The following is a 57671-nucleotide window of genomic DNA, read 5'->3' on the forward strand; positions in this document are numbered from 1 at the left end:
ATACAGCCGCACGGCTCGTTCACGCAGCTCATCGGGGTACTTACGGGGTGGTGCCACGAAAACTTTCCTTCCAGGTCTGAACGATCAGACCAGGTCTGGAACTCTCCGGCAAAACGGGGGAAGCTCACCGAGTACGACTACCTGGACGAGGACTCGTTCGAAGACAGGGAGACGAACTTCTACGGGCTCACGTACCGCCCTGCGTACGCACGCTTGAACGTCGGGTGGCTGGAGGCTGGCAGACTCTACCCGACAGGTCCGGTCCCCGAAGCGTTCGTGGAGAAGCTCAAGGCCGTCCAGGCGGTCCAGTGGATGAACGTCTGCCGGGGACTGCACGCCTGTGACCTGTGCCCGCCGGAAGAGGCCCCGAAAGGCAACGGAGAGGTCCGGATCCCCGGAGCGCCCGAGATCGCGTACGCCGCCCCGTTCCTGGTCACCCACTACATCACCGCGCACGGCTACCGGCCGCCCCAGGTCTTCATCAACGCCGTCCTCGCCGTCGACCTCGCCGCGTGGACCGCCGCCCGCTGGCCTCAAGTCCCCTTCCCCTGGGTCCCCGAGGACGCAGAGCGTATGGAGGAGTAGCCACAGCCTGCCCGCTCCGCGCGGATCGCGACTGTCATAACGGTGCCTAGAGCGCCCTCCATGACGAGTTGCTCTCCACCCGGCCGGAAACCTGAGCCGGTCGACTCCGTGAGCCTTCGCATGTCTGCGCGCACGACCATCACGCCCAAGGCGGCCGCCAAGTCCGACCCACCGTAGACAGACGTTGATCGAGCAGCCCGCCTTGGGATGTCAATCGGCCGACGGGTCTTGGTCCACCACTTCGAACCCCAGGCCGGTGAGCAACTTTTGCACGGTCTGGCGGCCGCCGGAGAACTCACTGGCCTTCAGCGGGTTGCCCGCCACATAGCGGTAGGCCACTCCGGTGATGGCCTTGGAGTCGTAGTGGGAACCGTCGTGGATCAGCACGTACCGCCGCGCCCGCTCGAAACCATATCGCTCCAGGAATTCGTCCCGGCCGAGCCGATCGCACTCGGCGATCGCCTGGAGTATGGCTTCCCGGGTGATGGGCGACAGATCCATTATCAGGGGGCTCCTGGACGTCTGCTCGAGCCGGTCTTCCGCTGAGGACGGACCGGTTCCGGGACTCTGGACGACTTGTCGGCGGGGGTCGCAGACCACGGTACCGGGAAGCCGGCCAGCGCAAGATCTACTGGCGATAGAGCCTGATCAAGTGAGGACAGCCACGGTGTCGAGTTGCCCGGCCCGCCGCCGACACGGTGAAGGTGCGCGCAGGTCGTGCGGGCGGCGTCGGCTTGGGCGTGCCGGTGCCGGTCTTGGTGGAGCCGGCCGATCGTGTCCACGAGGGCGATGAGGTCGGCGACCAGGATCGTGACCATCTGGGTGCTCTGGTCGCCGAAGACGCCGGTCATGGCCAGCAGCCGGGCAGCCGTGCGCAGACCTGTACCCGCCGAAGTGGGTCTGGGAATGCGGCCGTAGGGGGCTCGGGCCGCGCGGTCGTAGGTATCGGCCGCAGCCCGCAAGTGGGGGTTGCCGGTGGCCTGGGCCACGATATGCAAGGTGTCGGAGGCCGCCCAGATCGCGTCCTGGGCGGTATGCGGGTCCACGGCCATGCAGCGACGGATCTGCGCAGTGGCGTACTCGGCGGCCCGGGCGGCGTCTTCGTAGAACGCTCGGCGTTCTTCTGCCGTCAGGTCCGAGCGGATCTCGGGTTCCAGGTGTCCAGGGGACTTGGAACTCCAGCGGTGTGCGAGACGCTGCCAGGACAGCTCGTCGGACAGGCGACCGCCGCCGTACCAGCAGGGCTGTCCGTCAGGGTCCGTGTGGTCGGGCAGGGTGACGGAGTAGCCGGTGATCTGGCCGGGGGGGAACTCGCTGAACCGCTGCTTGCTCAGGACGCCGTTCCGAGCGAGGTGGTCGAAGAACTCCTCAGGCGTTCAGGCCTGGTCGGCGGCCTGGCGGACGATCGTCCGCAGTACGGCTCGGGTGGAGCTGGCGGACAGGTGGCGGCCGGATACCGGATGGTAGCCCTCGGCCGGCGACCTGCCGACCGGTCCCTCGGCCGGACGTGCGGCCAGCTCGGACGTAGAGCGCGACCGGAGCACGGTTGGTGAGGCCCAACGGTGGCGGAGCTTGGGCAGGGTCAGATCCGCAGCGAGCTTGCCCCCGCCGTACCAGACGGGCCGGCCGTCCGCAGTTCGGTCTGCGGGGAGAGCCACCGCGTACCCGGTCATCTCGCCCGAGTCCTGGCGGCTGAACCTCATTCGGACCAACACGCCCTGCTCCTGCAGGCGAGCGAAGAACTCCGCCTCGTCCCGTGCTCCGGCCACGGCGGTGGCCACGTGGCGGCGCAGCGCGGTACGAGGCGGTTCGGACCAGCCACGGCGGCGGGCCTTCTCCGTCTCCCCACGTTTAGGCCGCTTGGCCGCGGTCCGGTCGGCCGGAGCGGTCCGCCGCAGTCCGAACCGCTCCTCGATCACCCGGCAGGCTTCCCGGACCTGGTAGCCGTCGTTCCACACCTCCGGACGGTCGCCGTCGGTACGGGCCAGCGTGGCGACGATGTGGATGTGGTCAGGTGCGTGGCGGACCGCGATCCACCGGACCGCGTCATCGTTCTCGGGGCGGGCCAGCCCGGTCCGAGTCATCACTTCCCACGCGGCCTGCGCCCACTGGGCATCGGTCAGCACCGGGTCCTCCGGCGCCGCGCGCAGGGACAGATGCCAGACCGGCTTGCGGTAGTTGCGCTCCCCCAACCGCGCCAGCGGCTGGGTCAGCAGCCCCTCCAACCGCCGGAAATCCCGGCCGCCGTCTGATAACAACGCCGGCTCCAGTTCCTCTGGACCCCGAAAGCCGGCGACGATATGCGGGTCACGGTGCTCACCACACCGGCCCGAACCGTACAAGTAGCGGATCAGTCCCTGCACCCGCGCACCGCGCAGGATTTTCCCGATCACGGGCCCCCTCTGCGCCGTTGTCCGAACGGCAGGTGGTGGAGATGCATTTCCTGTGACACCGCGGCATCGGGCGACGGGTGAATCCTCACCGCCCGGATCGCCCCCACCTCTGCAACAGTTCATGGTTTCGCCCTGCCGGAAAAGCGGTCACGGTAGACGCAGTCGCACCTCGTCCGCGATCTCGTCCAGCTTCCGCACGCTCCGGTACGTCGCATCGGCGTACCACCGCAGCGCCGACGACAGCTCACCGGCGTGCAGCGCCACGACCGCCTGATTCAGGTTCACTCCGGCCCGTCTCACCTGCCCGGACGCCTGCATCAACGCACCCAGCAGCTCCCGTAACGGGGCGCTTTCGGATCTGCAGTCCCCCTGCGCGGCGGCCAACGCCGCCTGTGCGGCGTACGCCCCGTTCGCCAGCCCCTCCCGTTCGGCCGCCACGGTCAGCACCGTGTACTCCTCCGCCGACAACACGAACCGCACTGATCGGCTCCGCGGCGGATCCTGATGCGCCCGCCGACCCCGTCTCCTCGTCGTGTTCTCTTCGGCTTCCATGACCGAACCTCCTTCCCCGGGACCGTGTCCGGCCCCGCTGTTCGTCTCCGCCGCTTCGAAGTGGCGGAGACGAACAGTTTCAAGCATGGACCGCGCCCGGTCCAGCTTTAATTGCACGTTTTACATTTCTTGCCCGGCGCCAGCCGTACTTACTCTCCCACCTCGACGAGAGGTTCATATCACTACGTCACCGACTGCTCTCATTAGTGCTTAGGGCTGTTTTTCAAAGGTGCACAGTGCCGTTAAATCCGGTAATGGATGTCGGCGAGCGTCCGACAGCGAATTCTCGCCGACAGATGGTGTCCAAAGTGCGTATCGAAGTGGCTGTTCGGGTCAACGCCCGTCACCGCGCCCGTACGGCAGGAACCAGCGAGTGGATGCCGAGCCGGAATACCTTGGAGTCGCACGTCCGGCTCATCCGGCGGCCCGGCCTCGACAGTGGGGCGAAGGGTGCATCTCCGGAATCGTGATCGATCATCGCCCATCACCTCCGGGTGGCTGGCCCTTACCAGACCGCCACGAATGGGACCCGCTGCTGCAGAGCACGTTGAGCGGTCGCCACGCCGACGGACACGAGGTTCTCCACACCGTCGACGGAATTCACCCTCCACTTCACCGGCAGGGGCGGTCTCACTGCCTACGGCGAGAGCCTGGTAAGGCTCTCAGCGGTCCTGTGATCTTCATGGTCGTCGGTCGAGATCGACGAACCGCTCGGCCTTAGACGAGTGGGCGATCCATGAGCCCGGCAGGTGTCGTCCGGTGACGTCAAGTCGGGGAGTTCGCCCGAGTCAAGATCTCCTCTGCCCATGAGGAAGGTCCGGCTTTGGCCTCTCGCCACGGTCCCACGGAACGGATGATGCCTTCCGCAGGCTCGACGTCTGCGATCTTCGCCGTGCGGATCCCGTACCGTGCCGAGAACAGTTGCACCGCCAGGATCCGTCGGTAGGCACCGCCCAGCCGCCCGGTGAGGGCGGATCCTCCCAGGAGTACGGCCTCCGGCTTCAACGTCACGGCTTTGGCGATCAGTTGTTCCGTCTGCTCGGCGAACGGCACACCGGAGTCGTTGACGAAGGCGAGGACCCCGCCGTCCTCGTAGACGTCGATGCCCTCGGGATGCACCACCGAAGCGGTGTCGCCGGCCACCACGACCAGTCGTTCGGGAACCTCGGTTGAGTCCACTGCCTTGTCCCGGACGTCCGCGCAGACGCGATCCATGACCTCCAGCAGTCGTTCGCGCGGCCTCATGGTGGTAAGGCTACGCGCTGATCATCGGCCTGCGCCAAGGCTCTCACGCGTTCCGACGAAGCATCGCGTGCGCACCGCAGAGCTCGTCGACCGAGAACACCTTGTCCCGCATGCGCGGCTTAGCCTGATATGTCGCACCTCGATGGAATAGTCGGCACTGTGACCGAGTGGGGCGTGCTGAAAGTCGGACAGGTGTACCGGTACGCGCGCGGCAAGAACTCCGAAAGCCCCGTGCTGGACGGCCACCCGAACTTCCATCACGTCACCCGGACTCCCGGCCTTCCCACCGTCCAGTTGGAGAGCGGCATCGACGGCCCTGCGGCAATCAAGGCTCCTGAGGGACGTCGCAGACCCGCCGTTCTGATCCGATCGAGTCCGTGGAAGGCCGGCAGCGAACAGACACCGTGGCATGACGTCTTCGACATGGACGACGGTCACCTTCGATACTTCGGCGATCACAAGTTCACCACGGACAAACCCCTCGGCCGGACTCCCGGGAACAAAGCCCTGCTCGAAGAGTTCGCTCATCACCTGGGCGGTTCTCCAGCAGACCGGGCCCGGGCCGCCCCGCTGCTCCTCTTCCGGTCCGTCACCCGAGGCGGGAAGCCGAAGGGACATGTCGAGTTCTGCGGCCTGGGCGTGCTCGAACGCGCAGAGCGGGTGCTCCAACGCGATCGAGAAGCCCGAACATTCGTCAACTACGTCTTCGACATCACCATCCTCGATCTGAACGACGAAGAGGATCGGCTCCCCTGGCAATGGATCGCGGCACGCCGTGACGGCTCGACGGCGCTGGACGCCACTCAAGAACTGGCGCCGGCTGTCTGGCACCGGTGGATCCAGGAAGGGCAACAGGCGCTTCCACGACTCCGGCGACGGGTGGCCGCCAGGTCGGTGCACAAGTTGCGCGATCAACGGCCGACTCCGCGCAGCGCCGAAGAACGCGATCTCCAGGAGATCTACGACGCCTTCCACGACCGCAAGCACGACTTCGAACATCTCGCCGCGGCGGTCGCGGCGAGAGTGATCCGAGGTCGCGGCGCCGAGTACCGGGAGGGCTGGCTGACCCGGCAGTCCGGAGACGGCGGAGCCGACTTCATCGGCCGCCTCGACATCGGCACGGGCATCGCCGTCACCAAACTCATCGTGCTCGGCCAGGCGAAATGCATCGCACCGGCCTCCACCGTGTCCGCCGACCAGGTCGCCCGCGTCGTCGCACGGCTTCAACGAGGCTGGATCGGCGTGTACGTCACGACGGGCTCCTTCTCCGAAGCCGCACAGCTGGAGATCGTCGAAGACCGATACCCGATCATCCTGGTCAACGGATCGACGCTCGCCCAGCAGGTACGCCACATGGCGAACGAATCGCACGGCGGCGACCTGAAAGCCTGCATCACGAAACTGGTGGACGACTCACCGGCCGAAGTGCTCCAGCGCCGCCCTGAAGAGATCCTGCTCCTCTGAACCCGGCGCATGGTCAGGCCCTGCGAGCCCGTACCTCCTTGGCGATCTGCTCTGCGGCGACGAGAGGGTCCTCGTGCTCCCAGACGCGGATGACGAGCCACCCTTCCTCGGCCAACAGGCGATCGATCTCCTCGTCCCGTTCACGATTGCGGCGGACCTTCTCGGCCCAGTACTCGGCGTTGGTCGCGGACTTGGTGTGGTGAGTCGGACAGCCGTGCCAGAAGCAGCCATCGAGGAAGACCGCGACCTTCGCTCGGGTGAAGAGCATGTCCGCAGTTCGCCGTAGTGACGGCAACGGCCGAGCCGACACTCGGTAGCGGAGGCCGAGCGCGTGAGTCGCCCGCCGAAGCTTCAGCTCGGGCTTGGTGTCACGGCCCTTGTTGGACCGCATGCTCTTCCGCACGCCCGGGCTGGATGCCCGGCTCGGTCGTTCGACAGTCACGATGAACACATTAATGATGTTCGCCGCATCTTGCACGGGCAACCATACTGATTGGTTCAAGAATTTCGGAGATGCTCTTCGATGTGATTGGCCAGAGCCGCTGCGAACTCGACGGGCACTGCATTTCCGATCTGACGAGCGATCTCCAGTTTGGATCCGCACCACTTGAAGTCGTCCGAGAACCCCTGCAAGCGAGCCGCTTCGAGATGCGATAGCGCCCGATCCTCATCGGGGTGCAGGTAACGGCCCTTCTCGGGTTTGAAGAATTCGGTCCGGATCGTCACCGACGGCTTGTCCCAGACGAGCCTGCCCATGACGTCTCCTGCGCCGCTCGTGTGCTTTCTCCAGCACGGAGCCTTGAGCTCGTCCGGGAGGTTGAATCGATTCCCGCCGGTGGGAATTGCACTGAAGCGTTGCTGGGACAGCGGAGTGTAGCTCCGGGTGATGTGCAGCTCGCGCGCCGTATAGACACCGGGCACGGTTTCACCGAAGACGGAGCACTCCCTGCCTTTCGGCAGATCGACGTGACCTTGAGGTATTCTCGGTTCGAGATCGCCCAGTGCGTGCTTGACGGTTCTCCAGGCCGCGGCCGAGACTCTCGTCGATGGAACCGGGATCTTCTCGATGTCCCTGTGAGTTCCGATGACGATTGCCCGCTTGCGCAACTGAGCGGATCCGAAGTCGGTGGCTCTCAGGACGTCCACGTCGATTTCGTAATCGGAGAGCCTGCCTCCCTTTCCGAACTGCGCTCGGAACTCGCCGAACTGACGGGTCTTGAGAAATCGATCGACGTTCTCCAGCAGGAACGCCTTCGGACGAACCTTCACGAGCGTGTCGACGTACCGCGCCCACAACTCGTTGCGCAGGTCGTCCTCCCGCTTCGCCCCTAGATTGGAGAATCCTTGGCAGGGCGGCCCGCCGACCACCACGTCGGCTTCCGGCAGATCTCCCTGAACCCAATCCGCGATGTCTCCGTGGTAGACATGATCTTCACCGAAGTTCGCGGCATAGGTGGCCGCAGCGAAGAGGTCCTGCTCGACGGCGACCGTCGGCTCGTACAAGCCAGTGGAACGGAAACCCTCTGAGAGTCCACCGCATCCGGCGAAAAGATCGATCACGCGAAGTGGAGACACGGGCGGCGGATCAAGGCGATCGGACACCGACTGCCAGCACCGCCCTCCACATGTCATCTTCGAACTTGCGTTCGCATGTTACAGACCCGCACGAGCAAAGATCCACATCGACGGCCGAACGAGCCCAGATCCTACTCGCGGTGATCGGGCGGCGCAGCCCGACCGCGGAGACCGGCAGCCGAACGTCTCCGCTCAGATGGAGCTTCGAGCCCGGACATCGCTTCATGACGAAGTAGACGCTTCGAAAGCCTTTAAACGGCTCTGACGCTACGGTCGGCCCCGTACAGGCCAGCCCGTTTTCCTTCCACCTGTTCGCAACACCTGTGAACCCCAGAATCGGCTATCGCCAAATCCTGAACGCAACTAGATCCTCACCGGTATGAACTGATTTGACGGACACTTGTCGTAACGTGGCAACTCTCCGGCCGATCAGAAGTCATAGCGAGACGAGCGTCCGGTGGTTCACGCCCGATCCGACAATCCAGCGGGTCCATGACACGTGATCCGGCCGGAGCCTCCTCCTGCCGGATCGACGATGGGGACGACGTGGGCGACGACATCGACCAGAAGTACGAGGTTTTCAAGGATCTGCTCGACTCGGGAACGCCCGAGGAAGCGGTCAAGAAGCTGGAGATCCTCGGTCTCGACGATGACGTCGTCCAGAAGATCATCGAGCGTCACGAACAGCGCATCATCCAGATCAGGGAGCTCGAGGAGCCCCATTCCGTAGTCCTCGGCAACCGGGACACCTGGTACACGGGCCCGCGTCCCAAGGACAAGTGCTGGCCCGCCGTCGCCGAGCTGCTCGAGAAGGCCGGCTGGCCGCGCGACCCCGCCATCGACAGCTTGGACACCGCGTCGACCAGGATCGTGTCCCTGCTGAACCACCCCAAGGAGAAGGCGTTCTCCACGCGTGGACTCGTCGTCGGTTACGTGCAATCCGGGAAGACGACGAACTTCACCGCGGTCATGGCCAAGGCCGCCGACCGCGACTACAAGTTGTTCATCGTTCTCGCGGGCATCCACAACGGTCTTCGACGCCAGACCCAGGCGAGGCTGGTCAAGCAGCTCGTCGAGCCCAATCCGACCAGATGGTCGCAGTTGACCGACCTGGACAAGGATTTCGTACCGACGGCCAACGCCGCCTCGTTTTTCGGCAAGAGCAATAAGACTCACGTCCTCTGTGTCGTCAAGAAGAACGCGACCGTGCTGCGCAAGTTCGCCAAGTGGCTCGCCTCGGCGTCGGCCTACCTCAAGGACAGCCCTGCGCTGATCATCGACGACGAGGCGGACCAGGCGACCGTCGCCACGAAGTCGATCAATCCTCTGATCAGGGAGATCATCGATCAGCTCCCGAGGTGCGCCTATGTGGGATATACGGCCTCGCCGTTCGCGAACCTGCTCATCGATCCCAGCGCCGACGATCTCTACCCCGAACACTTCATCGTCAATCTGCCCAAGCCGCATGGACACTTCGGCACGGAGGTGCTGTTCGGTCGCTATGCCCTCGACGGAGAGGAGCCCGAGGAGGTCGACGACGGCTACGACATGATCCGTGAGGTGCCGAAGGATGACATCGAGTGCGTTCGTCCGCTCAAGCGGTCCGACACCGAGGGGTTCGTCCCAGAGATCACCGAGACGCTGATAGACGCGATCCGTTACTTCTGGCTCAGCACCGCGGCCCGGAAGGTGCGGGGCACCGGCAACCCGCACAGCACCATGTTGATCCACACCAGTGTCAACACGGCCGTCCACAACAGCTTCCGCACTCCGCTGGAGCACATTCGCTCCTGGATGCAGGATCGTCTCGACGATCCGCACCTGTTGCAGGAGCTGCGATCCCTGTGGGACTCGGAGACCGACCGCGTACCCGCCGAGGACTTCGGCGAGACGAAGGTCGCATTCGACGAATTGCTACCCCGATTGCCGGGAGTGATCGACGACTGCCGGATCATCATGGACAACTCCAGCAGTGAGGATCGGCTCGATTACGAGAACGGCCCGGTGATCGCGATCGCGGTCGGGGGCAACACCCTTTCCAGGGGTCTGACTCTCGAAGGCCTGTCCGTCAGCTATTTCGTCCGCGCCGTGTCGGCCTACGACACCCTGCTGCAGATGGGTCGCTGGTTCGGTTACCGGAACGGGTACGCCGATCTGCCACGCATCTGGATGACGACCGAATTGAAGGAGTGGTTCCGCCACCTGGCCACGGTCGAGACCGAGATGCGACGGGACATCGACGTCTACATGACCGAGGACAAGACACCGATGACCTTCGCGGTCAGGCTGCGCACCCATCCGGCCCTGCGTGTGACGGCCGCCGCCAAGATGAAGGCCGCGGTGAGGGCCGCCTCCGCGTACGGTGGGCAGCGGGTTCAGACGCGGTACTTCCATACCAACGCCGAGTGGCTTCGCGCGAACCAGGACGCCGCACGCACCCTCATCACCAAGGCCGCGCAGAGCGCGACGAAGCGCGAGAGCCGGCCGGAGGCGGGTCGCCACCTTTTCCGAGGCGTACCCCACGACCATGTCATCGACTTCCTGGAAGGCTACGGCTTCCACGCCAAGTCCCAGGAATGCGACGCGGGCCTCCTGATCCGCTACATCGAGAAGCGAGTGCAGAGCGCCGGCGCACTGAAGAGATGGAACGTCGCGATCGTCGGCAACCCGGTGGGCTCGAAATCAGGAGACTTCGCCTTCGCTCCCGATGTGACAGTAGGAAGGATCATCCGAGCCCGACTCGTGCCGACCGAGCCCGACTTCGCGGACATCAAGACCCTCATGAGTCGCAAGGACGCCGCCGTCGACCTGGCGGGTGACACCGGCGGACTACAGGAACAACAGATCAAGGCCGAGCGGCGTAGGCAGCTTCCCGACACTGGGCTGTTGGTGCTCTACCCGATCGACAAGACCTCCGAGCCCGACCCCCCGAAGCCGAGCCGTCAGGCGATGAGTGCGGAGGACCACGTCATCGGCGTGGGCCTGGTGTTCCCTCAACCTGCAGGCGACGACAGCACGGTCGAGTGGGACTACGTCTCCGCCGACCTCTCCGGTGTGGAGATCGAGGAGGAGGATCTGACTCCGATCGAATCCGAGGATCTCGGTTGACCGAGCGACCGTGGCGAGACGTCCTCGACGTTCACTGGAACCGGTTGGAGACGGAACGTCCGTCGAACGCACGAAGACTGCGCGTGTCCGACCTGCCGGTCGATTCGGCGAAGGGCAACCTCGCCGCCGCGATCGATCTCGACGGCTTCCGCCATCTCCTCGTGCCCGTGGACTCCCGTCAAAAGGTCCGGCCGGGTCTGAACGGCCCTGTGCTGCTCCTGAGGCGGCGTTCTCTCGAGGGAATCGACACCTTCCAGACCTACGCGGACCTGGCATGCCTCCGCGCGGACCTCAACGACCTCTTCACCGGCCTGTGCGCGGACGTGCTCAAGCGCGCCGAGGCATCCACCGACAACCCCGTCAAGGCGTTGTACACGGAACTCGATCGGTGGAAGTCGCTCTTCCAGGCCAAGAGCGGCCCACTGGGAGCCGAGCAGCAGTCTGGTCTGTTCGCGGAATTGACCGTGCTGGTCCGCCTCCTCGAACGAGACTCCGGTGCGCACCGTCTCTGGACCGGCCCCGAAGGACATCGACACGACTTCGCCGCCGGGCGATGCGCGATCGAGGTGAAGTCGTCCCTGAGCTCCGAGGGACGCCGGATGCGGATCCACGGACTCGATCAACTCGCCCCGCCGGCGAACGGGACCCTCCAACTGGCGTGGTTCCGGCTGGAACGCACCTCGGGCGACGGTACGGGCCTCGTGGAACTCGCCGAACGAGTCGCTCGGCTCTGTGAGGACGAGAGCGCACTGCGCACGCGCCTTTCGCAGGCCGGCTACAGCTCTGCGGACACCGAGGCCTACCGCAACGTCCGCTTCGTCGTCTCGGAGGAGCGGTGGTACGAGGTGAACGCGGACTTTCCGAAGCTCGTCGGTAACGATCTGAGAGCGGCCGGCATCCCGATCGCCGTGTCCGACGTCCACTACACGATCGACATCACCAACGAACCGCCGATCCCCCTGGACGTCCAACACATGAACGACGCTCTGTCCCGCTTGATCGAGGAGCCTGCATGAGCGAGCCCTCCTGGTGGTCACAGCCTTATCCCCCGGACGGCGCCAGTGCCGCCGAGGGGATCCGCAACCAACTCGGCCGCCCCGAGCTGGACCTGCTGACCATCCTGGTCCGCGAATCCGCGCAGAACAGTTGGGACGCACGCCTTCGTGAGGGCGGTGGGCCGGTCGAGTACGGCATCGACCTGCGGACCGTCGGCCCCGCACACGTCCAGGCCTGGCGCAGCCTGCTGCAACGCAACGCCCCCCTCGACGAGCATCTTCCCCTTCGCAGGTCGTTGCGACGTCCCAACATCCGGATCATGACCGTTTCGGATCGAGGCACCAGAGGGCTCGGTGGACCAACACGAGCGGACAAGGCCGTCACGAGTGATCGCGATTTCGTGTCCTTCGTGCGCAACATCGGCGAGCCGCGCGACATGAAGCTCGGAGGCGGCACGTACGGCTTCGGTAAAGGGATCTTCTATCTGGTCTCCGACCCGGGCACGATCCTCGTCCACACGCGCTGCCGCACCGCCCACGGGCTGGAGACCCGGCTGATCGGTTGCGCCCTCTGGAAGAAGTACGTCGCGAAGAACCCGGAAGGCGAGAGAGGGTTCACAGGCCGACACTGGTGGGGTGTCACGACGGGTGAGGTCGTCGAACCCCTGATCGGAGCCGAGGCGGATGCGATGGCCCGTCGACTCGGCCTGGCACCTTTCAAGGCCGACGAGACCGGCACCTCCGTCGTCATGATCGATCCAGTGCTGGAAGACCGTGAGCCGATCGACGCGGCAACGTACCTCGCAGAGACGATCATGTGGCATCTCTGGCCCAAGATGCTGGGCGACCCCACCGAATCGCCCGCGATGACGTTCTCCGTGACGTGCGACGGCAGGAACGTCCCCGTCCCGGATCCTCGAGAGACCAGGCCGCTGAACCTGTTCGTCGACGCGTACCAGGCCTTGAAGGGACAAGAGGGCAAGGATCTTAGATGCGGCAATCCGAAGCAGTTCCTAGGCCGCCTGGGGCTGAAGAAAACGGTCGCCCCCGTGTTCGAGCCGACGGACGCGGGACGCATGGTGGGTATCGAAACGACGGCCCACCACGTATGCCTCATGCGCCCGGCCGAGCTCGTGGTGACTTACCACCAAGGCCCGAAGCCTCCGGCCGAACTTCTCTCGTATGCCGGCGTCTTCCGAGCCGATGAAGCGATGGACGGCGTCTATGCCAAGGCCGAGCCGCCTACCCACGACGCCTGGAATCCGCACTCGTTGCAGTATCCCGAGAGCACGTTCGTGCGCACGACCTTCACACGCATCAACGAGGCACTGACCGACCTCCTGGACTTGGGCGGTGGAGCCCGGGCCGGATCGGCCCGGGTCCCCCTCGGCGCCGCGAGCAACAGGTTCTCCCCTCTCATGGGGGGTGCATGGGGCATCGGTGGCGCCACCGACTACCGCACGGCCGGAACCAGCGGCTCCACCGGCACCTCCCCCTCTTCATCGGACGAAAGGAGTCGTTCCAAGCCGACCAACGTCGGTGCTCCTGCTCCTTCGGCCGGCGGCAAGAGCGCTGGAGCCGGGACCGGGTCCGGTGCGACGAAGCAGCGTCGCCTGCGTGTGGACTACGTCGGCGACGCCTATCTGGACGAGCGTGCCGGTCACGCCGTGATCGTGCAGCCTTTCCGGCTGCCCGTCCCCGGCCTCCAACGCGTGAGCGCCGAGCTCGCCGTCGCGCTCAAAGGCGCCAGCGAGACGGAACCGCCGGTCGGTGCGGAGATGCCCGGACTGGTCGGTTGGGAAGATGCTTCGGGCGGCCTTTCCGCCACCGCCTCGTACGTCATCGAGGGCGGTGACGGTGCAATCTGGCACGCGATCATTCGCCCGGCGCCCGACACGGTGACGGACGTCACCGTGGCGACTCAGGCGGTGCAGGCGCCATGAGCAGGCTGATTCTCCCGTACAAGCTTCCGAGCGACACGTCGGTACAGGCCTCCGATTGGACACTGCTCCTCAAGGAGGGCCCGATCCCACTGCCCGAAGCGTTGCCTGATTGGGACTATCAGACGGACTTGGCCCTCCGCCGACGTGTCCGGGTGGACGTGGATCGAGTCCGCACCGAAACGGGCCTGCCTACTTCGGCCGTCCTCAATCTCACGGTCGTCTGGACGGCCACCGGATCCAACCTGCGGGCCTCCGCCGAACGGATCACCATCCGTGAGCCCAGGGTCTCGGACGTCGAGGTCTCGGTGGACCTTCGAGGTACGGACCTCGGTGGGCTGCTCACTTTGGAGACCGTCCTCGTTCTGGGTGAACCCTGCAAGAACGGCAGGCCGACGGCGCCTCGACGCGCCGGCTCGGTCCTTTGGAGCGATCGGCATGGTCTGCGCCTTCAAGGCGACGCTCCACAATTCCCCATGGCCGTCATCGACTTCGCCAAGACCTCATTTCCCGACGGCGCCGGCTGGCACCTGCAGATCGGCGACAACCTCGACGCCGCCGCAATGGGTGCGCTGTTGCTCCTGGTGAACGAACGGAACAAGCCGGCGGCCACGGCGTTTCAGAACGCCTCGGCTCCTCGGCAGGTCGACCGGCTGGTCCTCTCCGCCGTATACGGCGACGTGGCCAGGGTCATGATCGAGCACGCCCTGCGCAAGGACGACTTCGTCGATGGACACCCCTTTCCGGAAGAGACTCTGGGAGCAACGCTGATGGCCTTGTTCCACAGACTTTTTCCGGGATCTTCGATCAACGACGTCCGGCTTCGCCTCGAACACTCCCCGGCCCTGTTCACATCAGACCTCCAGGCCGCAGTCAAGATCTTCGAGGACTTCTGATGGGCTTCTTGTACCCGAGACTTCTGAGCGGCCAGGCCAAGCCGCTGCATGAGGCTTATCAGACGATGGCACCCGCAGAGCTGACCGATCGCGTGGGCGGGACCCACGACTCCGCCGTATTCGCAGCGACAGGCGGCGACAGGACCTCTGAGAAGGACCTGCGACGGCTGAGGGAGAAGGTCGTCGCGCTGGCCCAGGGATCGAACTTTCCGGAAGAGTCCACTCGGGAGCTGCGCAGCACCTTCGACCTGAAACTCGCCAAGTTGCTGCATACGGAGATGGGGATCGTTCCCGCCGAGGCGGCATCGGGCGACGTCTGGGCCTTCCTGGCTCTCGTCCTGCTTCCGGACGTCGCCTACTGGCGCTACCCCAGCCCTCCAGGCGACCGCGTCCTCGGCACCGACCTCACTCGACACGTGTTCGGACGTCTGTGGTGGCGCGCTCATCTGGTCCACTCACCCGGCGATCCGGACCCGTACTCCGCGCTCTCCATCCTGGGTGAAGCCGCCTTCGATCAGATCTACGCTCGCCGCAAGGCACTGGGGGGCAGTCCGTACCTGGTCAAAGCGATTCTCCGGGTATGGGACTCTCTGAACCTGCACGAATTCAAAGAACGTCAGGTTCTGATCGACTTTCTCATGCGGCTTCTACGACTCGGGCCGTTCGTCGCCTTTGAGGCTCTGAATACAGATGCATTGGACGCCGAGCTCCGTTCCGTAGTCGAAGAATCCGTACGCGCAATACTGAAGGCCACCTCGGCGAGTCCCCAGGAGATCGACGCTCGGGTAAAGATCGTTCTTTCTGGTTCTGCACTCGGCCACGCTCCGAGCGTCTCTCCCCGGAAGGGTCCGACTGTCATCCGCACGAGTCTCCCTGCGGCCACCACGGACGAGGCCTCTCGTCGCCAGGACGAAAGAACCGGTCTCCGGGTCAGTCCTGCTCCCTATTCGGCGTACGAGGGTCCGAGCTTCGGAGATCCCCGGGTTCTCGGTCTCAAGGAGCGGGCCGAGGCCGTGGAGACCGTGGTTCGCGCCGAGGGGCCCGTGACCGCGTTGCGGGTCTTCCGGATCATCACCGGGCTTGCGGGCACCAGACTTCGGGAGAGCGCCGCCAGGCACCTCGTTGAGGCGACCAAGTACGCGGTCCGCAGGAACATGCTGGCTGTGGAGAATCAGGTCGGGCGCCGCGGATACCTGGGGGCGACCCTGCACATGCCGGACGGCCCCTCCTGTGTACTGCGCACCCGAGGCCCTCGCGCACTCGACGAGATCCCCGATCGCGAGCTCGTGGCCGCGGCGAACCTTGCACAGGCGGCCTCCACCACCCTCGACCTCGAAGAGCTCGCGAAGCGGACCTCCCAGATCTTCGGCTACGAACGGTCTACGGCGCCGTTCAAGGAGTGCCTGTTCGACGCCCTACAGAAGCACGGCAGGTGACATATCCCCCATTTCGAACAAAATATCGATATTTCCAAGCTTTGCACCGTCGGCCGGTTCACTCCTCTTAAAATGTCGGCGCCTCTGGATAGCCTGCATCTGCATCATTGAACGGCCCCGAGGAGGATGCAGGCATGGCGATCACCGCCGAGGTGCTCGATCAACTACTGAGCGGCTTGAGCGACGAGGCCCGCGACATCGTCACCTCCGATGCGCGACGCCTTTTGGTGATCGCGGGAGCGGGTGCAGGTAAGACCGAGGCCATGGCTCGAAGGATCGCATGGTGGCACGGCCGGGACGGAATTCCCAAAGAGCAGATCGTCGCCTTCACCTTCACCGAGCAGGCCGCGGAAGAGATGAAGTTCCGGATCCGGAAGTACATCCAGGTGGTGGAAGAACCCGGCGTGGATCCGAGCCTGGGCGGCATGTACGTCGGCACGATCCACGGTTTCTGCCTGAACACGCTGCGGAAGACCTGGCCTGACGAATACCACAACGACGATGTGATCGACGATGTCGCTCGATACTCGCTCGTCCAGGAGGGCTACAACTTTCTGCTCGGGCTCAAGGCCTTGGAGAACGCGCTCAAGGAGACATCGGGAAGGTCGTACCAGTCCCGTGGGCAGACGATCAACCATTTCCTCAACGCCTACGATCTGCTGAACGAGTACGACCAACTCGACGTCGAACTCAGCGACGAGCCTCGGCCGCAGATCGGAGCCGAGCAGGAGTGGTGTCGGCAGGCTCGTCTTAGGACTCATGTCGGCGACGGTCCGGTGGCTCAGGCGTTCGCCACCGCCGCGGCCCGCTACTACGCCTACTTGCGTTGCAGGCACTTCCTGGACTTCAGCACCGCTCAGTCGGAGCTCACTCGCAGGCTCCGGTCCGACGAGTCGGCTCGCTCTCGGCTGCGCAGTTCGATCACCCACCTGGTCGTCGACGAAGTTCAGGACATCAACCCGGTTCAAGATGAGATCCGGAGAATGCTCGTCGATGAGACCGACGGATGGCTGACGGCCGTCGGTGACCATAGACAAGCGATCTACGGTTGGCGCGGCGGTCGTATCGACATCATGGCCGGCCTGTCCGCAGAACTCCGTCGTGCCGAAGACGGCGATGTCCTCGAGCTGACCGCCAATTACCGGTCCACTCCGAGGATCATCGACGTCTCCAACCGGTGGAACACCACCATCAACGTGCCGGGAGAAATGCCCAGCCCTGACATGACTCACGGCCGAGCTCAGCGCATAGACGCCGATCCATGTCATGTCGGGATCCTGGACTTCGGTGGTGAAGAACGTGCGGATGAAGCGCTGTGGATCGCCGAAACGGTCAAGGGGCTCGTCCCCAACGGGGAGTCCGGCGCTGCGCACGACACACCGGACGGCGAACGAGGAATCACCTACGCGGACATCGCCGTACTGGTCCGCACGACCACGGATGCACGCACTTACATGCAGGCTCTACGGAATGCAGGCGTCCCGGCGGTGGTGAAGGCGGGTCCAGATCTCTTCGCTCAGGCGGAGGTCCTCCTGTTCGCAGCGGCCTTGTCCCTGTCCGGTGGACGCGACACCTTCTACGGCGCGGACTGGAACCCACGGTCGCTGCCCAACCGCCTCGACACCGTGCTCGGCATCACGGACGCAGGTGTGCAGGGAACTGCTCAACGCGCCGTTCGCGCCGCATTCGCTGCGCTCTCTTCGGAAGGACTGCGCGTCGAGCCGGGCGCAGCCGACCGCGTGATCGCAGCCGCCGAGGCCATGAACGCTCGTCTCAACGGCAATGCCGTGGACCCATCGGTGGTCCGCACCGTCCGCACATCCGAACTCCGCCGATGGCTTTCAGGCCGTGACGAGGTGCGACGAGTCTTCCCGCAGACGATGCTGCAGTGGTTGATGGCGGAAGGCGGCGTGTCTGCCTGGGACTCGCCGGACAACCGAGCCGTCACCGCCATGTACCACTTGGGTCAGCTCAGCTCGCTCATTACGGGCATCGAAACACCCGGCTGGACGCGAGCGAAGTCCTATACTCACCAGATCACCAGCCTGCTCCTATGGGCCACGGAATCAGCGCGTCCGCAGGAGGCACCCCTCCTCGCCACACCGGACGCCGTGACCGTCACGACGATCCACAGCGTCAAGGGCCTCCAATATGCCGCGGTCTTCGTGGCGGACGTGTGCAGTTACCGGTTCCCCAGCAGCAACGCCAAGAAGAAGCCTTCGCTGCCCTTCGAGGGGGAGCTGGCCGAAGTGATCGCTGCGGAGAACCTGGCGGACAATGCCAACAACGACGACGAGAGGCGGCTGATGTACGTCGCCCTGACGCGCGCGGAGCGCTTCCTTTTCGTCTCCGCCTCGAAGCCGTCGAAGTTCTTCAAGGAGCTCACTTCGATCATCGCGGGCGCCGGTGGCACCGTCCAAAGCTCTGATGAATCCACAGCCCTTCCGGGCCTCCGTCTGCTGCCGAGTGAGCGGAGCAGAGAAGATCGACTGATCACCTCCTTCTCTGATCTGCGGTACTACCTGGAGTGTCCACACGACTTCTACCTTCGCAAGGTGCTCGGCTTCACGCCCACCGTCGACCAGGCGTTCGGCTACGGACGAGGCATCCACAACCTCATGCGCGCCGTCCATTCGAACCCTGCCTTCTGGGCCGGTCTCGCCACGGATCCTCCTGCACTCAAGCAGGCGGTCCAGGCGTTGATAGATCGGGGGCTCTTCTACCTGCGCCACACGACCGGCGAACCCGCCGCGAACATGCATCGGCGCGGTGTGGAGATCGTGACCGACTACGTCCGCACCTACGCCAAAGAGCTGGAGACGCTCTCCTTCGAGCCGGAACGGGAGTTCGAAGTGCTCGTGCCCGGCGAGAACGTCCTCATCGCCGGCGCCATCGACGTGGTCCGCCTCGACTCACCGCCCAGAGTCACGATCATCGACTTCAAATCAGGCGAGCGCGAGACCGACAAGCACGATGCGCTCGACGAGGATGAGATGCGCCTCCAGGTCTCGCTTTACGCCGTCGCCGCCCGCCAGGAGCTGGAGTACGAGCCCGAACGCGGTCTCGTCCGCTACCTGGGCGAGAGAGATCGCTCCCGCAAAGAGCTCGCAGTCCCCCTGGACGAGGAGACGATCTCCGACAGCATCGCCGCTGTGTCGTCGCTCGCAGGCGGCATCCAACGCCGCCAGTTTCGCATCGGTCCCCGCAAACCCGATAAGAACGGCGACCACCGCTGTACAACTTGCGATTGGTCTCGAATCTGTGGACTCAAGAACAGCACACCGCTCGGCGAATAAAGATGATGCGCAGGCGATAATTTCCACCTGCCTTCACCACAGCATGGCACACGACGGCCACAAGATCGCCTGCCGGAATGCCCTACAGTTCAAGAAATTGATAGGAGATATCTCGGCATCGTCTGATTAACTAAACCGATCGCAAGTTCGGTCGATTGTTTGCGTTTTGGGCCAGCAGTTGATCAGCAAGGGCCGCTTGGAGCTCGGCGATCTTGGTTTGCGCTTCTTCAAGTTGTTGTTCGAGATGAGGGGTGGAGTCCTGGACGGTGTGGGGGCTACGGATCTTGTCGAGGGCTTCAAGAGCCGTCTCGTCGGCGGTGGGGAGGGTGTGGAGGTAGCGCTCGGTGGTGGAGAGCTTGCGGTGGCCGAGGCGTTCCTTGACGACCTGGAGGTCGGCGCCGCCGGCCAGTAGCCAGGAGGCGTGGGCGTGACGGAGGTCGTGGATGCGGGGCTTGAAGTCCAGGCCAGCGGCTTCGCGGGCCGGGTACCAGCAGTGCTTGCGGAACCAGTTGGCGGAGAGGTGCGGGTCGGTATCGACGAGACGGGGCTTACGGGGGTTGTCCCTGCCCTTGGCACGGCGCTTGGCTCGGTAGTCGGCGTAGGCGCGGCGGCAGCGATCACACTTGCACTTGCCGAGGTTGTAGGCGGTGATGGTGCCGTGGGTGTAGGTGCGACCGTTGGGGGCGGTGAAGGTGAGGGAGGCCGGGTCGGCCAGTTCGAGCCGCGGCTTGGGCGGGTCCTCCCAGCGGCGGCTGAAGAAGAGGTCGTCGGGGCCGAGGTCCTCCGCCTCCGCGTAGGCCTTGAGCTTGGTGACGATCTGGGCACTGAGTTTGATGCGGCGCGAACGCTTGCCCTTGGGGTAGTCCTTGACCAGGAAGCGCTTGCCCTCAGGGTGGTGTTCGGGGACCAGTTCGACGACCGCGCGACTGACGGTGAGAATGCGGGTGGCGAAGTCGAGGTCCTTGACCCGCAGTTCGGTGAGTTCGCCCCAGCGCAGGCCGCTCTCGATGTCGGTCTCCACGAGGAGTTTCGCGACCGGGTCGGGCAGGGCGTTGTAGATGAGGCTGAACTGCTCGGCGGTGATGACCGCTCGGGGCTTTTCGGGAATGGGGTCGGTCTTCACCCCCCTGCTCGGGTGATTGACGATGACGTCGTCGTTCAGGGCGGTGGTGAAGACGGAATTGAGGATCGCCGTCTTGCAGTACTTGATGCGGTGGGCCGAGACGCCCTTCCTCTTGAGCTTGGTGATCCAGTCGCGGACGTGCTCCGAGGTGATCTCGCTCATCTTGAGGTTCGCGAAGTACGGCATGACGTGCGCGTTGATCGCGTACGTGTAGTCCTGGCGGGTGGTGGCCTCCATCCGATGGTTGGGCAGCCAGGTCTTCTCGACGTAGGCGTGGAAGGTCTGCCTGCCTCGGCGAGCGTCCCCCGGTTTGCCCGATATGACCCGCCCCTCCGCTTCACGTAATGCTCGTCGCGCTTCCTTTTTTGTGTCGTATATGCCAGCCGACTGCTGGCGCCCCTGGGCGTCCTTGTAGAGCGCCTGGTAGCGGGTCGCCGTCTTGTTCTTGTAGGTGCGGACGAAGCCCATGCCGATCACCTCAGCAGCTTGATCATCTATCACCCATCTATCACCGGACTCGGTGTAATCGGGTGATAGAAACTGTGACCGCCCGTCAGAGCGGCACCCCTTCCGACCTGCACCTTAGCTGAAAATATCCGAATTCCCAAACCCTCGAATTGGACGCAAATAAAAACTTCCAAACTGGCTACGCGGGTTCGATTCCCGTCGCCCGCTCCACCCCGAAGCCCAGGTCAACCCGCATGCGGGGACCTGGGCTTTCGATCTTCACCGGACCTACTTGCTCCTGCGCGCCCGATGATGGGCCCTTTCTCTCTCAACTCGCCGGACACCGATGTATCACCCAAACCATCTCCCCGGCCTTTGAGCTCCGCGAGGAAAGCATCAGCTTCGCCCGGGGTGAGGTGGAGGAGTGGCCCTTCTGGGTTCTTGGAGTCGCGGATGGCGATGGTGTCGCCCAGGTCGGCGAGTTCGATGCATTCGTTGCCGCCGCCGCTGTGGGTGCTCTTGCGCCAGGTGGGCTGGGCGGGGTCTGGCTGGTTGATCACCTGAGCTCCTTCACCGCCTCGGTGATCATGGTGTGGGAGTTGCGGACGGGGATCGCCGAGGCTCGTATGTGATCGAATGCCAGGGTATACCGGGTGGTATCGACTGGTTCTTCGATATAGAGGTCACCGTAGAGGCCTTCGGTGTAGGCGACGGGCGGGTCGGTGGGCTCGGGGAAGCTCAGCAGGACGAACATGCCTTCCAAGCCGGCATGGGCCCCGGCGTCGAAGCTGAGGATCTGCACGGTGATGTTGGGGCGCCGGCCGAGTTCGGCCAGATGTTCGAGTTGGGCGCGCATGACGTCTTGGCCGCCGATGCGGCGGCGGATGACCGCTTCGTCGATCACGGCCCAGATGGTGGGCGGGTCGGGTTGCTCCAGCAGAGTTTGGCGGGCGGTGCGGGCTTCGATACGGCGGTCGACTTCTTCGTCCGGGGCGTCGGGGCGGACGGCATGGATGACCGCGCGGGCGTAGTCGGGGGTCTGGAGCAGGCCAGGGACGAGTTGCGGGGCGAAGAAGCGAAGCTCGCGGGCGTCGGCCTCCAGTCCGATGTAGGAGCCGGTGAAGACGTCGTTGTAGGAGGACCACCAGCCGCGCTTACGAGCATCGCGGCCCAATTGGACCAGTTCGGGCCGGTCCTGTTCGGGCACCTCGTACAGGTCGAGCAGGAGGCGCAGGTCTCCGGCGCCGATGCTGGACTGGGCCTTCTCGATACGGATGACCTTGGACTTGGAAAAGCCCACCTGCTGCGCGACCTCTTCCTGCGACAGGCCACTCTCCTGCCGCAGAGCGCGCAATCTAGCGGCCAGTCTGCGGCGCAGGACGGTCGGACTGTTCACCGGGTCTCCCTTTCCGCGAAGTCGATCTCACCCAGTGTCGCGAACCCCTGACACGGATCGCAGGTGATGTCTAGATTGGGCAGTCTAATCTGCGACGTCGCAGATTAGGTCGACGCCAGTCGTTCGGTGCGGCACCCGCACGCCCCGAGCCCCTCACGAAGGGTGGTCCTACGATGACGGACCCACGACGAAGCCCGCACACCCACCGACGCCGCTTCCCCGGCACCTTCGAACAGGTGAGCGCCGCACGCCGGTTCATCGCCGCACACCTGAACGGCTGCCCACGGCTCGATGACGTCCTGCTCATGATCGGAGAGATCGCAGCCAACGCCGTCGAGCACACCGACACCGGCAACAACGGGTCCTTCGAGGTCACCCTGCTCCACGACGCCACCGGATGGCTGCGCATCGAAGTCCGCGACGACGGCTCACCCGTACGCCCGCAGATCTGCCCACTCGGCCACGTAGAAGATCGCGAAAGCGGCTACGGACTCCAGATCGTCGACACCCTCTCCGACAACTGGGGCCACAAAGACGAACTCCGCGGACACTTCGTCTTCTTCGAAGTCGCATGGGACTCCGAGACCTGAACACAGAGCCCCGCGCTCGACTACCCGGGCCGAACCCGTCTACCTGAAGCGGTCGGGACAGACCAGAGCCTCCATCTAACCCGCCCCGCTTCAATCTGGCGTGCGCATCGAGTAGTGGTTACCAGGTGCCAAGGGGCATGGCGTTCCAGGAGAGCCGTATGGCCGGCCGGGTTTGTAGCCACAACGGCTCATGCCGATCCTCGGTGAACCGTAGGGCCAGGCCCTCGCAGTCCTCGTGCTTTTCAACGGACACGCTTTCAAGCCTTCGAAGCCGCCCGATCGACACGACCTCGTCGCCGGCTTCGGCGATGGTCACGTATGCCTCGCCGGATGTGGGATCGAGAGAGAAGAGCACTTCCCGATTACCACGCTGAAGCCTGAAGGAGTGAAGTCCCACGGGCCAGTCCATGTCTTCGTACTCCGTGGCCGGGTCGTCCTCGAAGAGCCAGATCAAGTCCGCCAGTTCAGGGATCTCCATAGCCGGACGGTACGGCAAGCTCGCTCCCCCGCCTGGACTCCCCCGACAACCCGCAGCAAGATTGCTACGATGAACGTAGGGTCTCAACCTACGCTCATCGTTACAGTAGACCCCAGGGCTCTCTCGGGGGTGGGGACTTGCCGAACACGCCGAAGACGGCAGTGGGGTTGCCACCGAAGCTCGCCCGTCGACGTAACGCGGTGCTTCGCCCCCGAGACGCCGCCGATGTCTACGCGCACCCTCGTCCGGAGCTGGCACGGCTCGCACGTCGAGGTGCGTTGCGGCAGGTCGCGCACGGTTATTACGTCGTGGTGCCGCAGCGACGACTGGCCGACCCGCGTTGGCGGCCCGAACTGCACGCCACGGCGCTGGGCATCGCAGTCACCGACTACGGGATCGACGACGCGGCACTGATGGGAACCAGCGCCGCCCGGCATCACGGAGCGCTGCCGCGGGCGGTCGCGGTCGCGGTCGTCGCGATACCGCGACAGCGGGCCGCCTTGCGTCTGGACATCGGCCAAGTCACATTCGTCAAACGGAAAGTGGGGCGGCTCGATGTGGAGAGGTACGAGCACGACCTCGTCACCGGCTGGGTCACCACCGTGGAACAGACTCTTCTCGATGTGGCCGACCGGCCGGCACTCGGCGGGCTGACCGAGGACTCGGCCCGCGAGGTCGTCCGGGCCCTGGCGCTACGGGCCGACTGGGGCCGCGTCGCCGAACTCGCCCGCGAACAACGCAGACCACGTGCCCACCGCACCGCCCTCGAACTCAGCGAACAGGACCCGGATGCTCGACCCCGATGAGCTCGCCGATGTCGCCGACGCGTTCGGCGTGGACGACGCCCAGGTGCAACGCGACCATCTCATCAGTCACCTCATTCACGCACTGTCCATCCTTGAGGTCGACGGACTGCTGTTCTTCGGCGGAACGGCCCTCGCCCGCACCCACGTGCCCAACGGCCGGCTGTCCGAGGACATCGATCTCAGCGTCCCAGACCGCGCGACCGCCGCGAAGATCCTCCACAACGCGCTGCCGCGTGCGCTCCGCCGCGAATTCCCCACTCTCGGCTGGCAGGTGCCGCTGACCGCGATACGGGATACCGACCCGGCCCTCCTCGGAACCGACAACGGCATCCAGGTACGCATTCAACTCCTCTCGGCAGAGCACATGTTCAGATGGCCCGCCGAGACACGATCAATCGAGGTCCGCTACGCCGACGTTCCCGCCGCAGCCCTCCGCGTGCCGGCACTGCCCGCCTTCGTCGCCATGAAGACCACCGCCTGGGCCGATCGCCACGCCGAACGCGACCTCTACGACCTCAATGCCCTCGCCCGCCTCGGCGCCATCGACCGGCAAGCAGCCGACCTCGTCAAAGCCGCCACCGGCGTCCGCGTCGCGCCCCACATGTTCGACCGGCTTCCCGACGAACGGCAATGGAAAGATCAGCTCGCCCACCAGACCCGCGATCTCCCCAGCCCCGGAGACTGCCTGAACACAGTACGAACGGCATACGCCCGCATCATGCATTGGGAGTGACCAGAGGGTTTCCCAGCGCGGGCATGGTCCCGCTTCCGGCCTTATCTGTCGGCGTCCAGGCCGGCCGCCAGGTGACCGGGTTCGGCCGGGCTCGTGGTAAGTAAACCGCCGCGAAGGGTGACATGCCGTCTTTACGCTTCCGGTTGTGAGCAGTGACGACAACGACCCGCCGGAGGTGCACCCGGCCAAGGATGCACGGGGAGAGCGGGAACTGTGGCCGATGCGCCGGGCGCTGACCGTGGCGTTCACCGGGGCCGCACTGCTGCTGGTCGCCGCGTGGTTCCTGGTGCCGCTGCTGGTCGGCTCACCGCCGCGTAAACAGACCGAGCTGGACACCGCCGCGCAACTGGATCTGCTCAAGCTCATCTTCGCCTTGGTCGCCGGCATCGGCGCGCTCGTCGCCCTGGTCACCACCTACCGGCGCCAGCGCATCGACGAGGTCAACGCCAAGCTCGCCCAGCGTGTCGCCCGCGACAACGCCCACGACGCCACCGAACGCCGCGTCACCGACCTGTACGGCCAGGCCGTCGAACAACTCGGCCACGACAAAGCGGCCGTCCGACTCGGCGGCCTGTACTCCCTCGAACGCCTCGCCCAAGACCACCCCCAACACCGCCAAACCGTGACCGACGTCGTCTGCGCCTACCTGCGCATGCCCTACCAACCACCCCCGCCGGCCCCCACCGACCCGCAACCAGCCGAACCCACCAGCGACGCCGACGGCAACGATCGGCAGGAACTCCAGGTCCGCCTCGCCGCGCAGGAACTCCTGTACCGCCACCTCACCACCCCGCCGGGCCACAGCCCCCCACTCACCTACTGGGACAACATCCGCATCAACCTCACCGGCGCGTACCTCATCAACTTCGACTTCACCCACTGCCGCACCACCAATGCCACCTTCACCCACGCCCACTTCACCGGGGACGCCAAGTTCGGTGGCGTGCAGTTCAACGGAGACGCCAGGTTCGACAGGGTGCGGTTCCGTGGGGACGCCGGGTTTGACGGTGCGCAATTCAACGGAGACACCTGGTTCGAGGCGGCGCAGTTCAACGGGAGCACCGGGTTCGGCGGGGTGCGGTTCGGCGGAGACGCCTGGTTCGAGGCGGCGCAGTTCAACGGATACGCCGGGTTCGGCGACGCGCGGTTCAGCGGATACGCCAGGTTCGTCAAGGCGCAGTTCGACGGGAACGCCAGGTTCGGCGACGCGCGATTCAAAGGGAACGCCGGGTTCGAAGCGGCACAGTTCACCGTGGGCGCCATGTTCGGCGGGGCGCGGTTCGGCAGGGACGCCAGGTTCGGCGAAGCTCAGTTCAGCAGATATGCCGGGTTCGGCGGGGTGCGGTTCGGCGGTTACACCGGGTTCGTCAAGGCGCAATTCAGCGGGTACACCGGGTTCGACGGTGCACAGTTCAACGCGGACACCGAATTCGCCGGTGCGCAGTTCGGTGGATACACCGGGTTCGACGGTGCGCAGTTCAGCGGGAACGTCGGGTTCAGCGAGGCGCAGTTCAACGGGAGCGCCAGGTTCGGCGAGGCACGGTTCAGGGTCGAGCCTGATTTCACCCAGGCCATGGCCAGCCATCCCGACGACAACCATGTATGGCCGGACCCATGGCACGCGGAACCGGTATCTCCCGAGAACACGACCGCCCGGCTCATCCGCCACGACTGACGGCAACACCCACGAACGTCACCCGACCCCATGGAACTGGCCGAACGAGCCGGTAGTGCCCCCTTCGAGTCCTGCCTGGACGACCCGCACTCCTACGCGCCGGTCCTCGGCCCGAAGGCCACCACCAGGTTCCGCAAGCTCACCGGGCGGTAAGGCGTCACAGGGGTGCTCCGGTCCGATGGCGGCACGCGCCGTAAGGGTTCAGCGCAGGCCGATGACCAGGTAGGCCGTGACGAACCCGAGCCCGTTGGCCGCCCAGTGCAGCGCCGCGGGGGCGAGCAGGCTGCCGCTGCGGCGTCGCAGCTCGCACAGGACCGTGCCGGCGAGGGTGGTGGCCGCCACCGCCGCCGCCACGGCGGCCAGCTTGCCGGGTGAACCCGCGCCGAAGGTCCGGGTGAAGAGCGGGTTGGCCGTGCTGAGGCCGGCGGCGGGCAGGAGGTGCCAGAGGCCGAAGAGCGCCGAGGACACCGCGGTCGCCCACGCCGTGCCGTGCTCGGATCGGACCAGGGCGTACAGCACGCCGCGGAAGGCCACCTCCTCCAGCAGGACGGTGCCCACGGGGATGCGCACCAGGACTTCGAAGGCCAGCCTGCCGGGGCCCGCGTCCCCGACCCGGCGGTCGAGGAAGAGGTCCCGGGTCGCGGGGAGCAGCGCGCACACCAGGTAGCAGACCGCCACCGCAACGATGAGGGGCAGCGCCCAGGCCAGCCCGCGGCGCACCGCGGCACGGCCGAGCCCGGCCTGCTCCCAGCCCAGGCCGGCCGACCTGAGCAGGACCAGCAGCGCTCCGGTCGTGACGAGCGAGGTGAGCACGTAGGCGGCGGGCAGCAGGTGGTTGTTCAGCACGTTGGCCAATGCCAGCACGGCGACGGTCGCCACCACCGCGGCGTGCGACGCGACAGGCATGACCGCCTCCAAGCTCGTCGGCCGTGGAACGGGGACGGCGGCTCCTCCCTCCCACGGCGGAACCGTCGTGGACCACCGCCCTACCCGGACGCGGCGACGCCAAGGGCGGAAGATCCATGCCACGGGAGCGGACGATCTTGGATCTCGGTGAACGGGTTCGGACAGACCTCAGGCCAGCGGTCCGGTGTGCGGGCTGATCCGGACGGCACCAGTAGCCGCTGGGGAAGCTACGGTCGCTCCGTGACGGCGTCCGCGATCTTCCGTAGGTGGGCGAACTGGCGGGCCCGCTCGGCGTTGTCGGTCGACACGGGCGACAGGTTCAGCTGGTCCACGCCTGCCGCGGCGTAGGCCGCCACCCGCTGCTCGATGTGGTCGGGTCCCCCGACGAGTGAGATGCGCTCGATGAGCGTGTCGGGGACGGCCGCGGCCGCCGCGTCCTTGGAGCCGCCGAGGTAGCGGTCCTGGATCTCGTTCGCAGCGGTGCCGAAGCCGAGGCGGGTGACCAGCTGGTGGTAGAAGTTCTTGCCGCGGGCGCCCATTCCGCCGAGGTAGAGGGCGAGGCTGGCGCGGACCTTGGCACGGGCCGCCTCGAGTGCGTGCTCGTCGCCGCTGAGGAAGAACTTGGCGTCCGCGATGACCCGGAGGTCGGGCAGGAGCGGGTCGCGCCTGGCACGGCCCTCCGCGAGCGGCTCGCCGAAGACCTCGCCGGCGAGCTCGGGGTGGTAGAAGATCGGCTGCCACGCCTCGAACAGTTCCGCGGCCAGGGCGATGTTCTTCGGCCCGAGGGCCGCGAGGGTCATCGGGATGTTCGGTCGTACCGGCTGGTTGATGAGCTTGAGTGACTTGCCGAGGCCGCTGCCGCCGCGCTCGGGTGTGAGCGGCACGTCGTAGTGGCGGCCGTGCAGTTCGACCTTCTCCCGGGCCCACACCTGCCGGCAGATCGCCACGACCTCCCGGGTGCGTCCGAGCGGCGCGTGGAACGGGACGCCGTGGAAGCCCTCGATGACCTGGGGGCCGCTCGACCCGATGCCGAGGGAGAACCGGCCGTCGGAGACGTGGTCGAGGCCCGCGGCCGTCATCGCGAGGAGCGCGGGCGTGCGCGAGTAGATGTTGAGGATCGAGGTGGCGAGCTCGACCCTGCTGGTCCGTGCGGCGATGTAGCCGAGGTGGCTGACGGCGTCGAAGGTGTACGCCTCGGGGACGGTGACGACGTCGAGGCCCGCGTCCTCCAGCGCCTGGAGCCCTTCGACCGACTGCTTGAAGCCGGCGGCGTACGGGATCGGCATTCCGAACTTCATCGGGCATCAACTTTCTGCAGAGCGGGGTCCCGTGGTGCGTCGGGTTCGCGCCGCCGGCCGGGAGGTGGGTTCGAGGCGGTCAGGTACGGCGCCTCGGCGCCGGGGCCGGGCCGGCCATGCCCGAGGCCCTCGAGCGTGGCCTGGTGGCAGGCGGGCTCGAGGGCGCCGGCGGCCGTCCGGCCGCCGCCCGGGCATCGGGGCTTACTTGACGGCGGGGGTGCAGCTCGCCGCGGCTTTGGTGAACCGGGTGTCGATGAGGTTCGCGGAGTCGAGCGGCTTGTCGTATTCCAGTTCGCCGCGCTTGAGGGCGAACGCCTGCAGGTCGTCCGCGAACTTCTCCGTTCCGTCCATCGTGAACGTCGGGTCGAAGACGAGGAGGGCCGAATCCTTGATCGTGGATTCCTTGACCTCCTCGGCGGCCGCGAGCAGGCGCACCGAGTTGGGGTTCTGGCGGTAGTCGCCGCTGAGGTGCTGCTTGGTGACCTTGCTGAGCACCTGGATGAACTTGACGGCGACCTCGGGCCGGTCGAGGAGCGTCCGGCCGGCCATGATGGCGGTGCCGGTCACGCCCGGCGCGTAGCCCGCGATCGGGACGAGGTCGGGGTCCTTGGCGGCCTCGACTTCGAGGGGGGCGGAGATCCAGGCGGCCGAGACCGCGCCGTTCGCGAGCGCGTTCAGCGCGTCGGGGCCGACCAGTGGCGCGGAGAGCTTGACGTCTTTGATGCCCAGACCCACCTTGCTCAGGGCGTTGTCGAGGATCAGGCCGCTCACGCCGGTGCCGCCGGTGGGGGTGCTGACGGTGGCGCCCTTGAGCTTGGAGAGGTCGGGTGAAGTGGCACTGCCGACGACGTTCTTGCGGGACCAGTAGCCGGGCACCGGGGTGCCGGCCGGGATCTGCTGCTGCTTGTCCATTGGCATGATCCAGCGGACGTTGACCCCGTCCTTCAGGGTGTTGAAGTGGGACGAGCTCAGCGAGGTCATCTGCGCGTCGAGCTGACCGCGGGCGACCAGTGGCAGCGACTCGGCGCTCGGGATCTTCTCGATCTTGACGTCGATGCCGGCGGCGCTGAACGCCCCGGTCTCGATTCCCAGCAGGAGCGGCGCGAACACGGCGAGCGGGGAGCTCATGCCGATCTTGATCGTGCCCTTGGTGTCAGCGGTCGGGCAGATCTCCGCCGCCGACTTCTTGTCCGCCCCACTGTCACCGGCCGGGGAGCCGCAGGCGGCCAGGGTGCCCGACAGCACCAGCAGTGCGGCAGCGGTGCCGGTCGCCGAACGGGCGGGAACTCGACGCATCGTGGCCCATCTCCTTGCTCATCAATCATTTCCTACAATGGAAGCTTGTTCCACTGGATGTAACTCTGTGACCGTGGTCACTGGTCTGTCAAGGCCTGTGCCGACATTCGGCCGCATTCACCCAAGAGGAGGTCACCCGTGAGCGACACCCACGACACCGCGCCCCCAGCCGCGACGACCGACGCCCGCGAAGCACCCGAGGTGCTCGTCGAGGACCGGGAAGGAGTGCTGGTCATCACCCTCAACCGGCCGCAGGCGAAGAACGCCATGACCCTGACCATGGCGCGGCTCATCGCGGCCGCCCTCGACCGGCTCGACGACGAACCGGCCCTGCGGCTCGCCGTGATCACCGGCGGCGGGGGCAGCTTCTGCGCGGGCATGGACCTCAAGGGCTTCCTCCGCGGCGAGCGACCGAGCATCCCGGGACGCGGCTTCGGCGGAGTGACGGAGGCACCGCCCCGCAAGCCGCTCATCGCCGCAGTGGAGGGCTGGGCGCTGGCCGGTGGCTTCGAGCTCGTGCTCGCCTGCGACCTGGTCGTCGCGGCGTCCACGGCACGGTTCGGCATCCCCGAGGTGAAGCGCGGCCTGGTCGCCGCGGCCGGTGGCCTGCACCGCCTGCCGGACCGGCTGCCCGAGGTCGTCGCCATGGAGCTGGCGCTGACCGGCGACCCGGTGGGCGCCGAGCGGCTGCACGCCCTCGGCCTGGTCAACACGCTGACGGACGAGGGAGGAGCACTCGACGCCGCCCTCGCCCTCGCCCGGACGATCGTCGCCAACGGGCCGCTGGCGGTCGCCACGAGCAAGCAGATCATCGTCGAGTCCCGCACCTGGCCCCGCGAGCAGCGGTTCACCCGCCAGCGGCCCTACGTCGACGAGGTGCTCGCCTCGAGCGACGCCCAGGAAGGCGCTCGCGCCTTCGCCGAGAAGCGGCCGGCCAACTGGACCGGCGGCTGAGCCCTAGGCTGCTGCCGTGGAGCTCCACCAGCTGCGGGCCTTCCTGAGCGTCCGCGACACCGGCAGCGCGACGGCCGCCGCCGCACGGCTCGGCGTCCGGCAGTCGACGGTGTCGGCCGCGATCCGCGCCCTGGAGCAGGAGCTCTCGGCACAGCTGTTCCACCGCGTCGGTCGCGGGATGTCACCGACGCCGGCGGGCCACGCACTGGTCGGGCCGGCCCGCCGGATCCTCCGCGACTGCGCGCAGGCCGGGGAGACCCTGGCCGCGGCCGGCCAGGGCGGCCGGCTGGAGCTCGCGGCCCTGTCGACCGTGGTCAGCGGCCCGTTCTCGGCGCTCGTCTCGGCGTGGCTCGGCGCCGCGCCGGGACGGGTGGTCCGGGTGCACGACCTCGACCGCGAGGACGCGGTGGCCGAGGTCCTGGCCGGAGGCACCGCGGAGATCGTCTGCACCCGGCTGCCCGTGCCCCCACCGGTGAACGGCGTGCTGACGGTGCTGCCGATCGGTTCGTGGGGGTGGCGGGTCGCCTTCCCCCCGCAGTCCGGAACCGTCCCGGACGGTGCGGTGACGATGCGGGAGCTGTCCGCCGTGCCGACCGTGCTCGTCGCGGCGGGCCGCGGCTCGGCCCTCGAGCGTGCCACGGCCCGGACTCCCCTGTCGGCCGCCGTGGTCGCCGACCAGCGCGAGGCCCGCACCTCGTTGATGCTGGCCGGGGTGGGCGCCACGATCGTCGGCCCTCGGCTCGCCGTGGACGCGGCGGCCGCCGGCGCGCACGTGCGACCGCTGGACCCGCCGTTCACCCAGTCGGTCGGGCTGGTCTTCGACCCGGCCCGCCTCTCACCGGCCGCCCAGGGGTTCGTCGCGGCCGCGGGCGAGCTCGACGAGGGCGGCGCCGGCGGGTGACAGCGCCTCCTCGCGCCAGACCAGGTGGGCGTCCCGCCACAGCGGCGGGTCGAGCGAGCGGAGCGCCGCCCAGGGCATGACGGCCCGCGCCGTGTCCCGGCCGGCGAACGTCGCGACCGTGCCGTCCCTGACCAGCTCCCACAGCATCGCCCGGTGGGCGCACTGGGCCCGGACCCGGCCCGCCATCGCCGCCACGGCCGTCGCGGCGGCGCTCGCGGGGTCGAGGTCCGCGGGAATCACCCCGAGGTCGAGGTCCGCGACCCGGGCCCGCGCGACCGGTTCCGCCAGCCCCGCGGCGAACTCCGGGCTCGCCACCAGCACGATCTCCTCGGTACCGAGGTCGCACCGGCCCCATCCCGGGTCCGGGGGCATGACGTCGACCACGCCCAGCTCGGCCTCGCCCGAGCGCACCAGGCCGAGGGCTCCGGCCGCGGTGCTCCCGTCCCGGACGTGGACCTCGAGTCCGGGATACCGCCCGCGAAGCGCCGCGACGAGCGGGGTCAGCGGGTGCACCGCGAGCGTGGTCGACGTCGCGACGACCAGCCGGCCGACCTCGAGAGCGGTCACCTGCCGGACCCGTTCCCTGGCGCCGTCGGCCTCGGCGATCACCTGGCGCGCCAGGCCGACCAGCCGCGCGCCGTCGGCCGTGGGCACGGCACGCCGCCCGGACCGGTCGAAGAGCCGGACGCCGAGTTCGTCCTCGAGCCGGCGCATCGCCAGGGAGAGCGACGGCTGGCTCACGAACAGCGCGTGTGCGGCCTGGGTCATGCCGCCCTCGTCGACGACCGCGACGAAGTAGCGCAGCGTCCGGAGGTCCATGGCTGCCCACCCTAGCCATAGGGAGGACCGATGGGACCTGCGAAAAAGAGGTCTTTGTACGTATGCCTCCCGCGGCGCGACAGTATGAACCGAGGCACCCGTACCACGCCACACGCTTGCAGAACACCGGAGCACCCATGACCGAACGTCACGTCACCGTCGAGCAGCAGGGCCGCGTCGGCCTGGTCTTCCTGGACCGCCCGGACCGGCGCAACTCCTACACCCCGCTGATGGCCCTCCAACTCCAGGAGGCGCTGGTCGACTTCGACGCCGACCCGGAGGTGTCGGTGATCGTGGTGAGCGGGCGCGGCAAGCACTTCGGCGTCGGCGCGGACCTGGACATGAACTGGCGCGACGAGAAGACCCACGGCGTCGAGACCCTGACCGAGCCGGAGAAGGCGCCGTGGAACCTGAACACGCCGATCGTCGCGGCCATCAACGGTGACGCCATCGGCGTGAGCCTCACCTGGGCGATGCAAGCCGACATCCGCGTCGTGGCCGACTCGGCCCGCCTGGCCTTCTCGTTCAACCGGGTCGGCATCATGCCCGACCGCGGCTCGACCTGGCTCCTCCCCCGGCTGGCGGGCTTCGGCGTCGCGATGGACCTACTGCTGACCGGCCGCACGATCGACGGCACCGAGTTCGAGCGCCGCGGCCTGGCGACCCACATCGCCACACCGGAGGACGTGCTCAAGGTCGCCGTCGAGCTCGCGACCGACATGGCCGAGCACTGCGCGCCGGTGTCGATGACCGCGACCAAGCGGCTCATGTACGAGTTCCTGGAGTCGACCGACCGGGTCGCGGCGTACAACCGCGAGCGCCGCACCCTGACCTGGATCCGCACCTGCGGCGAGACCCTGCGCGGCATCGCGGCCTTCAAGGAGAAGCGCGCACCCGAGTGGGGCACCACCAAGCACACCCGCATCCCGGCCGAGCTCCGATGAGGCCGGACATGACGGACCAGCCCGACCCGCAGGTCCCCGACCTGCGCCCCCTGCTCTCCCCCGCCACCGTCGCCGTCATCGGCGGTACGTCGCGGGAGACCGGCCTCGGCGCCCGTACCCTGCGGCACCTGCGCGCGGCGCGGTTCGGCGGCGAGGTGCTGACGCCCGACCCGCGGGACGGTCTCGACCGGGACGTGGACGTCGCGCTGCTCTGCGTGCCGGCCGCGGCCGCCCAGGAGGTGCTCGACCGGATCGACGGGCGGGCCACGTTCGCGGTCGTGTTCGCCTCCGGCTTCGAGGAGACCGGTGGCAGCCCGCTGACCACCACCAAGGGCACCATCGTCCTGGGCCCGAACACCGTCGGGCTCTACCACGCACCCGACCGGGCGCTGCTGACCTTCGCCCAGGCCTTCGACAGCCTCGTCGACTGCCGGCACGGGAGCGGCGCCTTCCTCGTCTCCCAGAGCGGCGCCTTCGGCGCCCGCGTCGTCACGGCGGCCGCCCGGTACGGCCTGCACCTCGACGGCTTCATCGGCAGCGGCAACGAGGTCCACCTGGACGCCTGCACCCTGGCCCGAGGCGTCCTCGCCGCGGCCGAGCCCCGGGTCCTGCTGCTCTACCTGGAGGGAATCCGCGACGCGGGCGCACTGCAGGCCCTGCTGGCCGACGCGGGGCGCCGCGGCGTGCCGGTCGTGTGCCTGCTCGGCGGCCTCTCCGCGGCCGGCGCCACCGCGGCCGCCTCCCACACCGCGGCGGTGAGCACGGACACCGCGGTGACCCGCGAACTGTTCGAGGCGTACGGCGCCACGCTCGTCGGCTCCGATCGCGAGCTCGTGCTCGCCGGGCTGGGCCTCTCCCTGATGGGCCGCGCGGCCGGGCGCCGTACCGGCATCGTGACGGGCTCCGGCGGAGCGGGCGTCGTCGCCGCCGACCTGCTCAGCAGCGTCGGCCTCGAGGTCCCGGTCCTCGGCTCCGACCTCCAGGAGCGGTTGATGGCGCACCTGCCGGACATCGCCTCCGCGCGCAACCCCGTCGACGTGACCGCGCAGACGATCGGCGACGACGCGACGCTCGAGAAGGTCTGCACGGCGCTGCGCGAGAGCGGCGAGGTCGATCTCGTCGTCGTGATCGGCCGCGAGAACCAGGCCGCCGCCGCGGGCGCGCACGCCGGCGCCGCGCCGCCCACGGTCGTCGCCACGCTCGACCGGGAGCCGGCCGTCGTCAGACCGCGCATCGAGGCCGGCGAGGTCGTCCTCCCCGACCTCGACTCGGCGTGCCGGGTCCTCGCGTCCTGCGCGCCACCGAGGTGGAGCGTCACCGCCGGTCCCGGCTCCCCCGGCTCCGACCCGACCGCGCCCGAAAGCCCCCGGCCCCCCGCCGGCCCCGGCTCCCTCGACTCCGACCCGACCGCGTCCGGGAGCCTCCGGCTCGTCGCCGGCGCCGGTGTGGAGGTGGCCGGCTGGGGCGCCGCGACCACGGTCGCCGAGGTGCTGGCCCACGGCGAGGATCTCGGCTGGCCGGTCGTCCTCAAGTCCGACGTCGCGGCCGGCGTCCACAAGGCGCGCGCCGGCGGGGTCCGGCTCGACGTCACCGCAGCCACCGCTCGCGAGGTCGCCACCGAGCTCCTCGCGAGCGGTGTCCCACTCATCGTGGCGCGCCAGCTCCGCGCGTCGATGGAGCTGTTCGCCGGCGTCCGGCGCGACCCCCAATGGGGACTGGTCGTCTCGGCGGGCCTCGGCGGCGCCCACGTCGAGCTGCTGGACCGTACGGTCGCCATGCCGGCGACCCTCGGAGCCGGGCACTTCACCCGGCGGCTCGCGGCCGAGCTGTTCGACCGCGTGCCGGGACGGTACGACGGGCTGGCGGCGGAGCTCGCCGCGGCGGCGTTCGCCCTCGCCGACCTCGCCGACCGCACCGGTGCCGCGCTCGTCGAGTGCAACCCGCTCGGGGTCGTCGACGGCCGGATCGTCGCCCTCGACGCCAGGGTCGTGCGATGAGCGCCGCGCTGCAGCTCGAGGAGCTGCTGCGGCAGGTGCTGCCGGCACGCTGGACCGAGCTGGTCGACAGCGACGACCGCGCGGGCCTGGCCGACCACCTCGCCGGCCTCGACGCCGGCCTGACCGCCGATCTCGTCCGCACCGTCGCGGCCGACGGCTGGCTCGTCCCGGAGTGGCCGACCCACCTGGGCGGACGCGCGCTGTCCGCCGACGAGACGGTCGACGTCCGCCGGACCCTCGCCCGCTGGCGGGTGGGCACGGTGGAGAGCGCCATCGGCACCGGCTGGGTCGGGCCCGCGATCCTCAAGTTCGCCGGCGACGACGTCGCCGCCGAACTGCTCCCCCCGATCGCCCGCAACGACGTGCTCTGGTGCCAGCTGTTCAGCGAGCCGGAGGCCGGTTCCGACCTGGCCTCGGTCCGGACCCGCGCCCGCCGCGACGGCGACCGGTGGCACCTCACCGGCCGCAAGACCTGGACCAGCCGCGCCGACCGGGCCGGCTGGGGCCTCGCGGTCGCCCGCACCGACATCGACGTGCCCAAGCACGCCGGCCTGACCTGCTTCCTCGTGGACCTCTCGACGCCCGGCGTCCAGGTCCGGCCGATCCTCCAGATGACCGGCGACGCAGAGTTCTTCGAGGTCACCCTCGACGACGTCGCGGTGCCCGACCGGTACCGCCTCGGTGCGACCGGCCAGGGCTGGGAGGTCGTGCGCACGGTGCTCCAGTTCGAGCGCATGGCCGGCTCGGGGGCGGGCGCCGCCACCCCCGGCTCCGTCGTCGGCCGCACCGTCGGCGAGCTCGTCGCCGAACGCCTGCCAGGAGCCGACCCCGTCCAGGCCGACGCGATCGTGCGGCTGTACGTCGAGGCCCAGGCGATCGCGCTGAACAACCGGCGCAACGCCCTGCACCGTTCGGAAGGGCTGCCTCCGGTGGCGAACGGCACGCCGTACAACAAGGTCCTGCAGGCCGAGCACACCAAGCGCCTCCAGCGCGGCGTCCTCGGCGGCGCCGGCCTCGGCACGGTCGCCCACGCCCCCGGCGACCGCGCCCGCGCCTACGACGCCTGGGCCTTCCTGCGGGTGCAACCGAAGACCATCGCCGGCGGCACCTCGGAGGTGCTCCGCGACCAGATCGCCGAGCGCGCCCTCGGCATGCCGCGCGGAGCGGACCCGAGCAAGACCGTCTCCTGGCGCGAGTTCACCGGCTCCCGGGGAGGGAACGCATGAAGCTGGCGTCCACCGAGCAGGCGGATTTCGCCGGGAGCGTCAGCGCCCTGCTGCGCAAGCGCGACCCGCTGGAGCGGATGCGCCACGCGCCGGGGCCCCGGAGGTTCGACGCGGGGCTCTGGTCCGAGCTGGTGGCCAACGGGCTCCTCGAACCGGCCGAGGCCGGTGACGTGGTCACCGCGTGCCTGGTCGCCGAGGCCCTGGGCCGGGCCGCCGCCCCCCTGCCGTTCCTGAGCGCTTCGGCCGCGGGTGCCCTCGTCGTGGCGGCCGGTGGCGAGGTCACCGGCCTGGCGACGTACGGGCTGCTGGCCGAGGACGGCACCTGGTCCGCCCCCGCGCTCGAGATCCGCGACGGCCTGGTCCACGGCACCCTTCCGTTCGTGCCGGACGCGGACGTCGCCGAGGTCGTCGTGGCGGCCGTGCGGGCGCCGGAGGGCCGCCGGCTCGCGCTGGTCCGGACGAGCGACACCACCGTCGACCTGCTGGAGAACCTCGACGCCACCCAACCGCTCGCCCGGGTGGTCTGCCGGGCCTCCCCCGCCACCCTGCTGCCGGCCGGCGGCGACGCCCTGACCGCCGCGATCGGGGAGGCGCGCCTGCTCGCGCTGGCCCTGCACAGCGCGACGCTGCTGGGACTGGCGACCTGGCTGCTCGACACCACCGTCGAGTACGCCGGCCAGCGGGTCCAGTTCGGCCTGCCGATCGCCGCCCGGCAGGCCGTCAAGCACCGGTGCGCGAACATGCTGGTCCAGGTCGAGTCCATCCGTTCGATGGTGCTCGAGCTGGCCGACGCCCTTGCGGCCGGCGCCGATGACCGCGCCCTCGTCGCCGCGACCACGATGGCCTGGACGACGGAGGCAGCCGAGGAGGTCGCCGGCGGAGCCTTCCAGTTGCACGGCGGCATCGGCTTCACCTGGGAGCACGACCTGCACCACTACTTCAAGCGCTGCACCGTCGGCGCCCTGCTGCTGGGCACGGCCGGCCACCACCGCGCGCAGGTCGCGGCCGCACTCACCGCCTGACCTGCAATTCAATTCGACTGAGTAAAACCCTGGTAGGCTCCAGTGGAATTCTGCCCCGGAGACTCAGGAGGCCGAGCGGTGGCCGAGGGTTCGATCGCACGGACGCTGCGAGTACTCGAGGCGGTCTGCGACCACGGTCCGGAGACCCTCAAAGCGCTCAGCGAGCGCACCGAGCTGGCGCCGCCCACGCTGCTGCGGATCCTGCGCCTGATGGCGGACGAGGGCTACGTCGTGCAGCAGGCCGACCGGACCTGGCGCGGGACGATGCTGGTCTGGCGGCTCGGCTGCGCGGTCAACACGTCGGTCGGTCTCCTGGCCATCTCCCGCGAGCACACCGACCGGCTGACCGCCGAGCTGGACGAGACCTCGGTGTACGCCGTCTACGAGCAGGGCGCGGTGACCTACGCGGCCCACTCGGAGCCGATCAAGCCGGTCCGGGCGCACGTGCGCCTCGGTCAGCGCTACCGGCTCCTCGCGGTCACCACCGGCCAGGCCGTGCTGGCCCAGCTCGACGAGCCGTCCGTCGAGCAGGCCCTGGCCGAGCAGGCCGCGAGCGGCGACCCCCGCGACCCCGAGCAGGTCGAGACCATGCTGGCCGAGATCCGGCGGCGCGGCTACGCGGCCGGCCCCGGGGTGCGCTGGCCCGAACTGTGGGGGTGCGCCGCACCCGTCTTCGACGCCACCGGGGACGTCGTGGGCGCCCTCGGCGTGTCCATCCCGACCGCGCGCGCCGAGGAGATCAGCGACCAGGTCACCGCCGGCGTGCTGCAGGAGGCGGAGGCCATGAGCACCCGCCTCGGCCGGCCGGCCGTCGTCCGGGAGGTCTGACCGGACCGGGCGGTGATCGCGGCGCGCAACGCGCCGGCCCGCCCGTCGTCGTCCGGGAGGTCCGACCGGGCCGCACGAAAGCCCTGCCGCACCGTCCCCGGACGGTACGACAGGGCTTTCCTGTGGGGCCCTGGTCGAATCAGGTCAGCCGGAGCGTCCGGGCGATGATGCCCTTCATCACCTCGCTGGTCCCGCCGTAGATGCGGGCGACCCGCGCGTCGGCGTACAACCGGCAGATGTCCTGCTCCCGGACGTAGCCGTAGCCGCCGTGCAACTGGAGGCAGGCATCGACCACCCGGCCGTGGAGCTCGGTGCAGAACAGTTTGGCCTGGGCCGCCGCCGCCGGGGCGAGCTCGCGCCGCTCGTGCCGGGCCATGGCCTGGTCGACCAGTGCCTGGCCCGCCGCGATCTGCGTCGCCTGCTCGGCGAGGACGAACTTGGTGTTCTGGAACCCGCCGAGCCGCTGGCCGAACACCTCCCGGTCGCGGACGTAGTCGCAGGTCAGATCCAGCGCCGCGACGGACTGGGCCTGCGAGTTGACCGCGATGGACAGCCGCTCCTGGGCCAGGTGGGAGGACAGGTAGCGGAACGCCTGGCCCTCCTCACCCAGCACGTTGGCCGCGGGTATGCGCACGTCGTCGAAGAAGAGCTCGGTCGTGTCCTGCGCCTTGAGGCCGAGCTTGTCGAGCATGGCGCCGCGGGTGAAGCCCGGCATGCCCGCCTCGATCACGACGATGGTCAGCCCGGCGCGGCGGTCGTCGTCGGACGACGAGGAGCGGGCGACCACGAGGACCAGGTCCGACTGCGCACCACCGGTGATGAAGGTCTTCGCACCGTTGAGGATCCAGTCGGACCCGGCACGGCGCAGCGTGGTGCGCATACCGGCCAGGTCGGAGCCCGTGCCCGGCTCGGTCATGGCGATCGACGTCATCAGCTCGCCGCTCGCCATCCCGGGGAGCCAGCGGCGTTTCTGCTCGTCGGTCGCGAGGGACAGCACGTACGGCGTGACCACGTCGGTGTGCACGCGCAGGGAGCCCAGGGTCACCCGTTCGTAGGCGACCTGCTCGGTCACGACGCAGTTGAAGAGGAAGCCGTCCTGGCCGCCGCCGCCGTACTCCTCCGGGATCTGCAGGCCGGCCAGGCCGAGCTTCCCGGCGGACCGGTAGACGTCCCGGCCCACCATCCCCGCGGCCTCGAACTCGGCGACGCGCGGTGCCACCTCGTTGCGCAGGAAGGCACCGACCATGGCGCCGAAGTCCCGGTGCTCGGCACCGTAGACCGTGCGGTCCAGTTGGGGTCGCAGGGACACGTCACTTCCTCCGCTGGCTGCCGCTGACGCCGAGCACCTGGGCGCCGAGCACGTTGCGCATCACCTCGGGCGTCCCGCCGCCCATCGCGAGGCCGCGCCCGTCGCGGAAGTAGCGCTCCACCGGCCAGCGGCGCGAGTAGCCGCGGGCGCCGTGGATGCCGATGGCCGTGTTGGTGACCCGCTGCACCATCTCGCTGCTGTGGAGCTTGGCCATGAGGGTCTCCGTCTGGTCCGGGAAGCCCCCGTCCCCGCTGCGGGCGGCCCGCCACAGCAACATCCGCGAGACGTGCACGTCCAGCGCCATGTCGGCGACTTTCCACTGCAGTCCCTGGAACTCCGCGAGCGAGCGACCGAACTGGTGGCGGGCGTTGAGGTGGCCGACGCTCGCGTCGAGGGCGGCCTGGCCGAGCCCCGTGCACATGGCGGCGTTGCCGCACCGCTCGGGGTTGAACTGGTTGACCAGGATGCCGGTGCCCTTCTTGGAGTGCTCCTCGGGCAGGACCAGGACGTCCTCCGGGTCGATGCGCACGTCGTCGAAGTGCACCAGGCACTCGGCGACGCCCCGGATCCCCATCTTCGGGTCGATGTGGAACTCGCCCATCCCGTCGGGCCGCCCGGTGAGCACCACGGCACCGATGCCGTAGGGGCCGGCGGTACCGGCCAGGCGGGCGAACACGATGATGGTGTCGGCGACGTGACCACCGGTGATCCAGCACTTGGTGCCGGTCAGCCGGAACCCGTCACCGTCCGGGGTCAGGGTGGCCCGCAGGTCGGTGCCGGCGCTGCCGGCGGCCGGCTCGCTCATGGCGATCGCGAAGTGGTTCGTGCCGGCGGCCACCCCGGGGAGCAGGCGGTTCTTCATCTCCTCGGTGCCGAGCACGTTGATCGCGCGCCACGGGCCGTTCAGGAACGGCTGGACCGACATCGCGGTGCTCAGGCAGGCGCGCGCCAGCTCCTCGACCACGATGCATCCCTCGAGCAGGCTCTCGCCCTGGCCGCCGTACTGCCGCGGGATCGTGAGCCCGACGAGCCCGGTCTCGAGGACGGCCTCGAAGGTCCTGCGCGGGAACTCCTCGGTCTCGTCCCAGTGGGCGGCCATGGGGCGGAGCTCGCGGACGGCCACCTCGCGGGCCAGTTCCCGGATCTCGCGCTGCCGTGGCGTGAGCTCCGCCCACATGCCGTCGTACGTCGGCTCCGGGTCGAGCGCGGCCGGCTCCCAGACGTCGCGGGCGACGTCGAACATCGGCTCCTGGCCCGGCACGTCGGCTGTGGGGGTCGTGGTGTCGACGCTCATGGAGGGTTGCCTTTCAGCGGGAAGGGGCGAGGACTCGGTCCGTGTCATCGGGGGGCCATCCGGATGGCGCCGTCGAGCCGGATCGTCTCGCCGTTGAGCATGGGGTTGGCGATGACGTGGGCGGCCAGGAAGGCGAACTCCGCGGAGTCGCCCAGGCGCGCCGGGTGCGGGATCGAGGCGGCCAGGCGGTCCCGGACCTCCTCCGGCACGCGGGAGAGGATCGGGGTGTCGAACAGGCCCGGTGCGATCGTGTTGACGCGGACGTGGTTCCGGGCCAGGTCGCGGGCCGCGACGATGGTCATGCCGACCACGCCGGCCTTGGACGCGGCGTACGGCAGCTGCCCGATCTGCCCCTCCCAGGCCGCGACCGAAGCGGTGAGCACGCACACGCCGCGCTCGCCGTCGGGCAGGTCGTCGAGGGCGACCATCGCCGCGGCCGCGTGGCGCAGCACGTTGAAGGTCCCGATCAGGTTGGTCTGGATCACGCCCTGGAACTGCTCCATGGAGCCTGGCGTGCCGTCCTTCTCGACCACCCGGACGGGCCCGCCCCGGCCGGCGCAGTGTACGAGCGCGCGGAGCTCACCGAGTTCGGTCGCGGCCCGCACGGCCGCGTCGACCTGGTCGGAGTCCGTCACGTCGGCCGCGGCGAACCGCACCTGTCCCGCGGCGGTCTCGCCGAGTTCCTTGGCGACGGACTCGCCGTCGCTGGTCTCCAGGTCGAGGAGGACGACGTGCGCTCCGTCGGTGACCAGCCGCCGTGCGGTCGCCCGGCCCAGGCCGGACGCCGCCCCGGTGACGAGTGCCACCTTGCCCCGGATGTCCATTCGTTGTGCCTTTCGTGTCGTCGGGGGCGTGCGCCGTCAGGCGATCCGTTCGAGGACGGTCGCGTTCGCGAGGCCGCCGGCTTCGCACATGGTCTGGAGACCGCGGGTGCCACCGGTCTGCTCCAGGTGGTTGAGGAGGGTGACGAAGATGCGGCACCCGCTCGCGCCGAGCGGGTGGCCGAGCGCGATCGCGCCGCCGCGCGGGTTCAGGCGGTCGAGGTCGGCTCCGAGTTCCTTGGCCCAGGCGAGCGGGACGGAGGCGAACGCCTCGTTGACCTCGAAGGCGTCGAAGTCGTCGAGCCCGAGGCCGGTGCGTTCCAGGACCCGCCGGGTCGCCGGGATCGGGCCGGTCAGCATCATCTCGGGGTCCTCGCCGACGACGGACGAGCCGGTGATCCGTGCCCGCGGGGTGAGGCCGAGTCGCTCGGCCTGCTCCGCGCTCATCAGCAGCACGGCCGCCGCTCCGTCGGTGAGCTGGGAGCTGTTCCCGGCGGTGACCGACCAGGTGCGTCCCGGCAGGAGGTCGGCGTAGTCCGGGGACTCGAAGACGGCCCTGAGCCCGGCGAGGCCCTCGACCGTGGTGGTCGGGCGGATGGTCTCGTCGGCGGTCACCTTGGTGCCGTCGGGAAGGGTGATCGGGACGATCTCGTCGTCGAAGCGGCCGGACTCGGCGGTGGCCTGGGCCCGCTGGTGGGAGGCCGCGGCGAGCCGGTCCTGCTCCTCGCGGGTGATGCCCCAGGTCTCGGCGACCCGTTCGGCGGCGACGCCCTGCGGGACCAGGCGGAAGCGCCCGGCGACGCCGGGACCCCAGGGGTCCTGCTCGATGCGGGCGATCCCCATCGGGACACGGCTCATCGACTCGACCCCCGCGGCGATGACGACGTCGTGCATGCCCGTCGCAATGCCCTGGGCGGCGAACTCGATCGCCTGCTGCCCCGAGCCGCACTTGCGCTCGACGGTGGTGGACGGGACGTGGACGGGGAAGCCCGCGGAGAGCCAGGCCATCCGGCCGGGTGTCGCGGACTGCTCACCGGCCTGGCTGACGCAGCCCACGATGACGTCGCCGACGATGCCCGGGTCGATGGACGTCCGCGCGACGAGGTGGGTGAGGGTCTGGGCGAGGAGTTCGACGGGGTGGAGGCCGCTCAGCGCGCCCCCTGGTTTGCCCTTGCCCATCGGGGTGCGGCACCCGTCGACGATGACGACCTCACGAAGCTCGGCCATGACTCACGCCTCCCCTCCGCCGGCGGCGGCCCTGCGCGCCGGACGCTGGTCGAAGGAGCGCCCGAGCAGTTCGGAGGCGATGCGGGTGCGCTGGATGTTGGGGGTGCCGCCGGCGAGCGCCCAGCCGTGCGCGTCCCGGTGCATCCGCTCCAGGCCGTACTCCTCGGTGTAACCGTTCGCGCCGTGCAGCATCATCGCCATGTCGGTGACCCGCTTGGCCATCTCGTTGGCGGCGAGCTTGGCGAGCGAGACGTGCAGGGTGCTCGGGGTGCCGGCGTCGAGCCCGGCCACCGCGCGGTCGCGGAGCATGCGCGCCGACTCGACGTCCAGGAGCATGTCCGCGAGGCTGACCTGGACGGCCTGGAACTCCGCGATGGGCCGGCCGAACTGCTCGCGCTGCTGGACGTAGGCGATGGTCTTGTCCAGGGCGGCCTGCCCCAGGGCGAGGCTCATCGTGGTGTTGCCCAGCCGTTCGATGGAGAACATCGAGAAGAGGGCGCGGAAGCCGTCGGGGGGCCGGACGACGATGTTCTCGACCGGGACCTCCACGTCGTCGAGGATCACGTCCGCGGACGGCAGGCCCCGGAAGCCCATCAGCCGCTCGCGGGCCCCGAACGAGACGCCCTTGCGGTCGGCCTCGACGATCACGGCTCCGATGCCCTTGGCGCCCGGGGTGTCGTTCATCCGGCAGTAGACGAGGTAGCGGTCCGCGTCCCCGCCGTTGGAGATCCAGCGCTTCAGGCCGCGCACCACGACGGTGTCGCCCCTGATCTCCGCGCGGGTGACCATGTCGGTGGCGGCCGATCCGGCGTCCGGCTCGGAGATGCCGATGGCCATCGCGTTGTCGCCGCTGATCACCCCGGGCAGGAACCGCCGCTTCTGGTCTTCGGTGCCGAGCCGCACCAGGTGCTGCGCCGGTCCGACGTTGGCCTCGAAGACCTGGAAGGCCGCCGGTGGCCAGACCTTCGCCAGTTCCTCGACCACGGTCAGGGCTTCGGCGAACGTTCCTCCGGCGCCGCCGTACTCCTCGGGGAGAGCGATGCCCAGCCAGCCGAGGGACCCCAGGTAGCGCCGTTCGTCATGCGTGATGGCGGTCCGGTCGCGGTCCCACTGTTCGGCGTGCGGCGCGTAGCGTTTCTCCGCGACCTGGCGGGCTATCTCCCGCAGTTCGGACACTTCGGTCGGCTGGGCGGCGGGGCCCGGGTCGGCCGGCCGCGGCTCGGGTGGTGTGGTCATGCGCTGTGCTGCTCCCGTCTGTGGGGAGTGCAGGTCTTCCCGGCGCTCGCCGTCAAGCATCGTCGAGCGCGGGCGGGTCCTGCGTGATGGATGGATGTGCGGTGCGACGGTGGTCCGGGTCAGCGGCTCTGGGCGTACTCGCTGTCCGCCCAGTGCGCCACGCGGGAGCCGAGCAGCCCGACCAGCCCGCTGAACAGGACACCGACGATCGAGATGGTCACGATGCCGACGTACATCCGGTCGGGGACGAAGATCTGCCAGGCATGCCAGGTGTAGTAACCGAGTCCTTCACGGGCGTTGACGAACTCGACGGCGATGACCAGCAGCATGGAGATGCCCGAGGCGAGCTTGAGGCTGGAGACGATCTGCGGCGTGATCGCCGGGACGATCATCCAGCGGAACCGCTGGCTGGGCGACAGGCCGTAGGACCGCGCGATCTCGTGGAACGGGGTGGGGATCAGCATCGCGGCGGACAGCGTCGTGAAGGCGACGATGTAGAACGTGCCGAGGGAGATGAAGACCAGCTTCGGTATCTCGCCGAGCCCGAAGAGCAGCAGGAACAGCGGCAGCAGCGCGAGCTTCGGAATGACGTAGAGCGCGCGGATGATGGGCTCGAGCATCCAGCGCAGGATCTTCACCTGGCTCATCAGGAGGCCGATGAATATTCCGGCCAGCGATCCGATGATGTAGCCCGCCAGCAGCCGGACGATGGTGATCTTGAACTCGGACCAGAGCATTCCGCTCTGCAGGTCCTCCTGAGCCTTCGCCGCCACCGCACTCGGCTGGCTGAAGAAGCGGGCGTCGATCCAGCCTGACCGGGCCGAGATCTCCCAGGCGACGAGCATGCCGACCGGGATCACGAGGCCGAGCACGAGCCGCAGGACGCCGTCGCGCCTCGCCTGGTGCGCCGTCGATCGCTGCTTGGGGTCGGGCCGGCGCTCGACCCAGCCGCCCTCGTCTTGGGAGACGCTCCGGTCCATCTGCACGGTCATTGGACGACCTCCTCGACGTCACCTTTGAGGTCGGCCCAGAGGTCCTCCTCGAGCCGGCTGAATTCCGGGTCCTTCCTCAGCTCCGCCGTCCGCGGGCGCGCGAACGGGACGTCGACGATGCGCCGTATGCGTCCCGGGCGGGCCGACATCAGGGCGATCCGGTCGGAGAGGAGGATCGCCTCGTCGAGGTTGTGGGTGACGAAGAAGACCGTGTGGTTGTGCTCGCGGACGATGGCGAGGAGTTCCTCCTGGAGCACCTTGCGCAGTTGCGCGTCGAGCGCCGCGAAGGGCTCGTCCATCAGCAGGATCTCGGGCTCGACGACGAACGCGCGCGCCAGGGCGACGCGCTGTTTCATGCCACCGGACAGGTTGCCCGGAAGCGCCTTCTCGAACCCGGTGAGGCCGACCCGCTCGATCCACTCCTGCGCGCGACGGCGCGCTTCGGAGCGGTCCACACCGGCGGCGTCGAGCCCCAGGCGCACGTTCGCCTCGACCGTGTGCCAGGGAAAGATCGAGTACTCCTGGAACACCGGGGCGACGAGCGGCCGGTCCCGGTGCTGGTGGTGGATCCGGACGACTCCGTCCGTGGGCTTCTGCAGCCCCGCGAGTACCCGCAGCAGCGTCGACTTCCCGCAACCCGACGGGCCGACGACCGAAAGGAACTCGCCGCGCCCGACGGTCAGGTCGACGTCGTCGAGGGCGACGACGTCTTCCCGGCGGCGACGGCGGTACCGGTAGGACACCCCCTCGACGCGGATCTTGTCAGTGATCGGCGCAACGTCGCCCGTCAGGGGCGACTCCGAGCGCACGGCCTCAGTCATCTGGCCCCTCTCGGCATCGTCACGGTCAAACCTTCCGATTCGATTCAATGGAATTCAATTCACCTGGTATGAATCATCCGAGTGATCCGAGACTATGTCAAGGGTCGCAACCCGACGGAGAGGAACGACCATGCGCCTGTGCGCCAACTGGCTCCCGCTTTCCCCCGGCCTGACCCGGGAGGTCGCCGCCCGGTGCGAGGCGGCCGGCCTGTGGGGCATCGGGATCGGCGACTCCCCCAACTACGGCGAGCTCTACTCCGCCTGCACCGACGCGCTCGGCGCGACGTCCTCGCTGGTCGTGAGCACCAGCGTGACCAACCCCGTGACCCGGCACTGGTCGGTGCACGCCAGCGCCGTGCGCGCCCTGACCTCCGCCCACCCCGGCCGGTTCCGCCTGGGGTTCGGCCGAGGAGACTCGGCCGTGCACACCTTCGGCCTCCGGCCCGCGCCCCTGGCCGACCTCGAGCGCTTCGGGCGTTCGGTGGCGGACTCCGCGCGGGCGGCCGGCGTCGACCCCTTCCTGCTCGTCGCGGCCAGCGGCCCCGCGACCGCGCGCGTCGCCGGGCGCGTGGCCGACGGCGTCATCGCCGGCGTCGGCGGGGACCCCGTCGCGCTCCGCACGATCCGCGAGCGCGCGCACGCCGCCCGCGACGACGCTCCTTTCGAGGTCTGGGCATCGGTGCGGATCGCCATCGGACGGGACGACGACGAGGTGCGCGACCTGCGGCGACGCCTCGTCCCGCGCGCGGTGAGCGCGTCACACTTCGCCTTCGCGTCGACCTTCGAGGGCAAGAACGTGCCCGCGGAGTACGCCGGCGTGCTGGCCGAGCGCTACGCGACCTACGACTACGGCTCGCACGGCCGCTCCGGAGCGACCTCGAACGCGACGATGTTCTCGGACCGGCCCGACATCGAGGACTACCTGCTCGACCGCTTCGCCGTCGTGGGACGCGCGGACGACTGCCGGGCCCGGCTGGCGGAGCTCTCGACGCACGTCGACGGCATCTACCTGTCGCTGCTCTTCGAAGACGCCCTCCCCCAGATCGACCGGATCGGTGCGATGCTCGCATAGGCAGGGGACTCCCCCGGGTTCGGCACCAGGTCTTGGTCTTCGAGCGCCGCGGCGCCCTTGAATGACGGCGTGAAGCAGCAGAGCAGTCCCGGCGACGAGGTCCGACTCGCCTTCGAGGGTTCCGTGGCCACCATCACGATCGACCGCCCGGCCGTCCGCAACGCGATGAACCGGGATACCTGGACCGTCCTGGCCGACCACCTGGGAACGGTCACCCGGTCAGAGGCGCGCGTGCTGGTGCTCACCGGAACGGGCGGCCACTTCTGCGCGGGAGCCGACACCTCGGCGCGGCGGCGCACCGACCTCCACCCCCTGGACCGCCTCGGCCACGTCACCGCACCGCTGGTCGCCCTGCAAGAGCTACCGCTCCCGGTCGTGGCGAAGGTCGACGGTCCCGCCGTGGGCGCCGGCCTGAGCCTGGCGCTGTCGGCCGACCTCGTCGTGGCCACGACCCGGGCCCGGTTCGGGACCGCGTTCTCGCGCCGCGGGCTCTCGCTCGACACCGGGTCGTCGTGGCTGCTTCCCCGGGTCGTCGGCCTGCAGACGGCCAAGCGGCTCGCCTACCTGGCCGAGACGCTCGACGCGGCGGAAGCCCACCGGCTCGGCCTGGTGACCTGGCTCGTCCCACCCGACGAGATCGACCCGTTCACCGCCGACCTGGCGCTGCGCCTCGCCGCGGCCCCGCCCGTCGCCGTACGGCTCGACAAGGAGCTGCTCAACCATTCCCACGAGCGGTCGTTCCGGGAGGCCGTCGCGGCCGAGAACGTCGCCCAGGTGGTCAACATGGGGACCGATTCCCCGACCGCCCGGGAGGCGCTCGCCCGGGGCGAACGCCCCACCTTCACCGGCCGCTGGCGCGGTTGACCCCCGAGCGACCAAGGAGACACGCGATGCAGACGTCGATCTACCACGAGGAGCACGAGGCGTTCCGGCAGTCGGTGCGGGCCTTCCTCCAGAAGCAGGTCGTCCCGCACTTCCCCGACTGGGAGGCGGCCGGGCTCGTCCCGCACGAGGTCTACCAGAAGCTGGGGGACCTCGGAATGCTCGGCCTCCGCGTGCCGACGGAGTACGGCGGTGGCGGCGAGGACGGCTTCCTCTACTCGTCGGTGTGGTCGGAGGAGTGCAGCAGGGCGGGCGTCTCGCTCGGTGGCGCGGCGACGCACATGAACCTCGTCATCCCCTACATCCTGCGCCAGGGAACCGAGGAGCAGAAGAAGCGCTGGCTGCCCGACATGGTCGCGGGCCGGCGGATGGGCGCCATCGCGATGACCGAGCCGGGCACCGGCTCGGACCTGGCCGGCATCCGCACGACGGCGCGGCTCGAAGGCGACCACTGGGTGCTGTCCGGCGGCAAGACCTTCATCAGCGGCGGCATCAACGCCGACCTGGTGGTCGTCGTGGCGCGCACCAGCGAGAACGCCGACCGGCGGGTGGGCCTCTCCCTCCTCGTCGTCGACGCCAACAGCGAAGGCTTCAGCCGGGGCCGCAACCTGGAGAAGATCGGGCTCAAGGCCACCGACACGGCCGAACTCTTCTTCGACGACGTCATCGTCCCCGCGGACCACCTCCTCGGCAAGGAGGGCCAGGCCTTCCGCTACCTCGCGCACAACCTGGTGCAGGAGCGGCTCGGCATCGCCCTCGGCGCCCAGGTCTCGGCCGAGAAGGCACTGCGGATCACGGTCTCCTACGTCAAGGACCGCAAGGCGTTCGGCCAGCCCGTGTCGTCCTTCCAGAACACGAAGTTCAAGCTCGCCTCCTGCCACGTGGAGGTGACCGCCGGGCGCGCCCTGCTCGACCAGGCCATGCGCGCGCACGAGGCCGGCGAGCTCGCCGCCGCCGAGGCGTCAACGGTCAAGGTCTACTGCACCGAGATGCAGAACCGGGTGATCGACCGGTGCCTGCAGCTGCACGGCGGGTACGGGTTCATGCGGGAGTACGAGATCGCCCGGATGTACACCGATGCGCGCATCTCCCGAATCTACGGTGGCACCAACGAGGTCCAGCGCGTCATCATCGCCAAGGCACTGGGACTGTAGGGGCGAGCGGGAGGTCCGACCATCGAGCTGCAGCAACTCCGCTACTTCGTCGCGGTCGCCGAGGCGCGAAGCATCAGCGGCGCGGGGACGACGCTCGACGTGACCCAGTCGACCATCTCCCAGTCGGTGCACGCGCTCGAGAAGGAGCTCGGCGCCGTCCTGTTCCACCGGACCGGCCGGGGCATAACGCTGACCTCGGCCGGCCACGGCCTGCTCGGTCCCGCACGCAGGATCCTGCGCGAGACCCGGCAGGCCGAGGCCGCGGTCTCCGCCGATCCGCGCCGCGGCGCGCCGCGGCTCGACATCGCGGCCCTGCCTCCGGCGCTCAACGGTCCGCTGGCCGAGGTCCTCGCGGCGTTCCTGCGGTCGAACCCCGGGACGGTCGTGCACGTCCACGACCTCGGCTCGGACCAGGAAGCCGTCGAGGTGCTCGCCTCCGGCACGGCGGAGATCGTCGCGACCCGCCTCCCGCTCAACGTCGGACGCACCGGCGACCGGCTCGCGACGTTGCCCCTCGGTGCGTACGACGTCTACGTCGCCCACCCCCCAAGCCCCGGGGAGGAACCGGCCGCCGCCGGCCATGAGCCACCGATCGGCCTCACCGAGTTGCACGACGTACCGCTCGTCCTGATGCCGCCGCGGCCGATCCTGTCCGCCAGCATGGAGGCGATGATCGAGGAGAGCGGCCCGCATCTCGTCCGGCGGGCGGTCGTCGGGCAGCGGGAGACCCGCACCGCCTGGATGCTGGAGGGCATCGCGGCGACGCTGCTCGGTTCACGGCGGGCGGCGGAGGCGGCACGGTGCGGCGCACGCCTGGCCCCGTTGCGGGGGGCCACCGGTCTCACGGTCGGTCTGGCGTGGGATCCCCGGACGGCGTCGCCGGTGGCGCGCCTCTTCGTGGCCTCCGCGTACGCGGCGACAGCGCGATCTCCAGCAGCGCCCGCGCCGCCGGCGCCGGCGGCTCCGGCCGATGGGCCAGCCCGATCCGGCGGAACACCGGCGGATCCAGGGACCTGAGCTCCGCGTCCGGGAGGAGCCGTTCGGCGACGGCCCGCGACACGAAGGTGACCAGGACGTCCTGACCCACGAGATCCCACAGCAGCTGGCGCTGCGCGCTGCGCACCCGTGGCTCCCCCAGCACCTCGGCCATGGTCCGCTCGCTGGCCGTCCGGCCGCCGGGCACCCGTGCGAGCACGCCCGACGGCAGGTCCGGGACCAGCGCGCGCGGCAACGGGTCCGGGAGTCCCGCGGCCAGGCCGGGGCCGGCCGCGATGACCAGCTCCTCCTGTTCCAGCTCGACGGTCTCGAGGGAGGCCTTGTGGACGGGGAGCTCGACCAGCCCGATCTCGGCCGCACCGTCCCCGATCTCGGTCAGCACGGCCGGGACCGACCCGGGCTCGGAGACATGCACCTGCAGGCCCGGGTGGGCGTCCAGCAGGCGCTTGACCCAGGGGCCGAGCGGGTGGATCGCCAGGGTCGAGGTCGCCGCGACGGTGAGCCGCCCGGCGTCGAGCCGCGCCACCCGGTCGACCCGGGCCCGTGCCTCCTCGACCTCGGCGAGGACGGACCGGGCCCGGACCTCGAGCTCGCGGCCGGCGTCGGTGAGCTGGAGCCCCCGCCCGACGCGCTCGAACAGGCTGACCCCGAGACGCTGCTCGAGCGTGCGCAGCGCCTGCGAGACCGACGGCTGCGCGACGTACAGTGCCTCCGCGGCGCGGGTGACACCGCCGTGGTCGATGATCGCCACAAAGAACCGGAAAAGCCGCAGATCAACACCCATACGGCAGCATAAGTCACCCGGTGGCACCGCGAAGAACCCATAGGTTCCGGCAATCGCGGCGACCGGGATCAGGTCTTTGTCACCGATCGCCACCGGCGACAGAGTGCAGCCATGAGCCTCGTGCCCAGCAGCTCCGGGACCTGGCCGGCCTGCGCCGCGCAGGCCGGGTGACCACCCACGACCCCGCTGTCGCCACGTCCCGGCACGGCGGCGAGAGGACCACGCCCTGATGACCACTCCGCTCTCCACCGACGGATCCTGCTCCGGCCGGGTCGCCATCGTGACCGGTGCTGGTCGCGGTCTCGGCGCCGAGTACGCCCGCCGCCTCGCCCGCGCGGGCGCCGCCGTCGTCGTGAACGACCTGGGGGTCGGCCTCGACGGCGCGGCCGACGGTACGGCGCCCGCCGACGAGGTGGTCGCCGAGATCCGCGCAGCCGGTGGGCAGGCCGTCGCCAGCGGCCACGACATCTCCTCCTGGAAAGAGGCCGAGCAGCTCGTCGGGCTGGCCGTCGGCACCTTCGGCGATCTCGACATCCTGGTCAACAACGCCGGGGTGCTGCGCGACCGGACGATCACCCGCATGACGGAGGCCGAGTGGGACTCGGTGATCCAGGTGCACCTCAAGGGCACCTTCGCCACCACCCACCACGCCGCGAACCACTGGCGCAAGCGGCACGGCGCGCACCCCGAGCGCGCGGGCCGCCTGATCAACACGACCTCCGTCTCCGGCCTTTTCGGCAACGTCGGCCAGGCCAACTACTCGGCCGCCAAGGCCGGCATCGCCGCCATGACGATCGTCGCCTCCCTCGAACTGGGCCGCTACGGCGTCACCGCGAACTGCGTCTCGCCGGGTGCCGCGACCCGGATGACCGCCACGCTCGGTGGTGACCGCGACCCCGACGACCCGACCCGCTCCCCCGGCTTCCCCGCCGCGGTGGTCGAGTGGCTCGCGTCGCGCCACTCCGACGGCGTGACCGGCCGGGTGTTCCTGACCTCCGGCAAGCGCCTGTCGGTGGCCGAGGGCTGGGAGCACGGCACCCCCGCAACGCCGAGCGAGGACCTCACCGAGCTCGACGCGACCCTGCGCGGCCTCCTGGCGGCGGCCCGGCCCAACGCCGGCATGCGGGGCTGAGCCGATGCTCGACCGCACTGCGCCCGGCGCGCGCACCGCCGCCGACCGCGGCGAGCCGCTGCCGCACCCGCGGGTGGCCGGATGAGCGGCGAACCCAAGCCCGTCCCCCGGCCGACGCCCGAGACGCGGCCCTACTGGGAGGCGACCCGGCGCCGTGAGCTGGTCCACCACCGCTGCGACGGCTGCGGTGCCGGCTCGCAGCATCCGCGGGCGGTCTGCGCCTGCGGTTCGACGGACCTGACCTGGACTTCCTGCACCGGGCGCGGCCGGCTGTTCTCCTACGTCGTGGTGCACCGGCTCGAGCCGGTCTTCGCCGACGAGGCGCCCTTCGTGCTGGCCATCGTGGAGCTCGAGGAAGGCGTTCGGCTGACCACCCGCCTCGTGGACGTGCCGGCCGACCCGGCCGCTCTCCCCCTCGACATGGACGTCGAGCTCCGCTGGCTCGAGCGCGGGGACGTGAACCTTCCGGTGTTCGCACCGGCCGGACCGGCGGGAGCGTGATGGACGCGATCATCATCGGCGCGGCGGAGACCGACGTGCTCGGCCGCAACCCCGACCAGTCCGTGCTGGGCCTGAACGTCGAGGGCGGCCTGCGCGCGCTCTCCGACGCCGGCCTGGAGCCGGGCCAGATCGACGGCGTCGCCGGCGCCTACTCCCCCCACGGTGTCGCCCACGCCCTCGGGATCACGCCTCGCTGGGTCGACTCCACCAATGTCGGTGGCTGCTCCTTCCTGATGCACGTGCGCCACGCCGCGGCGGCGATCGCCGCGGGGCACGCCACCCGGGTGCTGGTCACCCACGGCGAGTCCGGCCGGTCACGGGCCGGCACGGTGCCGCGGCCTCGGGACCCGCGGTCGTGGACCGGCCAGTTCGAGGAGCCGTACGGCGCCAGGCCGCCGTACACCCGTTTCACCCTTCCCGCCCTGCGCTACCTCCACGACAACGGTCTCGACGAGACCGCGCTGGCGCAGGTCGTCGTTGCACAACGTGGCTGGTCCTCCCGGGTACCGCGGGCCGGGCGGCGGGCCCTGATGACCGTCGGCGAAGTGCTGGCGGCACCGGTCCTCGCGTGGCCGTTCACCGTCCCGATGGTCTGCATGCTGACCGACGGCGGCGGCGGGCTGGTCGTCACCGCGTCCCGGCACGCCACGCCGGAGCAGCTCCGGCGGTCCGTGCGGGTGCTCGGCACCGGTGAGAGCTCCGACCCTCTCCTGGTGGCCCAGGTGCCCGACCCGGCCGGCGACTCCGCGGCCCGGCGCGCCGCCGACGACGCCTTCGCGGAGGCGCGGATCGAGCGGTCCGAGATCGGCCACGTCATGGTGTACGACGCCTTCGCGCACCTGCCGCTGATCGGGCTGGAATGCCTCGGGCTGGCACCGGTGGGCAGGGCGGCCGAGCTGGTCGCCGCCGGCGAGACCGCTCCGGGCGGCTCCCTCCCGCTCAACACCAACGGAGGCGGCCTGGCCTACACCCACACCGGGATGTACGGCATGTTCGCCATCCAGGAAGCCGTCCGCCAGCTGCGCCACGAGGCCGCGGCCCAGGTGCCCGGCGTGAGCACGAGCGCCGTCCTCGGGTACGGCGGGATGTTCACGGCCTCCTCCGTCCTCATCCTCGCGCGAGACTGAAACCACTACGGGAGGCCCACGGTGCGCAGCTTCTTCGAGTACGCCGGCAACGACCCGGCCCGGGTCGCCGTCGTCCACACCGACGGTCAGCAGGTCACCTACGGCGAGCTGGGGGACGACGCCAACCGGATCGGCAACTTCCTCTGGGACCGCGGGCTCTCTTCCGGGGACACCGTCGCCTGCCTCCTGCCGAACTCCTACCAGCTGATGGCGGTGGTCCGGGGCGCGACGCAGCTCCCGCTCTACCTCACTCCCGTCAACTGGCACCTGACGGCGGCGGAGATCGCCTACATCCTGGGCGACTCCGGGGCGAAGGTCCTCTTCACCGCCGATCCGTTCGTCGAGCTCGCCGGGAAGGCCGCCGCCGAGGCCGGGCTGCCGGCCGAGGCGGTCGTCGTCCTCGCGGTCGCGCCGGCGGGCGGCGCGTCGCGCCTGACCGGCCCGGTCGCCGCGGCGCCCGCGACGCCCCCGCGCGACCGGGGGGCCGGCAACCGCATGCTCTACACCTCCGGCACGACCGGCCGTCCCAAGGGCGTACGACGCCCGCTGCGCGGGATCAGTCCGGCCGAGGCCGCCGGTGCGGCCCTGGCCCGGGCCCGTCGCTACGGCGCGGACCATGAGGACGGGGTGTTCCTCGGGCTGGCCCCGATGTATCACGCCTCGCCGCTCGCCTACGCCGACCAGGCGCTCGACGTCGGTCACCGGGTGGTGCTGCTCGAGCGATGGAACCGCGAGCGGGTGCTCGAGGCGATCGCCGAGCACGGCGTGACGTGGCTCTACCTCGTCCCGCTGATGATGCAGGAACTCGTCGCCCTGCCCGAGGACGAGCGCGCCGCGCTCCGGATGGGGAGCATCCGGTCCATCGTGCACACCGCCGCGCCGTGCCCCCCGCACGTCAAGCAGGCCATGATCGACTGGCTCGGTCCGGTGCTGGTCGAGATCTACGGCGGCACCGAGGGGTCGGCCACGGTGATCACATCGGAGGAGTGGCTCACCCACGTCGGCAGTGTCGGGCGCCCGCTGCCCCACGTGAGCCTGCGGATCCTGGACGAGGACCGCAACGAGGTGCCGGTCGGCCAGGTCGGCACCGTGTACTTCAAGAACGAGGAGCTCGCGTTCGTCTACCTCGGTGATCCCGAGAAGACGGCCACGTCACGCCTGGACGGGCACGTCACGCTCGGCGACCTCGGCCGGCTCGACGAGGACGGTTACCTGTACCTCTCGGACCGGGCGGTCGACCTGATCATCAGCGGGGGCGTGAACATCTATCCCGCGGAGATCGAGCACGCGCTGCTGGAGCTCCCGGGGGTGACCGACGCGTGCGTCGTCGGCCGGCCGGACGAGAAGTGGGGCGAGAGCGTGCACGCGGTCGTGGTCGTCGACCGCTCAGGCACCCACGACGAGGTCGCGGCGTCGCTGGCGGCCGAGCTCCGCGCCCGCATCGCCGGCTACAAGATCCCGCGCAGCTGGGCGTTCGTGGAGGCGCTTCCGCGGTCGGCGGCGGGAAAGCTGCTGCGCCGCGAGGTACGGGAGAGCGCCGCGCGGCGGTAGATTCCATTCAGCAAAGATAGATTCGAATGAATAGAACAATGATGAGGAAGGTGCCCGTGCGCGCGCTGGTCTGGGACGGAACAGGTCTCCACGTCGACTCGACCATCGACGTCCGCCCGCCGGGCCCGGGTGAGGTCGCCGTCGACATCACCATGGCCGGCCTGTGCCACAGCGACCTCAGCCCGATGGAGGGCCGCATCCCCCAGCCCACGCCGGCCATCCTCGGCCACGAGGCCGTCGGCGTGGTCACCGCCGCGGGCCCCGGCACCGACGTACCCGTGGGGCAGCGGGTCGTGCTCACCGTGCTGCGCCGGTGCGGCGAGTGCCGCCACTGCCGCGAAGGCCGGCCGACCCTCTGCCCCGCTTCCGGCCGGCCCGTCGCCAGCCCGTTCTCCCGCGACGGCGACGTCGTGCACCAATTCGTCAAGCTCGGCGCCTTCGCCGAACGGATCGTGGTGGCCCAGGAGCAGGTCATCGCGATGCCCGCGGAGATCCCCGACCCGGTCGCCGCCATGCTCGGATGCGCCACGGTCACCGCATTCGGTGCCGTGGAGGACCGCGCCCGGCTCCGGGCCGGCGAGTCCGTGCTCGTGACCGGTGCCGGCGGGATCGGCCTGAACACGATCCTCGCCGCCAGGGCGGCCGGCGCGGAACGCATCGTGGCCGTCGACCGCAACCCGGCGAAAGAGCAGATCGCCCGCACGTGCGGGGCGACCGACTTCATCGTCCCGAGCGACCCGGCGCAGATCGCCCCGGCCGTGCGGGCGCTGATGCCCGGTGGCGTGGACACCGCGTTCGAGTGCGCCGGCCACACCGGGCTCCTCGACGCCGCGATCAAGTCCCTCGCCTGGGGCGGACGGGTCGTCGTGCTCGGGCTGCCGCCGACCGGTGCGACCCTCGACCTCGAGGTGCGCGACCTGTTCCACGACAAGTCCCTGCTCGGCTGCCGCATGGGCTCGGTCGACCCGCACCGGAAGCTGCCCGACCTCGCCGAGCGCGTCCTTCGCGGCGAGCTCGACCTGACCCCGCTCGTGTCGGCGGTCGTGCCCATGGCGGGCGCGGCCCGGCTCGTCGACGACCTCCGCAACGGCCGCATCGACCGCGGCTTCATCCGATTCGGGAGAGCCTCGTGACCACGACCACCCACCACCACCTGATCGCCGGCGACCCGCTGAGCACCGCCACGACGTACGACGTCACCGACCCCTACACCGAGCAGGTCATCGCCGTCGTCGCCGACGGTGACCGCACCGCGGCCGACGCCGCCGCGGCCGCCGCCGCCGCGGCCCGCGACGCCTGGGCGGCGACCCCGGTCGAGACCCGCCGCCGGGTGATCGGCCGCGCCGGCGAGCTACTCGAAGACCGGCGCGACGAGCTCGTCGACCTGGCCATCGCCGACACCGGCGCCCGCCGGGCCGTCGCCGAGGAGACCCAGGTCGACGCGGCGCTGGCCCGGCTCCGGCACTGGTCCACCCGGTCCGCGGACCTGCTCACCGTCCCGGCGAAGCCCGTGGCGGCCGGCCTCGCGGGGACGGTCACGCGCACGCCGGTCGGCGTGGTCGGCTGCATCAGCCCCTACAACTTCCCGCTGCTCGCGATGGTCGGGAAGGTCGCGCCCGCCCTGTTCGCCGGCAACACCGTGGTGATGAAGCCGGCCCCGCAGGACCCGCTGCTCGTCATCGCGCTCACCGAGGCGCTCAACGCGGCCCTGCGGGCGGAAGGCGCACCGGCGGGTGCGGTCAACCTGGTGACGGGCGCGGGCGCCGAGCCCGGTGCCGCGCTGGTCGACCACCCCGAGGTCGGTGCGATCAGCTTCACCGGCAGCACGGCGGTCGGCACCGAGATCTA

52 protein-coding genes and 2 pseudogenes (1 of these 54 running past the window's edge) are annotated in these 57671 nt (G+C 69.2%); 31 read left to right on the forward strand and 23 right to left on the reverse strand.

What is annotated here, in order from left to right:
- On the forward strand, positions 1–585 hold a 585-nt coding region (locus DPM19_RS36645; protein ID WP_233511091.1), incomplete at its 5' end, for a DUF7919 family protein.
- A gap of 210 nt (positions 586–795) precedes the next feature.
- Here the strand turns inward: DPM19_RS36645 and DPM19_RS33600 are convergent.
- From DPM19_RS33600 to DPM19_RS33620, 5 genes are all read right to left on the reverse strand, one after another.
- Entirely contained in the window at positions 796–1086 is a 291-nt protein-coding gene (locus DPM19_RS33600; protein ID WP_111872142.1) for a hypothetical protein, read from the reverse strand.
- Between the two features lie 2 nt (positions 1087–1088).
- Positions 1089–1637 (reverse strand): hypothetical protein, encoded by a 549-nt coding sequence (locus DPM19_RS33605; RefSeq protein ID WP_111872143.1) that lies wholly within the window; start codon positions 1635–1637, stop codon positions 1089–1091.
- A gap of 324 nt (positions 1638–1961) precedes the next feature.
- Positions 1962–2843 (reverse strand): relaxase/mobilization nuclease domain-containing protein, encoded by an 882-nt coding sequence (locus tag DPM19_RS33610; RefSeq protein ID WP_146779093.1) that lies wholly within the window; start codon positions 2841–2843, stop codon positions 1962–1964.
- Between the two features lie 282 nt (positions 2844–3125).
- Positions 3126–3458, reverse strand: coding sequence for a hypothetical protein (locus DPM19_RS33615; RefSeq protein ID WP_111872145.1), 333 nt, complete (start codon positions 3456–3458; stop codon positions 3126–3128).
- Between the two features lie 837 nt (positions 3459–4295).
- Positions 4296–4775, reverse strand: coding sequence for a hypothetical protein (locus DPM19_RS33620; protein WP_111872146.1), 480 nt, complete (start codon positions 4773–4775; stop codon positions 4296–4298).
- A 159-nt stretch (positions 4776–4934) separates the two neighbouring features.
- Here DPM19_RS33620 and DPM19_RS33625 point away from each other — a divergent pair, with 159 nt between their 5' ends.
- On the forward strand, positions 4935–6239 hold the full coding sequence (locus tag DPM19_RS33625; protein ID WP_199485427.1) for a restriction endonuclease: 1305 nt from the start codon (positions 4935–4937) through the stop codon (positions 6237–6239).
- A gap of 13 nt (positions 6240–6252) precedes the next feature.
- Here the strand turns inward: DPM19_RS33625 and DPM19_RS33630 are convergent, their stop codons facing one another.
- Both DPM19_RS33630 and DPM19_RS33635 read right to left on the reverse strand, forming a co-directional pair.
- The gene (locus tag DPM19_RS33630) at positions 6253–6681 is read right to left on the reverse strand and encodes a very short patch repair endonuclease (protein WP_407642582.1); all 429 of its coding nucleotides are present in this window, start codon (positions 6679–6681) and stop codon (positions 6253–6255) included.
- Between the two features lie 56 nt (positions 6682–6737).
- Positions 6738–7799, reverse strand: a complete 1062-nt coding sequence (locus tag DPM19_RS33635; RefSeq protein WP_199485428.1) for a DNA cytosine methyltransferase — start codon at positions 7797–7799, stop codon at positions 6738–6740.
- A gap of 561 nt (positions 7800–8360) precedes the next feature.
- On the opposite strand from DPM19_RS33635, the gene DPM19_RS33640 reads away from it, so the two are divergent.
- The 6 genes from DPM19_RS33640 to DPM19_RS33670 all read left to right on the forward strand — a co-directional run bounded on the left by DPM19_RS33640 (position 8361) and on the right by DPM19_RS33670 (position 19485).
- Positions 8361–10922 carry a Z1 domain-containing protein gene (locus tag DPM19_RS33640; RefSeq protein ID WP_111872150.1) on the forward strand — a complete coding sequence of 854 codons (2562 nt, stop codon included), beginning with the start codon at positions 8361–8363 and terminating at the stop codon, positions 10920–10922.
- On the forward strand, positions 10919–11938 hold the full coding sequence (locus DPM19_RS33645; protein ID WP_158566972.1) for a PD-(D/E)XK motif protein: 1020 nt from the start codon (positions 10919–10921) through the stop codon (positions 11936–11938). Before DPM19_RS33640 ends, DPM19_RS33645 begins: the two co-directional genes overlap by 4 nt.
- A complete protein-coding gene (locus DPM19_RS33655) occupies positions 11935–13860 on the forward strand; it encodes a hypothetical protein (protein WP_146779094.1) in 1926 nt (641 codons plus the stop codon). Before DPM19_RS33645 ends, DPM19_RS33655 begins: the two co-directional genes overlap by 4 nt.
- On the forward strand, positions 13857–14753 hold the full coding sequence (locus tag DPM19_RS36650) for a hypothetical protein (RefSeq protein WP_233511094.1): 897 nt from the start codon (positions 13857–13859) through the stop codon (positions 14751–14753). The genes DPM19_RS33655 and DPM19_RS36650 overlap by 4 nt, the downstream gene beginning before the upstream one ends.
- A complete protein-coding gene (locus DPM19_RS33665) occupies positions 14753–16189 on the forward strand; it encodes a DUF6339 family protein (RefSeq protein WP_111872153.1) in 1437 nt (478 codons plus the stop codon). The genes DPM19_RS36650 and DPM19_RS33665 overlap by 1 nt, the downstream gene beginning before the upstream one ends.
- 134 nt (positions 16190–16323) lie before the next feature.
- The gene (locus DPM19_RS33670; RefSeq protein WP_111872154.1) at positions 16324–19485 is read left to right on the forward strand and encodes an ATP-dependent DNA helicase; all 3162 of its coding nucleotides are present in this window, start codon (positions 16324–16326) and stop codon (positions 19483–19485) included.
- A gap of 130 nt (positions 19486–19615) precedes the next feature.
- Here DPM19_RS33670 and DPM19_RS33675 read toward each other — a convergent pair whose 3' ends face one another.
- From DPM19_RS33675 to DPM19_RS33685, 3 genes are all read right to left on the reverse strand, one after another.
- Positions 19616–21076, reverse strand: a complete 1461-nt coding sequence (locus tag DPM19_RS33675) for a tyrosine-type recombinase/integrase (RefSeq protein ID WP_111872219.1) — start codon at positions 21074–21076, stop codon at positions 19616–19618.
- Positions 21077–21300: 224 nt separating this feature from the next.
- A complete protein-coding gene (locus tag DPM19_RS36990; RefSeq protein WP_325050317.1) occupies positions 21301–21615 on the reverse strand; it encodes a DUF397 domain-containing protein in 315 nt (104 codons plus the stop codon).
- Positions 21612–22451, reverse strand: coding sequence for a helix-turn-helix domain-containing protein (locus tag DPM19_RS33685; RefSeq protein ID WP_111872155.1), 840 nt, complete (start codon positions 22449–22451; stop codon positions 21612–21614). Before DPM19_RS33685 ends, DPM19_RS36990 begins: the two co-directional genes overlap by 4 nt.
- Before the next feature lie 173 nt (positions 22452–22624).
- Between DPM19_RS33685 and DPM19_RS33690 the strand changes: the two genes are divergently transcribed.
- Positions 22625–23041: an ATP-binding protein gene (locus tag DPM19_RS33690; RefSeq protein WP_111872156.1), complete on the forward strand. Its 417-nt coding sequence runs from the start codon at positions 22625–22627 to the stop codon at positions 23039–23041.
- 118 nt (positions 23042–23159) lie between these two features.
- Here the strand turns inward: DPM19_RS33690 and DPM19_RS33695 are convergent, their stop codons facing one another.
- The gene (locus DPM19_RS33695; RefSeq protein ID WP_111872157.1) at positions 23160–23519 is read right to left on the reverse strand and encodes a hypothetical protein; all 360 of its coding nucleotides are present in this window, start codon (positions 23517–23519) and stop codon (positions 23160–23162) included.
- A 161-nt stretch (positions 23520–23680) separates the two neighbouring features.
- Here DPM19_RS33695 and DPM19_RS37095 point away from each other — a divergent pair.
- From DPM19_RS37095 to DPM19_RS36885, 5 genes and pseudogenes are all read left to right on the forward strand, one after another.
- Positions 23681–23821: pseudogene (locus DPM19_RS37095) on the forward strand (type IV toxin-antitoxin system AbiEi family antitoxin domain-containing protein); the annotation flags it as partial.
- A 9-nt stretch (positions 23822–23830) separates the two neighbouring features.
- Positions 23831–24325, forward strand: a complete 495-nt coding sequence (locus DPM19_RS33700) for a type IV toxin-antitoxin system AbiEi family antitoxin (protein WP_199485430.1) — start codon at positions 23831–23833, stop codon at positions 24323–24325.
- Positions 24309–25058, forward strand: a complete 750-nt coding sequence (locus tag DPM19_RS33705; protein ID WP_111872158.1) for a nucleotidyl transferase AbiEii/AbiGii toxin family protein — start codon at positions 24309–24311, stop codon at positions 25056–25058. Before DPM19_RS33700 ends, DPM19_RS33705 begins: the two co-directional genes overlap by 17 nt.
- Before the next feature lie 145 nt (positions 25059–25203).
- Entirely contained in the window at positions 25204–26733 is a 1530-nt protein-coding gene (locus DPM19_RS33710; RefSeq protein ID WP_111872159.1) for a pentapeptide repeat-containing protein, read from the forward strand.
- Between the two features lie 30 nt (positions 26734–26763).
- Positions 26764–26886, forward strand: coding sequence for a hypothetical protein (locus DPM19_RS36885; protein ID WP_267900937.1), 123 nt, complete (start codon positions 26764–26766; stop codon positions 26884–26886).
- 48 nt (positions 26887–26934) lie between these two features.
- Here DPM19_RS36885 and DPM19_RS33715 read toward each other — a convergent pair whose 3' ends face one another.
- The 3 genes from DPM19_RS33715 to DPM19_RS33725 all read right to left on the reverse strand — a co-directional run bounded on the left by DPM19_RS33715 (position 26935) and on the right by DPM19_RS33725 (position 30233).
- Entirely contained in the window at positions 26935–27639 is a 705-nt protein-coding gene (locus DPM19_RS33715) for a CPBP family intramembrane glutamic endopeptidase (RefSeq protein WP_111872222.1), read from the reverse strand.
- A 227-nt stretch (positions 27640–27866) separates the two neighbouring features.
- Positions 27867–28937 (reverse strand): LLM class F420-dependent oxidoreductase, encoded by a 1071-nt coding sequence (locus tag DPM19_RS33720; protein ID WP_111872160.1) that lies wholly within the window; start codon positions 28935–28937, stop codon positions 27867–27869.
- Between the two features lie 201 nt (positions 28938–29138).
- The gene (locus DPM19_RS33725) at positions 29139–30233 is read right to left on the reverse strand and encodes an ABC transporter substrate-binding protein (RefSeq protein ID WP_111872161.1); all 1095 of its coding nucleotides are present in this window, start codon (positions 30231–30233) and stop codon (positions 29139–29141) included.
- Between the two features lie 138 nt (positions 30234–30371).
- Between DPM19_RS33725 and DPM19_RS33730 the strand changes: the two genes are divergently transcribed.
- Both DPM19_RS33730 and DPM19_RS33735 read left to right on the forward strand, forming a co-directional pair.
- The gene (locus DPM19_RS33730) at positions 30372–31187 is read left to right on the forward strand and encodes a crotonase/enoyl-CoA hydratase family protein (protein WP_111872162.1); all 816 of its coding nucleotides are present in this window, start codon (positions 30372–30374) and stop codon (positions 31185–31187) included.
- 16 nt (positions 31188–31203) lie between these two features.
- Entirely contained in the window at positions 31204–32088 is an 885-nt protein-coding gene (locus DPM19_RS33735; RefSeq protein ID WP_111872163.1) for a LysR family transcriptional regulator, read from the forward strand.
- Here DPM19_RS33735 and DPM19_RS33740 read toward each other — a convergent pair.
- A complete protein-coding gene (locus DPM19_RS33740; RefSeq protein WP_111872164.1) occupies positions 32023–32907 on the reverse strand; it encodes a LysR family transcriptional regulator in 885 nt (294 codons plus the stop codon). The two genes, DPM19_RS33735 and DPM19_RS33740, sit on opposite strands and share 66 nt — an antisense overlap.
- Positions 32908–33044: 137 nt before the next feature.
- On the opposite strand from DPM19_RS33740, the gene DPM19_RS33745 reads away from it, so the two are divergent.
- The 5 genes from DPM19_RS33745 to DPM19_RS33765 all read left to right on the forward strand — a co-directional run bounded on the left by DPM19_RS33745 (position 33045) and on the right by DPM19_RS33765 (position 38924).
- A complete protein-coding gene (locus tag DPM19_RS33745) occupies positions 33045–33851 on the forward strand; it encodes an enoyl-CoA hydratase/isomerase family protein (protein ID WP_158566974.1) in 807 nt (268 codons plus the stop codon).
- A gap of 8 nt (positions 33852–33859) precedes the next feature.
- On the forward strand, positions 33860–35848 hold the full coding sequence (locus tag DPM19_RS33750) for an acetate--CoA ligase family protein (protein WP_158566975.1): 1989 nt from the start codon (positions 33860–33862) through the stop codon (positions 35846–35848).
- Positions 35845–37074, forward strand: a complete 1230-nt coding sequence (locus DPM19_RS33755) for an acyl-CoA dehydrogenase family protein (RefSeq protein ID WP_111872167.1) — start codon at positions 35845–35847, stop codon at positions 37072–37074. Before DPM19_RS33750 ends, DPM19_RS33755 begins: the two co-directional genes overlap by 4 nt.
- Positions 37071–38096, forward strand: coding sequence for an acyl-CoA dehydrogenase family protein (locus tag DPM19_RS33760; protein ID WP_111872168.1), 1026 nt, complete (start codon positions 37071–37073; stop codon positions 38094–38096). The genes DPM19_RS33755 and DPM19_RS33760 overlap by 4 nt, the downstream gene beginning before the upstream one ends.
- A 78-nt stretch (positions 38097–38174) precedes the next feature.
- Positions 38175–38924 carry an IclR family transcriptional regulator gene (locus DPM19_RS33765; RefSeq protein ID WP_158566976.1) on the forward strand — a complete coding sequence of 250 codons (750 nt, stop codon included), beginning with the start codon at positions 38175–38177 and terminating at the stop codon, positions 38922–38924.
- Between the two features lie 139 nt (positions 38925–39063).
- Here DPM19_RS33765 and DPM19_RS33770 read toward each other — a convergent pair whose 3' ends face one another.
- The 7 genes from DPM19_RS33770 to DPM19_RS33800 form a co-directional block, all read right to left on the reverse strand.
- The gene (locus tag DPM19_RS33770) at positions 39064–40233 is read right to left on the reverse strand and encodes an acyl-CoA dehydrogenase family protein (RefSeq protein ID WP_233511096.1); all 1170 of its coding nucleotides are present in this window, start codon (positions 40231–40233) and stop codon (positions 39064–39066) included.
- Between the two features lies 1 nt (position 40234).
- Complete coding sequence (locus tag DPM19_RS33775; protein WP_199485431.1) at positions 40235–41527, reverse strand: acyl-CoA dehydrogenase family protein; 1293 nt, start codon at positions 41525–41527, stop codon at positions 40235–40237.
- A 44-nt stretch (positions 41528–41571) separates the two neighbouring features.
- On the reverse strand, positions 41572–42351 hold the full coding sequence (locus DPM19_RS33780; protein WP_111872170.1) for an SDR family NAD(P)-dependent oxidoreductase: 780 nt from the start codon (positions 42349–42351) through the stop codon (positions 41572–41574).
- 36 nt (positions 42352–42387) lie between these two features.
- Positions 42388–43575, reverse strand: coding sequence for a thiolase family protein (locus tag DPM19_RS33785; protein ID WP_111872171.1), 1188 nt, complete (start codon positions 43573–43575; stop codon positions 42388–42390).
- 3 nt (positions 43576–43578) lie between these two features.
- A complete protein-coding gene (locus tag DPM19_RS33790; RefSeq protein WP_111872172.1) occupies positions 43579–44811 on the reverse strand; it encodes an acyl-CoA dehydrogenase family protein in 1233 nt (410 codons plus the stop codon).
- Positions 44812–44930: 119 nt separating this feature from the next.
- Positions 44931–45803, reverse strand: coding sequence for an ABC transporter permease (locus DPM19_RS33795; protein ID WP_111872173.1), 873 nt, complete (start codon positions 45801–45803; stop codon positions 44931–44933).
- On the reverse strand, positions 45800–46624 hold the full coding sequence (locus DPM19_RS33800; protein ID WP_111872174.1) for an ABC transporter ATP-binding protein: 825 nt from the start codon (positions 46622–46624) through the stop codon (positions 45800–45802). The genes DPM19_RS33795 and DPM19_RS33800 overlap by 4 nt, the downstream gene beginning before the upstream one ends.
- A gap of 130 nt (positions 46625–46754) precedes the next feature.
- Between DPM19_RS33800 and DPM19_RS33805 the strand changes: the two genes are divergently transcribed.
- The 4 genes from DPM19_RS33805 (at position 46755) to DPM19_RS36660 (ending at position 50749) form a co-directional block, all read left to right on the forward strand.
- Complete coding sequence (locus tag DPM19_RS33805) at positions 46755–47696, forward strand: LLM class flavin-dependent oxidoreductase (RefSeq protein WP_158566978.1); 942 nt, start codon at positions 46755–46757, stop codon at positions 47694–47696.
- A gap of 69 nt (positions 47697–47765) precedes the next feature.
- Complete coding sequence (locus DPM19_RS33810; protein WP_111872176.1) at positions 47766–48560, forward strand: enoyl-CoA hydratase/isomerase family protein; 795 nt, start codon at positions 47766–47768, stop codon at positions 48558–48560.
- Positions 48561–48586: 26 nt separating this feature from the next.
- Positions 48587–49732, forward strand: coding sequence for an acyl-CoA dehydrogenase family protein (locus DPM19_RS33815; RefSeq protein ID WP_111872177.1), 1146 nt, complete (start codon positions 48587–48589; stop codon positions 49730–49732).
- Positions 49733–49759: 27 nt separating this feature from the next.
- A complete protein-coding gene (locus DPM19_RS36660) occupies positions 49760–50749 on the forward strand; it encodes a LysR family transcriptional regulator (RefSeq protein ID WP_267900940.1) in 990 nt (329 codons plus the stop codon).
- On the opposite strand, the pseudogene DPM19_RS33825 reads toward DPM19_RS36660, so the two are convergent.
- Positions 50715–51791, reverse strand: a pseudogene (locus DPM19_RS33825) (LysR family transcriptional regulator); the annotation flags it as partial. The gene DPM19_RS36660 and the pseudogene DPM19_RS33825 sit on opposite strands and share 35 nt — an antisense overlap.
- On the opposite strand from DPM19_RS33825, the gene DPM19_RS33830 reads away from it, so the two are divergent.
- The 6 genes from DPM19_RS33830 to DPM19_RS33855 form a co-directional block, all read left to right on the forward strand.
- The gene (locus DPM19_RS33830) at positions 51742–52644 is read left to right on the forward strand and encodes an SDR family NAD(P)-dependent oxidoreductase (RefSeq protein WP_111872179.1); all 903 of its coding nucleotides are present in this window, start codon (positions 51742–51744) and stop codon (positions 52642–52644) included. The pseudogene DPM19_RS33825 and the gene DPM19_RS33830 overlap by 50 nt on opposite strands.
- Positions 52645–52725: 81 nt before the next feature.
- Positions 52726–53145 carry a Zn-ribbon domain-containing OB-fold protein gene (locus DPM19_RS33835; protein WP_111872180.1) on the forward strand — a complete coding sequence of 140 codons (420 nt, stop codon included), beginning with the start codon at positions 52726–52728 and terminating at the stop codon, positions 53143–53145.
- A complete protein-coding gene (locus DPM19_RS33840; protein ID WP_111872181.1) occupies positions 53145–54272 on the forward strand; it encodes a thiolase C-terminal domain-containing protein in 1128 nt (375 codons plus the stop codon). The genes DPM19_RS33835 and DPM19_RS33840 overlap by 1 nt, the downstream gene beginning before the upstream one ends.
- Positions 54273–54293: 21 nt before the next feature.
- Positions 54294–55823 (forward strand): AMP-binding protein, encoded by a 1530-nt coding sequence (locus tag DPM19_RS33845; RefSeq protein WP_111872182.1) that lies wholly within the window; start codon positions 54294–54296, stop codon positions 55821–55823.
- A 38-nt stretch (positions 55824–55861) separates the two neighbouring features.
- Positions 55862–56956, forward strand: coding sequence for a zinc-binding dehydrogenase (locus tag DPM19_RS33850; protein WP_158566980.1), 1095 nt, complete (start codon positions 55862–55864; stop codon positions 56954–56956).
- Positions 56953–57671, forward strand: the 5' end (the start) of a protein-coding gene (locus tag DPM19_RS33855; protein WP_158566982.1) for an aldehyde dehydrogenase family protein. It continues 721 nt past the right edge of the window; the window shows 719 of its 1440 coding nt (coding positions 1–719); the start codon lies at positions 56953–56955; the stop codon falls past the right edge of the window. Before DPM19_RS33850 ends, DPM19_RS33855 begins: the two co-directional genes overlap by 4 nt.

It is taken from the genome of Actinomadura craniellae (assembly GCF_003289645.1).
In the GTDB taxonomy this organism is placed as follows: Bacteria; Actinomycetota; Actinomycetes; order Streptosporangiales; family Streptosporangiaceae; genus Actinomadura_D; species Actinomadura_D craniellae.

What these genes read in the sequence shown, in the direction of transcription:
- DPM19_RS33695 (WP_111872157.1), bottom strand. Translation starts at nt 23,519, where the DNA reads ATGGAGATCCCTGAACTGGCGGACTTGATCTGGCTCTTCGAGGACGAC.
- DPM19_RS33830 (WP_111872179.1), top strand. Translation starts at nt 51,742, where the DNA reads ATGACCACTCCGCTCTCCACCGACGGATCCTGCTCCGGCCGGGTCGCC.
- DPM19_RS33785 (WP_111872171.1), bottom strand. Translation starts at nt 43,575, where the DNA reads ATGGCCGAGCTTCGTGAGGTCGTCATCGTCGACGGGTGCCGCACCCCG.
- DPM19_RS33835 (WP_111872180.1), top strand. Translation starts at nt 52,726, where the DNA reads ATGAGCGGCGAACCCAAGCCCGTCCCCCGGCCGACGCCCGAGACGCGG.
- DPM19_RS33850 (WP_158566980.1), top strand. Translation starts at nt 55,862, where the DNA reads ATGATGAGGAAGGTGCCCGTGCGCGCGCTGGTCTGGGACGGAACAGGT.
- DPM19_RS36650 (WP_233511094.1), top strand. Translation starts at nt 13,857, where the DNA reads ATGAGCAGGCTGATTCTCCCGTACAAGCTTCCGAGCGACACGTCGGTA.
- DPM19_RS33665 (WP_111872153.1), top strand. Translation starts at nt 14,753, where the DNA reads ATGGGCTTCTTGTACCCGAGACTTCTGAGCGGCCAGGCCAAGCCGCTG.
- DPM19_RS33675 (WP_111872219.1), bottom strand. Translation starts at nt 21,076, where the DNA reads ATGGGCTTCGTCCGCACCTACAAGAACAAGACGGCGACCCGCTACCAG.
- DPM19_RS36885 (WP_267900937.1), top strand. Translation starts at nt 26,764, where the DNA reads ATGGAACTGGCCGAACGAGCCGGTAGTGCCCCCTTCGAGTCCTGCCTG.
- DPM19_RS33790 (WP_111872172.1), bottom strand. Translation starts at nt 44,811, where the DNA reads ATGACCACACCACCCGAGCCGCGGCCGGCCGACCCGGGCCCCGCCGCC.
- DPM19_RS33740 (WP_111872164.1), bottom strand. Translation starts at nt 32,907, where the DNA reads ATGGACCTCCGGACGCTGCGCTACTTCGTCGCGGTCGTCGACGAGGGC.
- DPM19_RS33725 (WP_111872161.1), bottom strand. Translation starts at nt 30,233, where the DNA reads ATGCGTCGAGTTCCCGCCCGTTCGGCGACCGGCACCGCTGCCGCACTG.
- DPM19_RS33715 (WP_111872222.1), bottom strand. Translation starts at nt 27,639, where the DNA reads ATGCCTGTCGCGTCGCACGCCGCGGTGGTGGCGACCGTCGCCGTGCTG.
- DPM19_RS33705 (WP_111872158.1), top strand. Translation starts at nt 24,309, where the DNA reads ATGCTCGACCCCGATGAGCTCGCCGATGTCGCCGACGCGTTCGGCGTG.
- DPM19_RS33600 (WP_111872142.1), bottom strand. Translation starts at nt 1,086, where the DNA reads ATGGATCTGTCGCCCATCACCCGGGAAGCCATACTCCAGGCGATCGCC.
- DPM19_RS33605 (WP_111872143.1), bottom strand. Translation starts at nt 1,637, where the DNA reads ATGGCCGTGGACCCGCATACCGCCCAGGACGCGATCTGGGCGGCCTCC.
- DPM19_RS33750 (WP_158566975.1), top strand. Translation starts at nt 33,860, where the DNA reads ATGACGGACCAGCCCGACCCGCAGGTCCCCGACCTGCGCCCCCTGCTC.
- DPM19_RS33780 (WP_111872170.1), bottom strand. Translation starts at nt 42,351, where the DNA reads ATGGACATCCGGGGCAAGGTGGCACTCGTCACCGGGGCGGCGTCCGGC.
- DPM19_RS33760 (WP_111872168.1), top strand. Translation starts at nt 37,071, where the DNA reads ATGAAGCTGGCGTCCACCGAGCAGGCGGATTTCGCCGGGAGCGTCAGC.
- DPM19_RS33840 (WP_111872181.1), top strand. Translation starts at nt 53,145, where the DNA reads ATGGACGCGATCATCATCGGCGCGGCGGAGACCGACGTGCTCGGCCGC.
- DPM19_RS33620 (WP_111872146.1), bottom strand. Translation starts at nt 4,775, where the DNA reads ATGAGGCCGCGCGAACGACTGCTGGAGGTCATGGATCGCGTCTGCGCG.
- DPM19_RS33815 (WP_111872177.1), top strand. Translation starts at nt 48,587, where the DNA reads ATGCAGACGTCGATCTACCACGAGGAGCACGAGGCGTTCCGGCAGTCG.
- DPM19_RS33775 (WP_199485431.1), bottom strand. Translation starts at nt 41,527, where the DNA reads ATGAGCGTCGACACCACGACCCCCACAGCCGACGTGCCGGGCCAGGAG.
- DPM19_RS33655 (WP_146779094.1), top strand. Translation starts at nt 11,935, where the DNA reads ATGAGCGAGCCCTCCTGGTGGTCACAGCCTTATCCCCCGGACGGCGCC.
- DPM19_RS33690 (WP_111872156.1), top strand. Translation starts at nt 22,625, where the DNA reads ATGACGGACCCACGACGAAGCCCGCACACCCACCGACGCCGCTTCCCC.
- DPM19_RS33795 (WP_111872173.1), bottom strand. Translation starts at nt 45,803, where the DNA reads ATGACCGTGCAGATGGACCGGAGCGTCTCCCAAGACGAGGGCGGCTGG.
- DPM19_RS33720 (WP_111872160.1), bottom strand. Translation starts at nt 28,937, where the DNA reads ATGAAGTTCGGAATGCCGATCCCGTACGCCGCCGGCTTCAAGCAGTCG.
- DPM19_RS33800 (WP_111872174.1), bottom strand. Translation starts at nt 46,624, where the DNA reads ATGACTGAGGCCGTGCGCTCGGAGTCGCCCCTGACGGGCGACGTTGCG.
- DPM19_RS33670 (WP_111872154.1), top strand. Translation starts at nt 16,324, where the DNA reads ATGGCGATCACCGCCGAGGTGCTCGATCAACTACTGAGCGGCTTGAGC.
- DPM19_RS33755 (WP_111872167.1), top strand. Translation starts at nt 35,845, where the DNA reads ATGAGCGCCGCGCTGCAGCTCGAGGAGCTGCTGCGGCAGGTGCTGCCG.
- DPM19_RS33745 (WP_158566974.1), top strand. Translation starts at nt 33,045, where the DNA reads ATGACCGAACGTCACGTCACCGTCGAGCAGCAGGGCCGCGTCGGCCTG.
- DPM19_RS33805 (WP_158566978.1), top strand. Translation starts at nt 46,755, where the DNA reads ATGCGCCTGTGCGCCAACTGGCTCCCGCTTTCCCCCGGCCTGACCCGG.